The 57,671-nt window shown below is 60.2% G+C and carries 49 protein-coding genes and 6 pseudogenes (1 of these 55 cut by a window edge); 25 read left to right on the plus strand and 30 right to left on the minus strand.

The window, feature by feature from the left end:
• Window positions 1-180: 180 nt before the first annotated feature.
• The gene (locus J2J99_RS22250) at window positions 181-1,080 is read left to right on the plus strand and encodes a helix-turn-helix domain-containing protein (RefSeq protein ID WP_168297918.1); all 900 of its coding nucleotides are present in this window, start codon (window positions 181-183) and stop codon (window positions 1,078-1,080) included.
• 113 nt (window positions 1,081-1,193) lie between these two features.
• Here J2J99_RS22250 and J2J99_RS22255 read toward each other — a convergent pair whose 3' ends face one another.
• From J2J99_RS22255 to J2J99_RS22285, 7 genes are all read right to left on the minus strand, one after another.
• Window positions 1,194-2,627, minus strand: coding sequence for an aldehyde dehydrogenase family protein (locus tag J2J99_RS22255; RefSeq protein ID WP_168297920.1), 1,434 nt, complete (start codon window positions 2,625-2,627; stop codon window positions 1,194-1,196).
• A gap of 40 nt (window positions 2,628-2,667) precedes the next feature.
• Complete coding sequence (locus tag J2J99_RS22260; RefSeq protein ID WP_168297922.1) at window positions 2,668-3,708, minus strand: histone deacetylase family protein; 1,041 nt, start codon at window positions 3,706-3,708, stop codon at window positions 2,668-2,670.
• 52 nt (window positions 3,709-3,760) lie between these two features.
• Window positions 3,761-4,567: an ABC transporter permease gene (locus J2J99_RS22265; RefSeq protein WP_168297924.1), complete on the minus strand. Its 807-nt coding sequence runs from the start codon at window positions 4,565-4,567 to the stop codon at window positions 3,761-3,763.
• On the minus strand, window positions 4,560-5,471 hold the full coding sequence (locus J2J99_RS22270; protein ID WP_168297926.1) for an ABC transporter permease: 912 nt from the start codon (window positions 5,469-5,471) through the stop codon (window positions 4,560-4,562). The genes J2J99_RS22265 and J2J99_RS22270 overlap by 8 nt, the downstream gene beginning before the upstream one ends.
• A 12-nt stretch (window positions 5,472-5,483) precedes the next feature.
• Window positions 5,484-6,596, minus strand: a complete 1,113-nt coding sequence (locus J2J99_RS22275) for an ABC transporter ATP-binding protein (protein ID WP_168297928.1) — start codon at window positions 6,594-6,596, stop codon at window positions 5,484-5,486.
• A gap of 110 nt (window positions 6,597-6,706) precedes the next feature.
• Window positions 6,707-7,735, minus strand: a complete 1,029-nt coding sequence (locus J2J99_RS22280; RefSeq protein WP_168298101.1) for an ABC transporter substrate-binding protein — start codon at window positions 7,733-7,735, stop codon at window positions 6,707-6,709.
• Between the two features lie 157 nt (window positions 7,736-7,892).
• Complete coding sequence (locus J2J99_RS22285; RefSeq protein ID WP_168297935.1) at window positions 7,893-9,293, minus strand: aminotransferase; 1,401 nt, start codon at window positions 9,291-9,293, stop codon at window positions 7,893-7,895.
• A 96-nt stretch (window positions 9,294-9,389) separates the two neighbouring features.
• Here J2J99_RS22285 and J2J99_RS22290 point away from each other — a divergent pair, with 96 nt between their 5' ends.
• Window positions 9,390-10,460 carry a zinc-binding dehydrogenase gene (locus tag J2J99_RS22290; RefSeq protein WP_168297937.1) on the plus strand — a complete coding sequence of 357 codons (1,071 nt, stop codon included), beginning with the start codon at window positions 9,390-9,392 and terminating at the stop codon, window positions 10,458-10,460.
• 55 nt (window positions 10,461-10,515) lie between these two features.
• Here the strand turns inward: J2J99_RS22290 and J2J99_RS34595 are convergent.
• The 4 genes and pseudogenes from J2J99_RS34595 to J2J99_RS22310 form a co-directional block, all read right to left on the minus strand.
• A pseudogene (locus J2J99_RS34595) lies at window positions 10,516-10,885 on the minus strand (DUF4158 domain-containing protein); the annotation flags it as partial.
• A 177-nt stretch (window positions 10,886-11,062) separates the two neighbouring features.
• Window positions 11,063-11,857, minus strand: a complete 795-nt coding sequence (locus tag J2J99_RS22300; RefSeq protein WP_375337281.1) for an amino acid ABC transporter ATP-binding protein — start codon at window positions 11,855-11,857, stop codon at window positions 11,063-11,065.
• A gap of 60 nt (window positions 11,858-11,917) precedes the next feature.
• Window positions 11,918-12,820 carry a transporter substrate-binding domain-containing protein gene (locus J2J99_RS22305; protein WP_168297939.1) on the minus strand — a complete coding sequence of 301 codons (903 nt, stop codon included), beginning with the start codon at window positions 12,818-12,820 and terminating at the stop codon, window positions 11,918-11,920.
• 71 nt (window positions 12,821-12,891) lie between these two features.
• The gene (locus tag J2J99_RS22310) at window positions 12,892-13,653 is read right to left on the minus strand and encodes an SDR family NAD(P)-dependent oxidoreductase (RefSeq protein ID WP_168297940.1); all 762 of its coding nucleotides are present in this window, start codon (window positions 13,651-13,653) and stop codon (window positions 12,892-12,894) included.
• 177 nt (window positions 13,654-13,830) lie between these two features.
• On the opposite strand from J2J99_RS22310, the gene J2J99_RS22315 reads away from it, so the two are divergent.
• The 4 genes from J2J99_RS22315 to J2J99_RS22330 all read left to right on the plus strand — a co-directional run bounded on the left by J2J99_RS22315 (window position 13,831) and on the right by J2J99_RS22330 (window position 17,563).
• On the plus strand, window positions 13,831-14,496 hold the full coding sequence (locus J2J99_RS22315) for an amino acid ABC transporter permease (RefSeq protein ID WP_168297942.1): 666 nt from the start codon (window positions 13,831-13,833) through the stop codon (window positions 14,494-14,496).
• Between the two features lie 4 nt (window positions 14,497-14,500).
• Complete coding sequence (locus J2J99_RS22320) at window positions 14,501-15,157, plus strand: amino acid ABC transporter permease (RefSeq protein WP_168297944.1); 657 nt, start codon at window positions 14,501-14,503, stop codon at window positions 15,155-15,157.
• Between the two features lie 82 nt (window positions 15,158-15,239).
• On the plus strand, window positions 15,240-15,971 hold the full coding sequence (locus J2J99_RS22325; RefSeq protein WP_168297946.1) for a GntR family transcriptional regulator: 732 nt from the start codon (window positions 15,240-15,242) through the stop codon (window positions 15,969-15,971).
• Between the two features lie 59 nt (window positions 15,972-16,030).
• Window positions 16,031-17,563 carry an FAD-dependent oxidoreductase gene (locus J2J99_RS22330; RefSeq protein WP_168297948.1) on the plus strand — a complete coding sequence of 511 codons (1,533 nt, stop codon included), beginning with the start codon at window positions 16,031-16,033 and terminating at the stop codon, window positions 17,561-17,563.
• Window positions 17,564-17,776: 213 nt separating this feature from the next.
• On the opposite strand, the pseudogene J2J99_RS34095 reads toward J2J99_RS22330, so the two are convergent.
• The 7 genes and pseudogenes from J2J99_RS34095 to J2J99_RS22360 all read right to left on the minus strand — a co-directional run.
• Window positions 17,777-17,984: pseudogene (locus tag J2J99_RS34095) on the minus strand (SOS response-associated peptidase); the annotation flags it as partial.
• A 184-nt stretch (window positions 17,985-18,168) separates the two neighbouring features.
• A complete protein-coding gene (locus J2J99_RS22335) occupies window positions 18,169-18,456 on the minus strand; it encodes a hypothetical protein (RefSeq protein ID WP_168297950.1) in 288 nt (95 codons plus the stop codon).
• A 33-nt stretch (window positions 18,457-18,489) separates the two neighbouring features.
• Window positions 18,490-19,569, minus strand: a complete 1,080-nt coding sequence (locus tag J2J99_RS22340; RefSeq protein WP_168297952.1) for a quaternary amine ABC transporter ATP-binding protein — start codon at window positions 19,567-19,569, stop codon at window positions 18,490-18,492.
• A complete protein-coding gene (locus J2J99_RS22345; protein ID WP_168297954.1) occupies window positions 19,562-20,449 on the minus strand; it encodes an ABC transporter permease in 888 nt (295 codons plus the stop codon). Before J2J99_RS22345 ends, J2J99_RS22340 begins: the two co-directional genes overlap by 8 nt.
• Before the next feature lie 87 nt (window positions 20,450-20,536).
• Window positions 20,537-21,538: an ABC transporter substrate-binding protein gene (locus J2J99_RS22350; protein WP_168297956.1), complete on the minus strand. Its 1,002-nt coding sequence runs from the start codon at window positions 21,536-21,538 to the stop codon at window positions 20,537-20,539.
• A gap of 117 nt (window positions 21,539-21,655) precedes the next feature.
• Window positions 21,656-24,169: a CoA transferase gene (locus J2J99_RS22355; protein WP_168297958.1), complete on the minus strand. Its 2,514-nt coding sequence runs from the start codon at window positions 24,167-24,169 to the stop codon at window positions 21,656-21,658.
• 24 nt (window positions 24,170-24,193) lie between these two features.
• Window positions 24,194-25,882, minus strand: a complete 1,689-nt coding sequence (locus J2J99_RS22360; RefSeq protein WP_168297960.1) for a GMC family oxidoreductase — start codon at window positions 25,880-25,882, stop codon at window positions 24,194-24,196.
• A gap of 160 nt (window positions 25,883-26,042) precedes the next feature.
• Here J2J99_RS22360 and J2J99_RS22365 point away from each other — a divergent pair, with 160 nt between their 5' ends.
• Window positions 26,043-26,969: a LysR family transcriptional regulator gene (locus J2J99_RS22365; protein ID WP_168297962.1), complete on the plus strand. Its 927-nt coding sequence runs from the start codon at window positions 26,043-26,045 to the stop codon at window positions 26,967-26,969.
• A 237-nt stretch (window positions 26,970-27,206) separates the two neighbouring features.
• Here J2J99_RS22365 and J2J99_RS22370 read toward each other — a convergent pair.
• The 9 genes and pseudogenes from J2J99_RS22370 to J2J99_RS22410 form a co-directional block, all read right to left on the minus strand.
• Window positions 27,207-27,522, minus strand: a pseudogene (locus tag J2J99_RS22370) (SDR family oxidoreductase); the annotation flags it as partial.
• Window positions 27,523-27,691: 169 nt separating this feature from the next.
• A pseudogene (locus J2J99_RS22375) lies at window positions 27,692-27,889 on the minus strand (fumarylacetoacetate hydrolase family protein); the annotation flags it as partial.
• A gap of 435 nt (window positions 27,890-28,324) precedes the next feature.
• Window positions 28,325-29,626 (minus strand): TRAP transporter large permease, encoded by a 1,302-nt coding sequence (locus J2J99_RS22380; protein ID WP_168297964.1) that lies wholly within the window; start codon window positions 29,624-29,626, stop codon window positions 28,325-28,327.
• Complete coding sequence (locus J2J99_RS22385) at window positions 29,623-30,144, minus strand: TRAP transporter small permease (protein WP_168297966.1); 522 nt, start codon at window positions 30,142-30,144, stop codon at window positions 29,623-29,625. The genes J2J99_RS22380 and J2J99_RS22385 overlap by 4 nt, the downstream gene beginning before the upstream one ends.
• Window positions 30,145-30,206: 62 nt before the next feature.
• Window positions 30,207-31,208, minus strand: a complete 1,002-nt coding sequence (locus J2J99_RS22390; RefSeq protein WP_168297968.1) for a TRAP transporter substrate-binding protein — start codon at window positions 31,206-31,208, stop codon at window positions 30,207-30,209.
• Between the two features lie 118 nt (window positions 31,209-31,326).
• Window positions 31,327-32,172, minus strand: a complete 846-nt coding sequence (locus J2J99_RS22395) for a fumarylacetoacetate hydrolase family protein (protein ID WP_168297970.1) — start codon at window positions 32,170-32,172, stop codon at window positions 31,327-31,329.
• A 94-nt stretch (window positions 32,173-32,266) separates the two neighbouring features.
• On the minus strand, window positions 32,267-33,844 hold the full coding sequence (locus J2J99_RS22400) for a bifunctional 3-(3-hydroxy-phenyl)propionate/3-hydroxycinnamic acid hydroxylase (protein ID WP_168297972.1): 1,578 nt from the start codon (window positions 33,842-33,844) through the stop codon (window positions 32,267-32,269).
• 37 nt (window positions 33,845-33,881) lie between these two features.
• Window positions 33,882-34,775 carry a VOC family protein gene (locus J2J99_RS22405; protein ID WP_168297974.1) on the minus strand — a complete coding sequence of 298 codons (894 nt, stop codon included), beginning with the start codon at window positions 34,773-34,775 and terminating at the stop codon, window positions 33,882-33,884.
• Complete coding sequence (locus J2J99_RS22410; protein ID WP_205918971.1) at window positions 34,775-35,833, minus strand: amidohydrolase family protein; 1,059 nt, start codon at window positions 35,831-35,833, stop codon at window positions 34,775-34,777. The genes J2J99_RS22405 and J2J99_RS22410 overlap by 1 nt, the downstream gene beginning before the upstream one ends.
• Before the next feature lie 125 nt (window positions 35,834-35,958).
• On the opposite strand from J2J99_RS22410, the gene J2J99_RS22415 reads away from it, so the two are divergent.
• Entirely contained in the window at window positions 35,959-36,648 is a 690-nt protein-coding gene (locus J2J99_RS22415; RefSeq protein WP_168297976.1) for a GntR family transcriptional regulator, read from the plus strand.
• Between the two features lie 413 nt (window positions 36,649-37,061).
• Here the strand turns inward: J2J99_RS22415 and J2J99_RS22420 are convergent, their stop codons facing one another.
• Complete coding sequence (locus J2J99_RS22420) at window positions 37,062-37,940, minus strand: helix-turn-helix domain-containing protein (RefSeq protein WP_205918972.1); 879 nt, start codon at window positions 37,938-37,940, stop codon at window positions 37,062-37,064.
• Between the two features lie 95 nt (window positions 37,941-38,035).
• Between J2J99_RS22420 and J2J99_RS22425 the strand changes: the two genes are divergently transcribed.
• Window positions 38,036-39,598: a 4-hydroxyphenylacetate 3-hydroxylase N-terminal domain-containing protein gene (locus J2J99_RS22425; protein ID WP_168297978.1), complete on the plus strand. Its 1,563-nt coding sequence runs from the start codon at window positions 38,036-38,038 to the stop codon at window positions 39,596-39,598.
• A gap of 10 nt (window positions 39,599-39,608) precedes the next feature.
• Window positions 39,609-40,121, plus strand: coding sequence for a flavin reductase (locus J2J99_RS22430; protein ID WP_168297980.1), 513 nt, complete (start codon window positions 39,609-39,611; stop codon window positions 40,119-40,121).
• Window positions 40,122-40,234: 113 nt separating this feature from the next.
• Here the strand turns inward: J2J99_RS22430 and J2J99_RS22435 are convergent, their stop codons facing one another.
• Complete coding sequence (locus J2J99_RS22435; protein WP_168297982.1) at window positions 40,235-41,713, minus strand: aldehyde dehydrogenase; 1,479 nt, start codon at window positions 41,711-41,713, stop codon at window positions 40,235-40,237.
• A gap of 57 nt (window positions 41,714-41,770) precedes the next feature.
• Entirely contained in the window at window positions 41,771-43,225 is a 1,455-nt protein-coding gene (locus J2J99_RS22440) for an APC family permease (protein WP_168297984.1), read from the minus strand.
• A gap of 321 nt (window positions 43,226-43,546) precedes the next feature.
• Between J2J99_RS22440 and J2J99_RS22445 the strand changes: the two genes are divergently transcribed.
• From J2J99_RS22445 to J2J99_RS34600, 15 genes and pseudogenes are all read left to right on the plus strand, one after another.
• Window positions 43,547-44,332, plus strand: a complete 786-nt coding sequence (locus J2J99_RS22445; protein WP_168297986.1) for an IclR family transcriptional regulator — start codon at window positions 43,547-43,549, stop codon at window positions 44,330-44,332.
• Window positions 44,332-45,585: a Tm-1-like ATP-binding domain-containing protein gene (locus J2J99_RS22450; RefSeq protein WP_168297988.1), complete on the plus strand. Its 1,254-nt coding sequence runs from the start codon at window positions 44,332-44,334 to the stop codon at window positions 45,583-45,585. Before J2J99_RS22445 ends, J2J99_RS22450 begins: the two co-directional genes overlap by 1 nt.
• The gene (locus J2J99_RS22455) at window positions 45,582-46,232 is read left to right on the plus strand and encodes an HAD family hydrolase (protein WP_168297990.1); all 651 of its coding nucleotides are present in this window, start codon (window positions 45,582-45,584) and stop codon (window positions 46,230-46,232) included. The genes J2J99_RS22450 and J2J99_RS22455 overlap by 4 nt, the downstream gene beginning before the upstream one ends.
• Before the next feature lie 17 nt (window positions 46,233-46,249).
• A complete protein-coding gene (locus tag J2J99_RS22460) occupies window positions 46,250-47,605 on the plus strand; it encodes an aspartate aminotransferase family protein (RefSeq protein ID WP_168297992.1) in 1,356 nt (451 codons plus the stop codon).
• Between the two features lie 2 nt (window positions 47,606-47,607).
• Window positions 47,608-48,891, plus strand: coding sequence for an aspartate aminotransferase family protein (locus J2J99_RS22465; protein ID WP_168297994.1), 1,284 nt, complete (start codon window positions 47,608-47,610; stop codon window positions 48,889-48,891).
• 6 nt (window positions 48,892-48,897) lie between these two features.
• Window positions 48,898-49,917 carry a phosphotransferase gene (locus J2J99_RS22470; RefSeq protein WP_168297995.1) on the plus strand — a complete coding sequence of 340 codons (1,020 nt, stop codon included), beginning with the start codon at window positions 48,898-48,900 and terminating at the stop codon, window positions 49,915-49,917.
• Window positions 49,918-49,970: 53 nt separating this feature from the next.
• Window positions 49,971-50,354 carry a 5-carboxymethyl-2-hydroxymuconate Delta-isomerase gene (locus J2J99_RS22475; RefSeq protein WP_168297997.1) on the plus strand — a complete coding sequence of 128 codons (384 nt, stop codon included), beginning with the start codon at window positions 49,971-49,973 and terminating at the stop codon, window positions 50,352-50,354.
• A 46-nt stretch (window positions 50,355-50,400) separates the two neighbouring features.
• Window positions 50,401-51,918, plus strand: coding sequence for a 5-carboxymethyl-2-hydroxymuconate semialdehyde dehydrogenase (gene hpaE / locus J2J99_RS22480; protein WP_168297999.1), 1,518 nt, complete (start codon window positions 50,401-50,403; stop codon window positions 51,916-51,918).
• Between the two features lie 37 nt (window positions 51,919-51,955).
• On the plus strand, window positions 51,956-52,936 hold the full coding sequence (hpaD, locus tag J2J99_RS22485; RefSeq protein ID WP_168298002.1) for a 3,4-dihydroxyphenylacetate 2,3-dioxygenase: 981 nt from the start codon (window positions 51,956-51,958) through the stop codon (window positions 52,934-52,936).
• Between the two features lie 55 nt (window positions 52,937-52,991).
• Complete coding sequence (gene gabD / locus J2J99_RS22490; RefSeq protein ID WP_168298003.1) at window positions 52,992-54,443, plus strand: NADP-dependent succinate-semialdehyde dehydrogenase; 1,452 nt, start codon at window positions 52,992-52,994, stop codon at window positions 54,441-54,443.
• 25 nt (window positions 54,444-54,468) lie between these two features.
• Window positions 54,469-55,341 carry a fumarylacetoacetate hydrolase family protein gene (locus J2J99_RS22495; RefSeq protein WP_168298005.1) on the plus strand — a complete coding sequence of 291 codons (873 nt, stop codon included), beginning with the start codon at window positions 54,469-54,471 and terminating at the stop codon, window positions 55,339-55,341.
• Window positions 55,341-56,144: a 2-oxo-hept-4-ene-1,7-dioate hydratase gene (gene hpaH, locus J2J99_RS22500; protein WP_168298007.1), complete on the plus strand. Its 804-nt coding sequence runs from the start codon at window positions 55,341-55,343 to the stop codon at window positions 56,142-56,144. Before J2J99_RS22495 ends, hpaH begins: the two co-directional genes overlap by 1 nt.
• A 12-nt stretch (window positions 56,145-56,156) precedes the next feature.
• Window positions 56,157-56,963 carry a 4-hydroxy-2-oxoheptanedioate aldolase gene (gene hpaI / locus J2J99_RS22505; RefSeq protein ID WP_168298009.1) on the plus strand — a complete coding sequence of 269 codons (807 nt, stop codon included), beginning with the start codon at window positions 56,157-56,159 and terminating at the stop codon, window positions 56,961-56,963.
• Between the two features lie 107 nt (window positions 56,964-57,070).
• Window positions 57,071-57,502 (plus strand): annotated as a pseudogene (locus J2J99_RS22510) (SDR family NAD(P)-dependent oxidoreductase); the annotation flags it as partial.
• Window positions 57,503-57,568: 66 nt separating this feature from the next.
• Window positions 57,569-57,671, plus strand: a pseudogene (locus J2J99_RS34600) (MoaF C-terminal domain-containing protein) (its annotated part continues 4 nt past the right edge of the window); the annotation flags it as partial.

Consider the following 57,671-nt stretch of genomic DNA (forward strand, 5'->3'; position numbering starts at 1 on the left):
CATTTCTGGTTATGATGGCTACGCGGCCATGCTGGGCCCGGCCAAAGCAGTTCGTAGCGAACGCCATTTCCCGGCTTTGTTTACTAGACGACCGAGCTGGTGCAGTATCGCAATGCTGGAGCTTCTTTCACGCATAGGCTTGACCGGGTTTATCAAAGTGTAACTGGAGGTACGCGGGACGTGTATTTTGAGACCACCTTCCATGACGCGGTGGAGCAGGAAACGTCCTTGCCGGGCTGGCGGCAAGAGTACCGACAAGTATCCACCGGCGGTTATGACGGTCGAACGGCTGCCATCCTGCTCCCCGGTGTGGAGATCTTGCGCGAGACCATCAGTGTCGGCACAGAGCAAGCGTTTTCCGCGCCCGAAGGAAGCGTGATCTTCTATTACTACCCGAAACTCGATGAAAGTGAGTTGGCTCGCGGCGAGAAAACGCTCGGCCTCTCGGGCTTCGCTCTCAATTGGACCAATCGCATCGGCTTCATGGATGCTGGTAGTGATTTGCTGATGCTCGTTCTGAGGCGCGACGCCATATGCGATGAAGACCACAGTAGCAAAGCGCACCTTGTCGAAGCTCCATTGGAACATGCGGCATTTCTCGCAGATTGGCTGTTATCGCTGCTCCAAGCGGCGAGCCAACAATCATATCCTTACGCCAGGAAAAACGTCGATGACGTGCTCGCGGACGTCATCACGGATCGTTTCGAGTTTCTTTTCCAGAAAAGCGTCGTTCGCGAAACACCTCAAATAGCCGAGGCCGAAAGAATCTATAAGAGAATTCGCGATAGGATTTTCGATGCGCCGGACAGGCCGCACACGGTGAGATCGCTATCGCGTGACCTCGGTGTGTCGGCCTTCAATCTCAGGGCTTCCTGTCAGAGCTTCTCGCAGATACCTCTCGACAAAATGCTGACCTTGCTCCGGCTTAACGGCGCGCGTCGCGACTTGCTGCACGCCCGTTGCGCGCCGCGGAAAGTTTCGGACATCGCCATGGACTGGGGCTTTTTTCACTGGAGCCGCTTTGCATTCCGTTATAGGTCGCTTTTCGGCGAGGCGCCGTCTGAAACGCTGAGGGGTTAGAATTCGGCAGGTACTCGCCATTACTGGGCTTGCTCTGCTCCTCACCATGCATCGGCACACGAGACATCTCCGCGTGGCGAGCACACCGGATTTGAGGTATCAGAGGGAGACGCTCACGTCCCCCAGCCTACTATCCCCTTGACCTCCATAAAGTCGCGGATTCCCCAATGGCTGTACTCGCGGCCATTCCCGGACTGTTTGTATCCACCGAACGGCGCATGTGTATCCCACGGCGCGTAGTTGACGTAGACGGACCCGGCCCGCAGTTTCCGGGCGACAGCTCTCGCCCTTTCCAGATCGCCTCCCTGCACGTACGCGGCCAGACCATAGATCGAGTCGTTTGCAATCCGTACTGCGTCCGCCTCCGTGTCATAGGGAATGATCGAGAGGACCGGACCAAAAATTTCCTCTCGGGCAATCGTCATCTCCGGCGTCACACCGCCAAAGATCGTAGGCCTTGCGTAATAGCCAACATCCAGCCCCTCCGGCTTACCCAGTCCGCCTGCAACCAGAATGGCGCCTTCTTCTACGCCGACACCAATTAACCCCTGAATCTTGTCGAATTGCTGCTGGCTGATCACGGGCCCCATATCGGTATTTTCAGATAGGGGATCTCCGACTCGCGTGGCGGCCGCGGCCCGTTTTGCGATCTCAAGCGCCTCTGCATGGCGCTCGGCCGGGACCAGAAGGCGAGTCGGAGCGTCGCAGGATTGGCCCGAATTGCTGAAACACGCTTCGACGCCCTTGATCACCGCATCTTCGAGGTCAGCGTCGGCCAGCACGATATTGGCCGACTTTCCGCCCAGTTCCTGAGCCACACGCTTGACCGTATCAGCAGCAGTCTTGGCGACAATGATGCCCGCGCGGGTCGATCCCGTGAAGGACACCATGTCGACCCGCGGATGACCGGCGAGATACTGTCCGACCACAGGGCCAGTGCCATTGATCAGGTTGAACACACCTCTGGGTGTTCCGGCTTTTTCAAGCACTTCCGCGAAGATCATCGCGCTGAGAGGCGCCAACTCGGATGGCTTCAGCACGACTGTACAGCCCGCTGCAAGAGCCGGCGCAACTTTGCAGACGATTTGGTTTAGCGGCCAATTCCACGGCGTGATAAGCGCGCAAACGCCGATAGACTCCCAAGTGATCATCGAGCTTCCGTTGTGCTCGTCAAAGCTGAATGCTTCAAGAGCCGCGATTGTCGATTCCAGATGAATCTGTCCCGCCCAGGCTTGCGCCTCGCGGGAAAATTTCAAAGGTGCACCGAGTTCGGTGCTGACGGCCTGCGCGATATCTTCGTAGCGATCATTGTAGCATCGTAGAACATTGCGCAGGAGTTCCAACCTCTCGCTCTTGCTTGTCTGCGAGAAGGTCGGGAAGGCCTCATAGGCCGCTTGCACGGCCAAGTCGGCGTCTTCGGTGGTGCCGATCGCGATCTGCATGAACGGATGTTCGTTTGCAGGATTGATCACGTCCATTCGGTCAGAGCCGCTCGGCATTACCCATCGACCGTCGATATAGAATTTCAGTGCGTTGTCGGACTGCATGATTCCTCCAGTAACATTGTTGTTCGTTGCAGCCAGTGCCTCAACGGCGGATGGCATCCTCAAAGCCAGAAAGAACCCCGACGACGTTTACGCCGATGTCTTCGACAGCATAGCCGCCCTCCAGAACGAACAGGGTTTTCGTCCCCAGGCCGGCCAGGTGGGCGCCAATAAGAGGAAAATGGCTGTGCGAAAGCCGGAAGCGACTGATCGGATCGCCTTCGAAGGTGTCAACGCCAAGGGAGATGACGACTACGTCAGGGCCACGCTGCCGGATGCTGCCAAGCGCGAATTCTAGTGCGCTCTCCCATTGCGTCCAGTCGGTGCCATCCGGAAGCGGTAAGTTGAGGTTGAACCCTTCTCCGCTGCCGGAACCTCGTTCATCCGCATAGCCAGCAAAAAATGGATAATCATTGCGGGGATCGGCGTGAAGGCTGACAACCTGAACGTCATCGCGCATGTAGAATATCTCTTGTGTGCCGTTCCCATGGTGATAGTCGATGTCGAGAATTGTCACTCTTGAAGCCCCAGCGTCCATCAGGCGTTGCGCGGCGACGGCAGCATTGTTGATAAAACAGTAGCCGCCGTTGAAATCGATTCCGGCGTGATGGCCGGGGGGACGGCAAAGGGCAAAACAAGCCTGTTCGCCCTCGATGATCAAATCTGCCGCAGTAAGGGCACTGTCATGCGAAGCCTTGACGGCTTCCCAGGTGCCTTCAACAAAGCCTGTACTGGCATCGATCGAGTACAGTCCGAGCAAAGCATCGATAGAGTCTGGGGCAACATCCTTATACCTGCCTCTCGCCGGCCAAGCGTAAGGAAGAGCTGTGCCCGTGCGTCCAGCTTCTCGCCAAAGCCGCCACGCTGACGCTGTAAAATCGAGATAGGCAGTTGAGTGAATTCGTTTGGCGGTGTCCAAGGATTGCGGTCGCGGGTCAAGGACGGGCCCTAGACGCACCTCTTCGATCCGGCTTGTTATGAAGGTTGCGCGCGACGTGTTCTCGTAACCTTCAACAACAGCGCCATTGTAAAATTCGCATTGACCCTGGTGTTCCTGTTGTTTCGGCGAGAAAATGGTTTTCATCAAGCATGGCCCGTGTTGCAGATATCCTGATGGGATGTGTGAAATTGAGAATTCAGTTGATCTTCGTTCGCTGATTGACGGCGTAAATACAAATGACCAGCGCCAAGGAGATCACGAAGAAAGCGGCCGCTATCGCATTCACCTCGGGTGTAATTGTGCGACGGACTTGGCCCAGCATGTAGGTTGGCAGCGTATCCTGGCCGGCAGTCTTTACGAATTCGGTGATCACGACGTCATCCAGCGAAGTGACAAAGGCGAGGATAAAGCCCGCGAGTACGCCTGGAAAAAGCAGGGGCATCGTGACGAAGCGAAACGCGTTCCAAGGCGATGCGTACAGGTCGCCTGCAGCACGCTCCAAACTGATGTCCATCGTTTGAAGGCGAGCGCGGATCGGAAGATAGGCAAACGGCACGCAGAACGCCGTATGCGCTACGATCAGATAGGCCAGGCCAGTATAGCCGGTCCAGCCTCGAAATGTCGCGCTCACAACCAGGAGCGCCACGGCGGTTACAATCTCTGGCACCATCAACGGGACCGAGATTATGCCGTAGGTGACCGTCCACCCTCGGAACTTTGGTCCCCGCGTCATCGCCAATGCAGCAAACGTGGCCACCGCTGTTGCCAATACGGCGGATATTGCAGCAAGTTTCAGCGACAGAATAGAAGCTGCGATTACTTGTTGATTGTTTGCAGCGCTTTGAAACCAACGAAGCGAGAAGCCTTCCCATTTCGCCGCACTGGTCCCGGCGTTGAAAGCAAGAACGAGGGCCACGGCCAATGGTGCGTATAGAAAAATGAACGTGGTGACGGCAACGGCACTGAAGCCACGCTGATGGGTCACGGGGAAATTTTTAGCCATGTTCGTGTCCGTGGGTGTCGCCGTGACGGATATAGACGAGCAGCGCCACCATCACGATGCCCATAAGGGTCAGCGAAAGAGCGGAGCCGAACGGCCAGTCCCGTCCCTGGCCGAACTGCAATTCGATATAGTTGCCGATCATGAGTTTTCTGCCGCCACCGAGCAGGATGGGGGTGACATAGGTACCGATTGCAGGGATGAAAACGAGAATGGAGCCAGCAACGATGCCCGGTTGGGCAAGTGGTACGATGACCTCCCAAAGCACCTTGAATGGACGGGCGTAAAGGTCGGACGCTGCCTCGAGCAGGTTTCGATCCAGCCGTTCCAGACTTGCATAAACAGGCAGGATCATCAGAGGAAGATAGACGTAGACCAGGCCGAGGCAAATCGCGAAATTCGTGAACAGCATCTGGATCGGTTCAGAGATCAATCCCGCCTTGAGCAGAAGGGTATTGATGATTCCTTCGTTCCGGATGAGATCTTGTATGGCGAACGTGCGGATAAGGAGATTTGTCCAAAAGGGGACCGTGACAAGTAAAAGCCAGACTTCCCGATTGAGTGGATTGCGGGTCGCGATGAAATAAGCTGTAGGAAATCCTGCGAGCAGGCACAGCAAAGTGGTCACCAGCGACAGGAGAAGCGAGCGCAGCAGAATCTCGAGGTTCGTCCCAGACAGCGTCACGGTGTCATCGAAAAGATCACGGTCGAAGAGCACGCGCGTCCAGGCCTCGAAAGACGGCGTAAAATTCACGCCGCCTGTAGGACCAGGGGTCAAGAATGAGTAAATCACGATGACCAGAAGCGGTGCGATCGCGCCGATGATGACGACGAGCAAGGCAGGACTAATCAAAAGCCAGCGCGTTCGGCTCTCTGTTTTCAACCGTGCGAATTCAAGACTAGCCATCTCTACGTCCCCTCAGCCGGGCAACACCTGGGCGGTGTTCGGTGTGAACTTCACAAAAACCTCATCCCCGATGGCAATGGGCCGATTTTCGTTCGGCGTGTTATATTTGCGGACCAACAGAAGACCCGCGCCATTGCTCAGTTCGACAGTGTACTGCGTCTCGGGACCGCAGAAACTTACCGTCTTCACAGACCCTGTAAGTTGGCTCGCCGGTTCCTGGGACAACGGAAAAATTCGCAAATGCTCGGGCCGGACGACGATGTTTACCAGGGTACCGTCGAGAACCGCGTCTTTCATTGGAATGGCGACGGCGCCGATCCCCTGAAGATCGATCATCGTCCCGCAAGCGTCCGGGCCGAGCCCTCTTCCCTGGAGGAAGTTCGTTTCACCGACAAAATTCGCCACGAAACGATTTGCCGGCCTGTTGTAGACTTCGTGCGGGGTTCCGACCTGCATTATTTCACCTGAGGACAGCACCGCGACACGATCAGACATCGTCAAGGCCTCCTCCTGATCATGGGTTACGAAAATGAAGGTGATGCCCGTCGCTGCCTGGAGCGCTTTGAGCTCCATCTGCATTTCCTTGCGAAGCTTGTAATCCAACGCCGAAAGTGACTCGTCGAGAAGCAAAACCTTCGGCTCGGATGCGAGCGCGCGCGCCAGCGCGACCCGCTGCTGTTGACCACCCGATATCTGTCCCGTCCGCCGACCGGACAGATTTTCCAGTCGCACCAGTTTCAACATTTCATCAACGCGGGCAGCGATTTCATGGCGGGGCCGTTTGAGCATTCTCAGGCCAAAGCCGATATTTTCCGCGACCGTCATGTGTGGGAAAAGCGCGTAATTCTGGAAGACGGTGTTGATGGGACGTTGGAACGGCGGTACCGACGCAATATCCTCGCCATCGAGAAGGATGGTGCCGGCTGTCGGATATTCGAAGCCGCCTATCAGCCGCAACAGAGTGGTTTTTCCGCAACCCGACGGGCCGAGCAACGTGAAAAACTCATTCTTGAAGATGTCAAGCGTCGTGCTCTTGACCGCTGCGACGATGCCATTCCCAGAACCGTAGGTCTTGGTTACCTTGTCCAGTCGAATAGCGACCCCCGGTGTAATCTCACCTGTCATATTGTCCTCATCCTAAATCGCGTAGCGAGGGTCGATGGAGCAGATAGAACAAGCGCGCTGACGTCGAACCGAGTGAAAGAGATCGGTAGCGGGCTGCCATGCTCGCTGACCTACTTCTGGACGTCCTGCCAGATGCGGCTGTAGAGCTGCGAGATCTTTGGATCGCAAAGCGTCAAAAGCTCGCCCTTTGATTTCATGTCGTCGGGAATGACAAGTTCCGGCGCACCCTTCATATCCTCGGAGTAGTATTTCTCGGCGCCGATAATGGCCGCTCCATATTTGGCATAGACCGAATTCAACGCTGCGTTTTCGGGCGCCATGATGAAGTTTTGAAAAAGCTTCGCGTTCTCCAGATTTGGAGCATCCTTCAGCACCACCACGTTGTCAGAGCCATAGGTGAAGCCCTCTCTGGGAAGGCCATAAGCGATGCTGTGGTTTTCAGTACGCCGCTTCAACGCGGAACCACTCCAGTCGAGGGAGGCCGAGACATCTCCGGTGGCCATTCTCTGTATGCCGGCATAGTCGATTGACAGCCAACTCTTCTTGGCCTCAACCAGGCGGTCACGGACCTGGGTGAGCAAAGCCTTGTCGCTTGTGCACCATGCGCCGCCTTCGAACTTGATCGCGGCGAACATGATATCGTTCATCTCGGGAACGATATTGATCTTTCCCTTCAGTTCGTCCGGCGGATCCAGAATCACCTTCCAGGTATTTATGTCGCCTTTGAAGGCCGTGGTATTGACGCTTATGCCGCTCGTATACCAAAGCCATGGCACGGAATATTTTCGGCCTGGGTCGAAAGCGGGATCCCGCCACCTCTCTTCGAGGTTCTTGGCATTTTCCATCTGCCCTGGATTTGTTTCGGCAAGCAGCCCTTCCTGAATATAGGTGGGGACGAAGCTCTGCGACGGAACTACGACATCAAATCCGGAGGCCCCTTGGCGCACCTTTGCGAGTGCCGTGTCGTTGGAATCGAAATCCGTCAACGTCACATGGACGTTGTATGTTTTTGAGAATTTTTCAATCAGTTCGGGGCTGGTGTATTCGCCCCAGTTGTAGATGTTGAGATTGCCTTCAGCCAGGGCGACGGTGGCGCTCAGGCCAAGAATAAATGCGGCGGATGTGACGGTGAATCTCATTTTCCCCTCGCTTGTTTTCTGGCTGGAAAATCCAGCATTGCGACATTTCCAAACCTGCAGACTTCCCAAGAATGCTCAGTTCCGGCTTCAAAATTGTGCTGGCTGCTTGCCTCTCGTCTAGCCATCCCCTCTGCTTAAAAGGGAGGCAGCCAACAGGTCATGCCGGCCGCCAAAGTCTCTCGCGGATCAGGTCCTGCGCCGTTGCTTCAATCCCCTTGCGAAGAGCATCGGTCATCATGTCGACTTGCGAGCGGTTGATGGTAAGCGGCGGCGACATGACGCACATGTTGATGAGGGGTCTGACAAGCAGCCCATTCTCCTGGCAATGAAAGTCGATCCGCTTACCGACGGTCAGATCGAGATCGAGAGGATTCTCGGCTTTGGCGTCGGCAACACATTCAATCCCCGCCATAAGGCCGGCGCCCCGAACCTCCCCGACGAGCGGGAGTTCCTCCAGCGTTCGCAACTGCTCCTGAAAATAGGGACCGATTTCACGCGCGTGCTCGAGGAGGCCGTCTTCCAGCAACTCGATATTGCGGATTGCCACCGCGCAGCCGATGGGGTGGCTGGAATAGGTCAGACCATGCACGAAATTGGCGTTGGGATGGTTTGAGCGGCGAAGTTCGGCGAACAAACGCTCCGACACCATGACGCCGCCGAGGGGAAAATATCCCGAGGTGACACCCTTTGCGAAGGTTATCATGTCTGGCTGGATTCCGAAGACATCCTCCGATGCGAAAATGTGGCCGAGCCGTCCGAAGGCGGTGACGACCTCGTCGGCGATCAAGAGGATGTCATTTTCTGCGCAGAGCGCGCGCATGCGCTTGAGATAGTTCGGCGGCGACATCAAGACTCCGCCGCTTGCCTGAATCGGTTCGGCAACAAAGGCGGCGATTCGCCCAGCACCCTCATGCGCAATGAGCGCGCGAAACTCATCGACGAGGAAATCTTCAAAGGCCTCCACTGACAGGTTGGCCGGTCGGTGGAAGGGATTGGGGCAAGTCAACTTTCTTACGAGCTCGCTTGCGCCATCCATCCAATCGTGATCCCGTGGGCGGCCGTTCAGCGATGCGGTCAGGTAGGTCGAGCCATGGTAGCTTCCCTGGCGGGAGACCAGCAATTTCTTCTGCGGCTGTCCGCGTACGTTGTTATAGAACTGCACGAGCCGTATGGCTGTTTCGACCGCGGAAGATCCGCCTGTTGTAAGAAACACATGATTGAGATCGCCCGGCGCCCGCTCCGCTAGCATCTGCGCAAGCTTCTCCGCGGGCGCATTGCTTGTATACCATGGTGTCGAGTACGTCAGGGACATCGCCTGGTCGCGCAATGTATCGGCCAGGGCTTGGTTGCGATGCCCGACATTGATGCACCACATACCTGCCGGCCCGTCGATGAGTTTTCTGCCGCTCTGGTCAAAGACGAAGATGTCTTCGGCAGAGGTGATGAGCTCGCGAGCTTCAGCACCGATACTTCCGGCTACCGGGGCGGCCTGAATCAGATGAAACCGGTCCTTACGGAGCGCATCGGTCTCCAGTTGCGAGGGAGCTGGTTCAACCATAAAAATTCTCCACGTCTCTAATGCTAAGCTGTAGGATAATCGAGCATGAAAGACGGTGTCGCTCTAGCCACCGCGTAGGGTGAGGTTGCCCAAATAATGGTCATTATCCTCTTGGCCGACGCCAAGCGTTTCGCCGGGAGCCGAACCTTTTGCGCTGACGAAGTGGCTGCACAGCCTCAGGCACTTGATGCAATCGGTGCTGCTGCCGTGCCACTGGCCGGCATTACGGCGTGGCAGGGTCTGTTTGATCATGGTCGGCTTCAGTCTGGCCAGCGGGTCCTCATTCACGGAGGTGCTGGCGGGGTCGGCCATTTCGCCGTTCAGTTTGCCAAGGCCGAGGGCGCCTGGGTCGCCACAACAGTGTCGTCGTCCGATATAGACTTTGTAACCGACCTCGGCGCCGACGAGGTGATCGATTACAAGAGGGAGAATTTCGAAGATGTTGTCGAGCCTGTCGATCTTGTTTTCGACCTGATCGGTGGCGAGACGCAGCAGAGAAGCTTCAGCGTCGTCAAGCCGAAAGGCGCGCTCATTTCGACACTCCAGGAGCCGGACAAGGCTCGAGCCAAGGCAGTGGGCATTCGGGTCGGCCGTTACACCGCTCAGCCAAATGGTGGCCAATTGCGGGAAATCGCGCAGTTGATCGACCAAGGCAAGGTCAAGGTCGTCGTTGCCAGCACATTCGGACTTGCCCAGGCAGCCGCCGCCCAGGCGGCTCTCAAAGAACAGCATATTCGGGGTAAAGTCGTCCTGACGGTCATCAAGCAGCCAGCGGCGTCTAGGTTCAATGACGAGGAGAGGAGGCTACGCGCATATCAGATCTGGGAAGACGAGGGTCGACCCGACGGCCAGGACGTCGCGCATTGGTATAGAGCCGGTGATGCCGGTGCAACAGCGCAACGCGCTGACTACCGGCGATATCTTCGCGGTACAGCGCCGACAGGGTCGTTGGTGATCAAGTTTTATCACTCCGGCGATCAAATCCGGGGATATGTCCGCAAGTTAGCCGACACCGACACGGACGATACGATTTTTCCCGGAGAGGAAATGGAGCCGGAAGCAGCCTTCAAGCTGGCGGCCTCTCACAACGCCAATAGCGATGAGCCTGTCTTCATTGAGCTTGTTGAAGGCGTTGAATGGAATTCCGCGTGGGGGCGATTGAATTAACAGAGGAAGAAGTCGACAATGACCAAACGCGAAAAGCCGCCGGAGATTGCCTCGGAAACGTAGCGACAAGCGAACTGGCTATTGCTGCACCGTCGTCGCATGTCGTCGCCGCCTGAATTGCGGCCAATATCGCGGCGCGGCGATCTCACGAGGGCGAATTTTTCTGAAGCGGCGCCGATCTGATCAGCAACATATTTCAGCATGGCGCGAGGCGGAGTTTCCTCTGCTCCAAGCACTCGACCCGGGTATCGCATCAGTCATAGCTGGATGGCAAAGCCGAGCCGATTGTGATTACGTCTCCGCAGTTCGATCTCCAGGCGATCCGCTAATGACAACGAATAGTGTCGGATTAAGCTGTTCTCGTCGACTGGGATATCGACAAGCTTCCGACGATCTTGATCTTTGAGAAGCTTGCGCTTTGCCATCGCCGGACTCCATTCATGACCAATCTGCGTGAAGCGTTGTCGAGTCGGACCGGACAGAGAAATCAAAATTGGCGCATGTCGATAGCAATCCACAGAGTTCGGATGTTGCACATCCGAACTACGACATTGTTCATGCTCCGTTTCTTCGGCGCCCATTCGGACCTGTCGTGCATGGGCTTAGGCAATCTGCGACAAAAATCGTTTTGCACGCTCGGTCTTTGGATTGTCGAGGAAATTGTTCGAAAGCCCCTCCTCGATGATTTCGCCGCTTTCGAGAAAAACGATGTGGTTGCCGACTGCGCGTGCAAAACCCATCTCGTGGGTCACGACAACCATGGTCATCCCTTCTTTGGCAAGGTCCTGCATTACCGCCAGCACACTGCCTCGCAATTCCGGATCAAGGGCGGAGGTGGGTTCGTCAAAGAGCATTGCCAGCGGTTTCGTCGCAATTGCACGCGCAATGGCGACGCGTTGCTTTTGTCCACCTGACAGCTGCCCAGGAAAATGCCCCTCTCTTTCGGCCAAGCCCACCTTTGCGATTTCCTGGCGGGCAATTTCGCGGGCTTCATCTTTGGATTTTCCCTTTGTGTGGATGAGGCCACACATTACGTTCTGCAGCACGGTCATATGCGGGAAAAGATTGAAGTGCTGGAAGACCATCCCGGTTTCACGCCGCAGCCGCTGAAGGTCACCCTTGTAATGGCGTTCTTTCGAACGTGTACCGTGATAGGCGCGGGCGTCCCATTCCACCGATCCGACCCGCAAGCGCCCCTCATCAGGAATGGTAAGCAGGTTAAGGCATCTCAAGAGTGTGCTCTTGCCCGAGCCGCTGGGACCGAGCAATACAACGACGTCACCCTCCAGAACGTCTAGCGAAACGGAGTTCAGTCCCCTGACATGGGGGAGGTCAGGACTGGGAAACCATTTGCTAGCATTGTGCAGTGAGATGACAGTTTTTCTATTCTCGGTGATTTCCACTTTTTCGCTCCTTGTAGAAGCGGGGCGGCATGATTTGGCCGCCCCACAAGAGTATTAGGCTTCCACGCGAAGCGGGCTACCACCCGGACCGACTGCAAGGTATGGCAGGCCTGCAGCAATCGCATCCTTGCCGACATACTCACGGAACACGGAGTTGAGGATGCCGCCTGCGGCATTGAACAGCAGCCAGTTAGTCACGAACATGTACATCTTCGTATCCCCCGTCGGCATGAAGAAGGTGTTGTGATCGACGTAAGCAGGCCCCTTGCCGATAATTGTCAGGTCGACGCCCTGCTTCTTGGTGTTCACGATGGTAAACAGCGATTGCAAGGTCGCGTTCGCACGGCCCGACATAACCTCGCCGATCGCGCCGGTCTGGTCCGGGAAAACTGACACGGTTGCCTTCGGGTAAAGTGAACGGATCTTTGCTTCCTGAGAGCTTCCCTGAAGGGCTGCGAACTTGAAGTCAGGCGTGTTCATTTGGTCAAACGTCAGATCTGCCGCTTGCCGTCCGACGACGTAGACCGGTTGAAAGGTAACGGCACAACCTGCAAACCAGCCGCGCAGGGATCGAGACGGCAATATCGTTCCAGTCGTCATGATATCGGCTCGGCCTGACTCCACGGCTGCGAACATCTGTCCAAAATCCATGTCCGCGAATTCGATCTGGATATCGGGAGAGACATCCTTGATCATTTGACGAATGAGGGCGATCTCGTAGCCGTCCGGCTCACCCTTGTCATTGATGTAGAGGTTGGGCGGGTATTTCAGGCTCGCCGCAACCACAATTTTCTTGGTGCGGATCGCTTTGTCGAGAACCGATTCGTTGTTGGCATCCTGCGCGCTGACCGGTGTTGTCGTACCAAGAGCAACAGCCGCTGCGCCGCCGGCAAACAGACCGGCAGTTAGGAGCGAACGACGGTTTGCCTGCATTCCACTATCTTGTTTCGTATCCATGATCATTCCCCTTGTTGTTTCCACAATGAAATTTCCGGCCTGCAACCCACTCCTGTGGGGTACAGTTCTTGCTAGGCGGTCAGCCCGCCGTCGACTGTCAGCTGCGCACCATTCACGTAGCTGGCCTCCTCACTCGCCAAAAAGAGCGTGGCTTTGGCAATTTCCTCGTAGGTTCCGAGACGACCGAGAGGCACCGTCGGCGCGAAACGTTGGTCACGAGCGGCGATCTGGTCAGCTGACATTCGGGTTAAGCGATCGGCCATGACACTTTCGAGGACACCGGGGCAGATCGCATTCGCGCGTATCCCTTTTGGTCCATAATCACGGGCAATCGTACGTGTCAGCATGATCAAGCCGGCCTTAGAAACCCCATAGACGGACTCAGCGGTCGATGCGCGCTGGCCTGCGATCGAGGCGGTGTTAACGATCACCCCCCTCCCCGCCTTCACCATATGCGGGATCGCTTCTCGACAAAAAAGGTAAGCCGACTTGAGATTGATATCCAAAGCCTGCTGCCACGTTGTGGGGTCTGTTTGCGAGATCGTCCCGGTGGGATTGATGCCGGCATTGTTAATCAAAATGTCGAGCGTTCCGAATCGAGACAGTGCCAGCGCAACTGCCTGCTTGGAGGTTTTTTCCTGGGAGACATCGCCAACAACCTCAACAGCCTCTGCCTCCCCACTGCTCAATGCGAGGACGAAGTCTTCAAGCTGATGTTTTGCGCGGTCAACTAGAACAAGCTTTGCGCCCTCTTTCGCCAATGACTGCGCAACGGCGCGTCCAAGGCCGCTCGCGACTCCTGTAACGATGACCGTTTTTCCTGAAAACCGCATTTCGATCCGTCCGTTCCGCCTTGTTCATCGACCTTTTGCGATCGCCTGGGCGACATTTATGACCTAAACCTATCTGTCGTGCAATATGAAATCATATATGATGTTGACGAGGCTGTCGGGCGGGCGTATCGATTAGGCACTCCGCAGAAGAAACAGAGCAATGAGAATGGAAACTTCATGAACCTGGGTTTCTCGATTATCCTGGCGCAATGGCCGCGCTTCCTTTGGGGATTGGGTTACGACCTCTATTTCGCTTTGGCCGGCTTTGCGATCGGCTGCGTCATCGGGTTCATCTCCTACCTGGGTTCGGCCTCCCGGTTGAAACTTGCCCGAGCAGTGTCATACATTTACGTGCAAATCGTTCGCGGCTTGCCGATGTATCTTCTGCTTTTGTGGGTCTACTTCGGGCTCGCAACAAAATTCGGTTTGGCTTTGACCGGATCACAATCGATTATCATTGCCATCGCTATTATGAGCTCGGCATTTGCCTCCGAGATCTTCAGGACCGGTTACAATTCGATCGATATCGGGCAGAGCGAAGCTGGCAAGGCTCTTGGTCTTTCCGACTACCGGATTAATCGTTCTATCCTGTTTCCACAGGTCATCCGCGTCGTGATTCCGCCCCTGTTGAATGTCTTCGTTATCTGCTTCAAAGCATCGACGTACGCGGCGGTGGTCGCTGTCCCGGAGCTTATCTTCGCGGCCCAGGACATCAGTCTCAATCAATACAGGCCATTCGAAGCCTATATCTCGGTCGCGGTTCTACTGATCGCAACGATGCTGGTTTTGTCTCTTCTGGTGAAAGTCGTCGAAAACCGTCTCAATGAAAGTAGAGGGGCTTGAGATCATGAATAGCTGGTACGCGGTTCTCAACCACCTGCCCTCCATGCTTTACGGGCTTCGGTTCACTTTCTTGATTGCAATCGCTTCGCTCACGCTTTCGATCGTCTTCGGCGGGCTGATTGTATCGCTTCTCAGGAGCAAATCCGCGGCCATCCGAGTGACTGGATTTCTCTACATCCAGATCTTCCGCTCGCTGTCGCCGTATGTTTACGTTCTACTCGTTTATTTTGCGCTGGCCGGCGCAACCGGCTGGAAAATGGACCCGGTTACAGCGGCCGTCATCTCCTTGACGCTATTGAACACCGCTTATGTCGCCGAAATCTATCGGTCCGTATTGCTCACCATTGACCGCGGCCAATGGGAAGCGGCTGCCGCCATGGGTCTGTCGCACTGGAAAACCAATTCGATCGTCATCTGGCCGCAGGCGCTACGTACGGCAATTCCGCTCCTTCTGAACCAGTTCGTCGTGATTTTGAAGGATTCCGCGATCGTCGGCGTCATTGGCGTCAAAGATATTCTCTACGTCGCCAACGCTCAGGCATCCATCACCTACAAGCAGTTCGAGTATCTGACTGTCGCCGGGTTAATCTTTATCCTGATCGTCTTTGCCCTATCGCGGTTGAGCTTGAGCCTTGAGCGGCGGCTGGCCTGGAAGCACTAGGTCTTGCCTAAGCCCTCTGAAGTCTTTACGCCGACTGAAATCAAATCTGATTTTCAATTTGATCATCGTTGGAGAGTGACGCATGGCCAAGGTGGTGGCACCCGCCGCAGAAGCGAAAAGCAAACAGCAACTCGCCTACGATTATATCAAGGCGGGGATCGATCGCGGCCTCTATGCACCCAAACAACGGCTTGTGATCGACACACTTGCAAAGGAGCTATCGATTAGTCCCGTGCCGGTGCGCGAGGCAATCCGCCGGTTAGAAGCAGAGAGTCTGGTCATCTTCAGTAAAAACTCCGGCGCGATCGTGGCCGGGGCTGATCCGGATCTCTGGGCCGAACAGATGGAGTTGCTGGCAGTGCTGGAGGGTTATGTGACCGGCGCCGCCGCGCCAAGAATTACGGCCGGCGATATCAAGGAGCTTCAAAAGATCAACGAACGCATGGCAGAGGCCCTTGCTTCTTTCGACCTGTCGGGCTGGACCCAGGGAAACCTGGATTTCCATTCCGTGATCAACAGGCGGTGCCCGAACGAAACAATCGTCGAGCAGATCGCGCAACTGCGATCGCGAATTGCAATGATAAATCGCTTCATCCAACCGAGGACGGAAGCCACAATCCTGCATACGCTTGGAAAGGATAGCGGCAAGTCAACCCTTCACGGGCATGAGTGGATCATTGCGGCCTATATCGCCAAAAAGGCGCCTGTAGAAATCGAAGCGCATGTCCGCACCAATATCATTTCACTCACAGCCGAAACGCACCGTAATCTGATCGACAATCATGATCGACGAGTGAGCCGATCGCAGGGATGAAAAGTATGCCAACTGGGGAATACGATGTCGTCGTTCTGGGAAGCGGTGGCGCTGGATTGATGACTGCGCTCGCTGCGGCCTCAAGGGGTCTTTCGGTGGGTGTCTTCGAAAAAACATCGCTGATCGGAGGAACCACAGCGATCTCGGGCGGCGGAATATGGATTCCAAATAACCATGTGATGCACGCGTCAGGTTTCGAGGACCAGGAAACAGACGGAGAGATTTATCTTGCTCGGCTGACTCTCGGGGAAACCGACCCCAATCTGCTGCGCGATTTTTTGAAAGCAGGTCCTGAAATGCTGCGCTTCCTGGAGCGGCAATCAGACCTGCGCTTTTTCAGCGTCGATCGTCCCGACTACCATCCCGGGTGGCCGGGCGCACGCGCGGGGCGTTCCGTCGAACCTTTACCTTTCGAGCCGGAGATGGAGAGAACGCTGTTTCAGAAGCTGCGATATTCGCACTTGCGTCAGCCGGTTACGTCGACCGAGGGGCGAGAGGGACTGGCGCCAGAAATCATTGCGGAGCGTCGGCAACGCAACGTCCGCACGCAAGGTGCCGGATTGGCGGCCGGGCTGGTGCAGGCTTGCGCCAGGCTTGGCGTGCAGTTTCACGTCGATGCCGCCGCGACAGCCCTGTCCTTCGAAGGTGGCTGTTGTATCGGCGTGGAAACCATTGCGGGCTCGGCGTCGGCCAGAGCGGGCGTGGTCCTCTCTACCGGCGGCTTCGAATGGAATTCCGCACTTGTCTCTGCCTATCTATCAGGATTTTCAAGCGCGCCGACCACGCCGCCGGGCAATGAAGGAGACGGCCTGCGCTTTGCCCTCGAGGCCGGCGCAGCAGCCGCAAACATGACGGAAGCTTGGTGGACCGCCGCCTATCGTATTCCAGAAGACGTCCTTGATGGCAAGCCGCTGACGCGCAACATGGTCCGAGAATTGGCCTTACCTGGCTCGATCATGGTCAACCGGAAGGGCGAACGCTTCGTCAACGAGGCGAGCTCGTATAATGATCTTGGCATGGCCTTCAACGCGTTCGATCCGGGTTCGTTTTCCTATCCGAACCGACCCGCATGGCTCATTTTCGATAACGCCTTCAAGACCCGTTATGCGGTTGCGTCTATCTCCCCGGAAGAGCCGGCCCCAGATTGGATGGTCACTGCCGGATCCATCGCAGAATTGGCCCACAAGCTATGCATTTCGGCCGAAGGGCTGAGTGCAACGGTCGGCCGATTTAATGCTTACGCTCTTGAGGGACATGATCTCGATTTTCGCCGCGGTGACGACGCGCACGGACTGTATTACGGGGATTCCCGACATCTCCCGAATGCGTGCTTGGCCGCGATCGGCGTCGGACCATTTTACGCCGTGGAGATCTTACCCGGAAACAACGGAACAAAAGGCGGATTGAAGACGACTTCACTCGGCGAAGTCGTCCGCCACGATGGATCTCTAATCGGCGGGCTCTTTGCCTGCGGCAATGTTGCCGCAAGCATCTTCGGAAAAGGTTATCCGGGTCATGGTGGATCTCTCGGGCCGATCCTGACGGCCGCTTACAAGGTGGGAACGGAAATCGGCGCTAATCGGCTTCGATAGTTGGCGCTCTCCCAGCGTTTATTCTTCCAGCCCAGGAGTCGGCCTAAAGGCGTATCGAAAAGCGCCTCCTATCGCGGACCGGTTCAGACAAGAAGATTGTCCTGAGCGAGGATGGATCGATTGCAGCAAAATTGTCGCGCTGACGTGAGTCATCATTGGGCGCGGGATTCACGGACGCCGACGTTGATGCGCGGACCATTGATCGCCTTGGAAGCTCTGCCACTGGGGAACATGTATTCCAGCGAAGAACTCAGCAGCTTGCTTTCGTCCCGGGCGGACCACGCATTCGGCGTGCTTCCGCCATCCTTTTGCTGGTGGGGTCCGGTTGGGCAAAGCTGGTCACCGGTACGATACATCGGCTTTGGACACCGAACCATTTGTTCCAATGCGGAAGATTTAGATTTCGAATGTTTGCGACGCCTGTTTCTCTGGAAATAGCCGACACCGTCAGCCCCTGCCGATGCATATCCAGGATTATGATTGTCTCCCTCAGCTTGATCACCAACATTTCCTTCCGACCAGCGGAAGGAGTATCGGTGATGACGCGCCGCCGGTCTTCCGGGGCGCGCCCCGGAAGACCGGCGGACGCAGCACCTGGGGAAGATTCAAACGGCATTAATGAGGAGTATTGCTCCGGTACTGACAGGAGCTACTGAAGCGGGGTCCAAATTCAAGGCCTCCTTCGACAAACCGAAGGCAGACCCTCCCGCACCGTCATCGCTAGCCCAGCCTAACTGAAAACCATCGACATAAGCCGCCGGTTCGATAACGGCGCCTATTTCTTTTTGGAAGTTAACTTGGCCCTCGCGTATGACCCGCGCAGTGACTCCCGCACGGCTGATATGGGCTTTCTGCCCGCTGTCGGACTTTTCAATCAGGACGGCGTCAAACATCTGAGGCTCCCATTCCTGGATTTCCTTTTTTGCCTACGCAACTTTCTTGGCGTCGGATGTTGAGCTGGCGACTTGCGCATTGACCATGGCATGAACCGCCTGGGGAAGCGTCAGCATACCTATGGCCTGACCGTCGGCATCAACGACGGCGATCTCGCTTGTCCCGGCCAGCGTCATCGCTCTTGCCGCTTCCTCAAGCGTCGCGCTGGCCGGCACCGAAATCGTCAGCTCACGGGACGAGCCGTTCGGCGCGGTGGCAACAGTCTCGACTTTGATGACCCGCGCGCGGTTCACTTCCCGGACGAAGCTGGCGATGTAATCGTCGGCCGGCTTCATCACGATGTCCTGCCCGGTGCCCTGCTGCACGACTTCCCCATCCCGCAATATCGCGATGCGGTCCCCCAGCCTCAGCGCCTCGTCCAGATCATGCGTGATAAACACGATCGTCTTCTTGATCTCCTTCTGCAGGTCGAGAAGCACGGTCTGCATATCGACACGAATGAGCGGATCCAGCGCGGAGAATGCCTCGTCCATCAACAGGATCGGCGCATCGTTCGCCAGCGCACGGGCAAGACCGACGCGCTGTTGCATACCGCCAGACAACTGATTGGGATATTTGCTCTCAAAACCCTTTAGCCCGACCCGCTCGATCCACCGCATGGCGCAGTCGACCTGCCGGTTCCGTGGCGCCCCTTGTATCTCCAGGCCATAGAGGACGTTTTCGAGAACGGTGCGGTGCGGAAGGAGTGCAAACTTCTGGAACACGATTGCCGTCTGATGCCGGCGGAACTCGCGCAACTGCACGGCATCCATCTTGACCACATCCTCGTCACCGATGACGACTTCACCTGACGTCGGATCGATAAGGCGATTGATGTGGCGAATGAGCGTGGACTTTCCAGATCCCGAAAGTCCCATGATCACCTGAATGCCACCGGCAGGCATGGAGATGTTGATGTCTTTCAGACCAAGGACATGGCCATGTTTTGCGTTCAGTTCCGTCTTCGTAATACCCTGCTCAATGAGCTTTACGCAATCCGCACCATTTGGACCGAAGATTTTGTAGAGTTTTTTGATTTCGATGCCGAAGCCGCCAATTTTCTTGTTACCCATGGACCACCTCCCGGTGCTTTTGAAGGCGTGCGCCGAAGGCCTGGCTGACGCGGTCGAAGATAATCGCGATGCCGACGATGGCGAGGCCGTTGAAGATGCCGAGCGTGAAATACTGGTTGGAGATCGCCTTCAGAACCGGCTGGCCGAGTCCCTGAACACCGATCATCGAGGCGATGACCACCATGGCGAGCGCCATCATGATCGTCTGGTTGATACCAGCCATGATGGTCGGCAGCGCCAGCGGCATCTGCACGTTCTTCAGCTTCTGCCAACTCGAAGAGCCGAAGGCGTCGGCCGCCTCCAACACGTCCTTGTCGACGAGACGGATGCCGAGATTGGTGAGACGGATCATCGGCGGGATGGCGTAGATGACCACGGCGATGAGGCCCGGCACCTTGCCGATACCGAGCAGCATGACGACGGGGATGAGGTAGACAAAGCTCGGCATGGTCTGCATGACGTCGAGGATCGGGTTGATGGCATTGTGCACGCGGTCCGACCGGGACATGGCAATGCCGATGGGAATACCGACGACGATCGACAGTACGGTGCAGACGAAGATCATCGAGACCGTCTTCATCGTGTCGTCCCACATTTCGAAATAGCCGATGAGCAGGAGCGTCACGACCGTGCCGGCGACGATCTTCCAGTTGCGGCTGGCGAACCACGCGACGGCTGCGATCAAAAGCAGGATGATCGGCCAGGGCGTCTTCGTCATGAAGCGTTCCGACCAGATCAAAAAGTGCTGTAGCGGCTCGAACATTGCTTCAAGTCCGTCGCCATAGGCCCGCGTGAACCCCCGGAACCCTTCGTCGATTGCCTTCTTGAGATCGCGCAGAGACGCGTCATCCATGTGCGGAAAGCTGAACAGCCAATCCAAAATCTATCCTCCTCGATAACAGCTAGCGCATTCTGGACGCGCTGTTCGTTGCCGGCGCGATAGGGGCCAGCAACGTCTTGAATGAGATCAAAGCGCCGCCTTGATCTTCTCGGCTGCCTCAGGCGAGACCCATTCCTTCCACATGGCCTCGTTTTCTTCGAGGAAGTGCTTTGCGCCGTCGTCGCCGCTTGCCTGGTTGTCGGTCATCCAGGCCATCAGCTTGTTGACCGTGTCGTTCGACCAGGCGCGCTTGTTGAGGTAGCCCATGACGTCTGCGCCGGCACGCTCGGAGAACGCTTTGGTCACGAGCGTCTGGACCGTATCCTTCGGCCATTCATTCTTTTTCGGGTCGGGGCAATCCGCGACGGTGTTGCAGCGCTTCCACTCGGCTGCGTCGTGCGGCACGCCATAGTCGAGCTTGACCATGTCGTACTTGCCGAGAAGCGCCGTCGGAGCCCAGTAATAGCCGACCCAGCCTTCCTTGCGCTCATAAGCCTTGGCGATCGAGCCGTCGAGGCCGGCGGCCGAACCCGTATCGACGAGCGTGAAGTTTGCCGCTTCGCCGCCATAGGCCTTGTAGAACTGCGCGGTCACGACCGTACCACCCCAGCCCTGCGGGCCGTTGTGAATGGCCCCCTTCGATTTGTCTTCGGGGTCCGGGAACAGCTCCGGATGCTTGAGGACATCATCGATCGTCTTGATGTCCGGATGAGCGTCAGCAAGGTATTTCGGCATCCACCAGCCCTGCACCGCACCGTCGGTGAGGACGGTCGATGCAACGACGAGCTTTCCGTTTGCAACGCCGGCGTTCACGACATCGGGAAGAAGATCGACCCATCCTTCGGGTGCGATGTCGGGCTGCCCCTTCTCGGTCATCGACGTGATCGTGGGGACCGTATCGCCCTGTATGATTTCTGCGTTACAGCCGTAACCTTCATTCAAAATGAACCTGTCCAGACTGGCGAGCACTTCCGCGCTCTGCCAATTCATGCTGGCGATGGTGACGTCGCCGCAATCCGCAGCCTGCGCCGGATTGCCAAAGGTCAGCATCGCTGCTGCAAGGCATGTCGAGGCGAAAAGTTCTTTCATGGCACTTCCTCCCTATGCGCGATGTTGAAATTCCAAGCCCGTCGACGCCATCGCATGTCCCGGCGGGCCGCGAGCGGCTTCGGTATCCTCCTCAGAACCCGAAGCCGCTATTTCCTGCTAGCTCGGCAGATACTCCTCGCTCCAGGTTTCGCTGATTGCACCGGAGGCAATCAGCCGATCGATCTCGGCTTCGGTGTAGTTCAGGGTCCGCAGCACGGTGCGTGTGGACGCTCCGTACTTCTCGGCCGGCGCGACAGCAGTGACCTTGCCGACAGCCGGACGGATGGCGAAGGGATCGAGCTGCGTGACCGAGTGCCCGCTCGGATGATCCGGGAAGATCGAGAAGGAATAGCTGCCCCGGTCGGTGCCCGGCGTGCCGTCGGCAATGCGGGCACTGCGGCTGCGGATCGTTTCGATGTTCTCGCAGAGCGATACGCCGATATCGGCTTCCCGCAGGCGCTGCTGCCAGGTTTCCGCCGGCGCGGTCAGGAAAGCCCCTGCGAGATAGGCCTCGCGATCGGACGCGGCCATCTCAACAATCCCCCTCAGACCTTCAACCTTGTCAAAGCGCGGAAGATCGGCTTCCGAGGCGCACAAAAGAAGGTGATCGCCGCCTGCCGTTTCGTAGAGCCGCGACAGGGCATGATAACCCTTGGTGTCGCGACCGGACGGCTCGTCGAAGGGGCCGCGCCCGGCATAGTCGTAGCAGAACGGTATCTGCGCGAGGCCGGTCAGTGCCGACAGCGAGGTGCGTGGGCGACCGATGACCCCGTTTCTGGATTTTTGGTAGAGAGCGGCGGCAATGCCGAGCGCCGCGCCAAAGCCGCACATGACGTCGATGGTGCCGACATGGGCATGTTCCTCCGGCGTATCCATCGAGCCGCCGAAGCGCAGCATGATGCCGGTTGCCGATTGCACGAGGTCGTCATAGCCGAGATAGTCGGTGCGCGGGCCGGTGCGCACGCCGCCAAAGCAATCGAGCTGGCAGAAGATCGCCTTCGGATTGAGCGCCTTCAGGCTTTCGGCATCGAGCCCCATCGCCTTGACCTGGCGATCGGTCGCGTTCCAGACCACGACATCGACGGAGCGCACCAGTTCCTCGAAGACGACACGGCCATCGGGCGAACCGATGTTCAGCAGCACGGACTGTTTGCCCCGCATGTGTGACATGCCGAATATCACGGTATTCCAGCAGTCATAGAGCGGCTTGGCCGGATCAATCTTGATCACCTCCGCACCGAAGCGGGCGAGATAGGCGACCGAGTGCGGACCGGCGATCACATTGCACAGATCGAGAACTTTGACACCGTCCAGCCACCCTCCGGGCGCGTCCTTTGCGGGAACCGGCAAAGAAGGACGCGCCATGCCGCCGAGCACTACAAGCGCCTCCTTGGCGGTCCCCCAGCGCCGAGGCCGTGGCGAAAGCATGGCTTCGGCGCTCTCTTGCAGCCAGGCCATCGGCCCCGGCTGGGTCATGCGGCCCAGGATCGGATCCTCTACCTCGATCATGAGACCAGCAGCCCTGGCATGATCGTCGGCGATCCATTCCTCTAGCCAGCGCTGCGGGGCGCCCGGAAACAGCCCTTCCCCGAAGACATGTTCCCATTTGGCCGCCGTCTTGGTCAGGAAGACTTCCTTCATGCGAGCCGCAATCTTGTCAGCCCAGAATTTCGGGAGCGGATAGACGCCCAGCGAAACGTCCGATGACCATTGCGAGACCGGCAGATAGGTGTCTTCCTCCTCGCGCAGCCCCTCGGCCACCAGCTCATCGTAGATGCCCAGAGCTTGCAGGCAGCGCTTCGCATGGTTCTTGTGGCTGGGGCAGACGACGTAGAACATCCGCCCGTCGGCACACATATAGCTGCGATAGAAGGGATCGAGGAACTCCTGGAGGTCGCCATAGGACATGTCCATCGGCAGGCCTTCATTGCGCCGGCGTTCGATCTCCCGCTCGCGTTGGGTCTGGTAGCGCGGCGGATAATCGTCGATTAGGATGGAATTGTAGGAGAGGCCCTCCATGACGGCGCTTGCCAGCGGCACTTCGATATGATCGCCGTGCCCGGTGCGCTCGCGCGCCTGAAGCGCCAGCACTGTCGCGGACGCAGCAAGCATCGTGCCGTAGGCGGACGAGAGCGGCAGCGGCGAGAAAGACGGGTTGATGCCCATCAGGACGCGATTGAGACCCATATCCGTGAAGACACCGGAGGAGGCCGCGATTACCGTCTCAAAGGCCCGCCAGTCCCGGCGAAGCTCGTCGTCGGAGGCGAAGCCGGGGATCGACAGGGTGACCAGCTCCGGCCGTGCCTTGCGGAGCGCCGCAAAATCGATCCCGAGCCGGGCAAGCACGCCAGGGCGGAAATTCTCAACAACAATGTCGGCCTCGGCCACCAGCGTTTTTGCCTCACCCAACCCCTGCTCCGTTTTGAGATCGAGGGTGACGATCAGCTTGTTGCGGTTGAGGATGGCGTTGGCGGGGTTGTCCCAGAGAGGACCGCCGGGCGGATCGACATGCACGACGGTCGCGCCGAGATCGCCTAGGATCATGGCGACGGCCGGGCCAGCAATATATTGCCCGAAATCAACCACCCGAACGCCGGAAAGCGGAAGCGCGGAACGTGCGATCGATGTCATTGCTCTTATCTCCCCAAGAATTTTCTATGTGCGCGCATCAGCGACGATCCAGCCGGTCGCCTTTTCGGCGATCATCAGCGTCGGCGCATTGGTGTTGCCGCTGGTGATCTTCGGCATGATGCCCGCATCGACGACACGCAGTCCATCGATGCCGCGCACCCGGAGACGGCTGTCCACCACTGCCATCGGATCATCGTCGCGGCCCATCTTCGTCGTCCCGACCGGATGAAAAATGGTGTTGGCGATATCGCCCGCCAGCCGCGCCAGTTCGTCGTCGCTCTGGAACTGCAAGCCCGGCTTCCATTCCTCCGGCTGGTATTTGGCCAATGCCGGCTGCGATACGATCCTGCGCACTTGCCGCAGGCTCTCGGCAGCAATTTTGCGATCTTCTTCCGTACTGAGATAGTTCGGCGCAATCGCCGGGGCGTCCGACGCCCTATTCGAGCGAATGCGCACGCTTCCGACGCTGGTCGGGTTGAGATTGCAGACGCTCGCGGTGAAGGCGGGAATGTTATGCAACGGTTCGCCGAAGGCGTCGAGGCTGAGTGGTTGGACGTGATATTCCAGGTTGGCATAGGCCTGGCCATCGTCCGAACGGGTGAAAGCGCCGAGCTGCGAGGGCGACATGCTCATGGGGCCGCTGCGTTTCAGAACATATTCCAGCCCGATCATCGCCTTGCCGAATAGGCTGTTGGCGAGCGTGTTCAGCGTCTTCGCATTGCCGACCTTGAAAACCGCGCGGATCTGCAAATGGTCTTGAAGATTTTCCCCGACGCCCGGCAAGTCATGCACAACCTCGATGCCATGACGCTTTAGCAATCCGGCGGGGCCGATACCTGACAGTTGTAGGATTTGCGGCGAACCGACTGCGCCTGCGGACAGGATGACCTCCCTGCGGGCACGGACCTCTGCGCTCTGCCCCTGCCGCTGGAGCACGACTCCGGCGCAACGCTTACGGCCGGAACTGTCGGTTTCAACGATCAGCCGTTCGACATGGGTCTGCGTCCAGATTGTTAGATTCGAACGGTTCTTCGCGGGACGCAAAAAAGCCTTCGACGTGTTCCAGCGCCAGCCGGACCGCTGGTTGACCTCGAAGTAGCCGACGCCCTCGTTGTCGCCGCTGTTGAAATCGTCGGAGCGCGGGATACCGGCCTCGACGGCAGCCTCGGCGAAGGATTCCAGGATATCCCATTTGAGCCGCTGCTTCTCAATCCGCCATTCGCCGCCGTGGCCGTGCATGTCGGAGAATCGGCTATTGCCGCCAGTCTTCGGGTCCGCGCCATTGTCCATCCGGTAATGATCCTCATGCGCCTTGAAATCAGGCAGGCAATTCTGCCAGGACCAAGCGTCATCGCCGGTCTCCGCCGCCCAGCCATCGAAGTCGCGCGCCTGGCCGCGCATATAGATCATGCCGTTGATCGACGAGCAGCCACCGAGAGTCTTGCCGCGCGGATAGCGCAGCGACCGACCGTTCAGCCCGGCATCCGGCTCGGTCTTGAATAGCCAATCGGTGCGGGGATTACCGATGCAATAGAGATAGCCGACGGGGATATGGATCCAGGGATAGTCGTCCTTGCGACCGGCTTCCAGCAACAGGACACGCATCGTTGGATCGCGGCTGAGGCGATTGGCTAGCAGGCAGCCCGCGGAGCCTCCGCCGATGATGATATAGTCAAAAATGTCGTTGGCGAGATGCGATGCACGGCGGGTCATGGGCTCGCCCGCCTGCTGCGATGAAGCACCGCACAATCATAAGATTCGACGATTTGCCGTGGCACTTTAGCCTCCTCCTCACCTCTATTTTCAGGAATAGCGGAGGAGCGGCGCGGAAATCCAATGACAAATAGCACAACGCATTATAAATAGAATTAATATGATTCAGTCGATTGACCTCAGAACCTTGAAGGCATTCGCCACAGTCGCGCGCGAGGGCAACGTCACGCGCGCCGCGGAGCGATTGCACATCACCCAGCCTGCCGTTACCCTGCAATTGAAGCGCCTTGCCGCCGATACCGGGCTCACCTTGTTCCGACGGACCTCCACTGGTCTGGAGCTGACGCAGGAGGGGGCTCTCCTTGCTGCCAAGGCCGAGCAGGTCTTGGCAGCACTCACGGATTTTGGGCAGACGGCCGGGCATTTGGCAACACGCGTGCGGGGGAAACTCCGGATCGGCACCATCATCGACCCGGAGTTCACACGCTTGGGTGCGTTTCTGAAGGCGTTGATCGAAAGTGGGCCAGGCATCGAGACGACGCTGCGTCATGGCATGAGCGGCGATGTGCCCGAAGGGCTTCGGCGAAATGAACTCGATGCCGGATTCTTCCTAGGAGACCCAAGGGACTACGATCCTGCAGCCGAGCTTTCTGACGAAAGTGCCACCAAACTGTTTTATGGCAGCGAACTGGCACAACTGACCTATCGCGTCGTTGCCCCGCCGTCACTTGCAAGCTTCGTCCGTGGTGCGGATTGGGTACAGTTGGCATCACTGCCATGGATCGGCACACCGCCCGCCTCGGTGCACAACCGGCTGCTGGCGCGCCTGTTCACCGATCTTGGCCTGCGCCAGAACATCGTCTCCCAGGTTGATCAGGAAGCGTCGATGGTCGCCATGGTCCGCACGGGCGTTGGCTTGAGCCTCTGCCGCGAGTCGATCGCTCTCCACGAACAACAGGCCCACGGGCTCTTCATCGCCGATGCGGTGAAAATTTCGACGACATTGAGCTTCATATGCATGGAAGCTCGTAGGGGTGATCCCACCGTTGTGGCCGCATTTGATGCAATCAGACGTGTTTGGGGTTGAGCAGATCAAATTCGCTGAGCATTCTCGCACACGGGCTTGGAGTGAACCCATCGGACCACGGGACACGGAAAAACTGATACGCTCTGTGGGCATCATTGGGAGAAGGCTCATAAAGTCCCGAGGAGCATATCGACGGCACCTCGACACCGTTCAAGCCGCAGCAGGAGCCCTCGCCGGCCACCATCCTGCTCGATCTCGTAGACGCCAAGCACCGGTGTTTCGGTGAAGCAGGCGCCCTTACGGCTGGCCCCCGTCAGCCGCGCCGTAGACTTGTCCCGTGGCGTAGCTCGCCTGCGGGTCTGGGAGCTGTACGCAGATGATGCGAGTTCCGCGGGCTGACGGGACGACCCATCGGGGTCTCTTCGCCGTACTTCCCCAGCTTCTCCATCGTCGCTCCGCCGCTGACTTGGCGCGTCGTCGAGATCGGACCAGGCGCGGCGCCGTTAACGCGAACATCCTTCGGACCAAGCTGCCTTGCCATCAATTTGGTGAAGTTCATCATTGCCGCCTTGGTCATCGCGTAGTCGACGAGGTATTTCGACGGGTCGAAGGCGCGCGCGATGCGGTAAAGAAGGAGGCCTGCGAGAGCCGGAAGCGGCTGCCACGAGATCGTGGCTAGCCATACCACCCATCGGAACTCGAAAAGCTACCTCGAGAGAGGAGCCGACGGAACCATCATAGGTGACCAATTTCGACCCATATCCAGCCTCTCAACCTCGCTGTCAGGCTTCCTGTGGATGGGGTTGCGAAGGACGCAGCCGATCGATCTCGACTTCGACCACGTCTCCCGGCTTCATCCAAAGTGGCGGATTGCGCTTAGTGCCGACGCCACCCGGTGTACCACTGACAATGACGTCGCCGGCATCGAGGCGCGTAAAGGCTGAGCAATATTCGATCTGGCGGGCGATATCGGAGATCATTCCCAAGGAGTCGCCTTAGCCACGCGCTTGATCGCGGCAGACGATCGACGTGCCGGCCGGCTCGTCGAACTGCTTGAAACCGATGTCCGCCTCAGCGGTCATTGTTTTGTCGGGGCGCGCGAGCGTTGGAACGAGGTGACACAGGCTCGTTTCAGAACGTGGATACAGCAGGCGATAACCGCAACGACGGGAGGTCATTCGCCTGGTGGAGGCGCCGTGGATTAAAGCACGTCGGCCCCTGTTCAGCCGTTAAAAAACGCGGAATGCGCACGTAGAGGAGCGGTGGCCACTTGCGATGAAATCCTTGCAGTTGAGAGCGGAGTAGAAACCAAGATCCAGCAAAAGTAGTGCCTATGGCGACTGCCCTCTCACTCGCGACGCCTTTCGAATCCTGGCACCCTGGAGGTGGTCGGTAGCGACGCTACCGACCAATCTTCAATACAGCAGCATCGGCAGCCAGAGTGCAATCTGCGGAAAGGCGAACAGCAGCAGGATTAGCGCGAAGGGCGCCAGCAGGAAGGGCAGGATCGCCACGTAAAGCTGCTTGATCTTGATGTCGGGCGCTTGCGCCTGAATGATGAAGAGGTTCATGCCGACCGGCGGATGGATGAGGCCCAGTTCCACCACAATGACGACGATGATCGCAAACCAGATCGGGTCATAGCCGAAGCTCATGACAACCGGCAGGAAGACGGGCACCGTGATCAGCACCATGCCGATGCCTTCGAGGAAGCATCCCATCAGGATGTACATAACGATGATCAGGGCCATGACGGCCCACGGCGCCAGATGCAGCGCCTGGGCGCCGGCGAGGAGCAGATCGGGCAGCTTCGTCTGGACGATGAAGTTTGCGAAGATCGTGGCGCCGATGATGATCGTGAACAGCACGCAACTGGTGATCACAGTCACTTTCAGCGCATGCGCCAGTCCCTGCAGGGTCAGCCGCCGGCCGAGGAAGCCGAGCAGGATCGCGCCGAAGGCGCCGACCGCTGCGGCCTCGTTCGGAGAGAAGACACCGGCATAAATGCCGCCAATCGTCGCGATGAAAAGCACAAGGAACTGCCACGGGTCCTTCAGCGCCAGCAACCGGTCCTTGAGAGTTGCCGGCGGGTCGACCGGCACATTGTCCTTCTGGCGCCGGGCAACGATGAGGGCGACGAGAACATAGAGCAACATCAACAGAATGCCCGGCAGCAGCGCGGCGGCAAAGAGTTGCGGCAAGGGCTGTTCGGAGATCGCCGCATAGATCACCAGAATGATCGAAGGCGGGATCAGGATGCCGAGGCTGCCGCCGGCGGCGACCGATGCGGTGGCAAGACCGTCATCGTAACCGGCTTCGCGCATTTCCGGCAGGGATATCCGCGTCATGGTCGCCGCCGTCGCGACCGACGATCCGCACACGGCGCCGAACGCGCCCGATGCCCCGATCGTCGCCACAGCCAGGCCGCCCGGAATGCCGGACAGGATGACGCGCGCCGCCTTGAACAGTTCGGCCGACAGGCGGCTGTTCGTCGCCACCTCGCCCATCAGGATGAACAGGGGAATGACCGACAGGCCGTAGTTGGAAGCCGTATCGAAGGCATTGGTTCCGGTGACGGCGGCCGCCACCGGCAGGCGCGACAGCAAGGTGTTGCCGGCGATGCCACAGATGAGAAGAGCGATCCACACCGGCATTCTGAGAAACAGGATGCCGAACATGAAGAGAACGACGAACAGGCCGATCAGCGAGGCACTCATAGCGCACCCTCGCTGTCCAGCGATCCGCCGTCTGCGGACCCCGTCCCGAAAAGAACCGCGATTGCGGCAATGATGCTGTTGAACAGGCCAAACAGGGCGAACGTCCAGATGATCCAGACGGGGAAATTCAGCTCCAGCTTTATATCGCCGAAGTCATAGGCGTTACGGGCCGGCTTCAGCATCGACCAGAACATGAAGCAGAGCACCACGACGGCGGCGATGGCCGCGACGGACTTCATGACCCGGACCAGCCGTTCGGGCACGATGCCGTCGATCAGGTCTATGACGATCTGGTGACCCTCCAGAATGACGGCGGGCAGCGCGAAATAGATGCTGATCAGCAGGCTGATCTCGATGGTGTCGTAGACACCGCGGATCGGCGCGTTGAAGACATAGCGCATGAAGACATCGGCAACGGTGATGAGCATCATCGCCACGAGCGCAAGAATGGGTATGACGAGGAGCAGGCGAAAGTACCGCTCCAGGAGCCGCGAAAATCCGGCTGACGACACTGACATTAGCTGGCCTCCTCAAGCAGCGTGGAGCCGCGCCACCCGATGAGGCGGCGCGGCTATCGATCCTACTTCGTGTAGGCGGCGATGAAGGCGCCGCCGGGCTTTCCGGCCGCATCCACGGCATCAACGGCCTTTTTCACGATCGGCTCGACGGCCTGCTTGAAGGGCGCGATCTGCTCGTCCGACAGGGTTTCGATCTTGACGTTGTTGTCGACCATGTACTGCCGTCCGTCCGCCTCGCTCGCATCCCAGCGGCGGCCGAAAGCCTCGGCGCGCGCGGGACCTGTCGTCTCCTCGATGATCTTCTGGTCGTCCGGGCTCAGACCGTCGAAGACCGATTGGTTCATGACGAGCGCGAAGGTGGCGGACGCCAGACCTGGTTCCAGCGAATATTTCACTACGGAGCCGAGATTGAAGGATTTCGTCGCCTCATAGGGGAACATCGCGCCGTCGGCCACGCCCTTGGACAGCGCGTCGACCGTTTCACCCGGCGGGATCGGCAAAGGCGCGGCGCCGAAGGCTTCCAGTATTTCCTGGAACACCTTGCCGGCATAGCGCACGCGCAGGCCGTTGACGTCGCCGACCGTCGTGACGTCCGTCTTGGTGGTGTGCAGTTTCAGCGGAGGGGTAACGGCCATCCACAGGATCTTCGTATCGGGATGCTCGGCAGCCAGATATTTCGGCGCCAGTTCCGTCAGGCGACGGGACATAATCTCGCTTGTCTTGCCAGTCGAAGGGAAGGTCAGCGGCTGGCCGGCCAGTTCGGTCATCGGGAAACGGCCCGGAGTCGCGCTATGAAGGATGACTGCGATATCAGCAACGCCATTGGTGACGAGCTGATATTGGCGGTTCGGCGGGCCGAGCTGAGCGGCTGGAAAGATCTCAAGCGTGAGTTCGCCCTTGGACTTCTCCTTGAGCTTCTCTCCCCATGCTTCAAGCTCCTTCTGCCAGGCGTTGTTCGGCGGCAGGAAGCTCGAAACCTTGAGCGTGGTCTGGGCCGAAGCCGGCGCCGTGCCGGCGAGTAGAAGCGTGACCGCGGCAATGCCGCCTGCGAGATATCTATTCATTTCATCCTCCCGATTGTCATGAACGGCCGCCGATCGACGGCCAGGGTTACACTCAGTCGCTTGAAGTTCTCTTCCGCCTTCGCGGGCCGGCCGCCTTGAGGCCGGCTGCATCTGCCGCTCAGGCCTCCTGGCCGATCGGATTCGTCAGGATGCCGAGCTTGTCGATTTCGACCTCCACGATATCGCCGGGCTTCATCCACAGCGGCGGATTGCGCTTGGCGCCGACTCCGCCCGGGGTGCCCGTTGCGATCACGTCACCGGCTTCCAGCCGGGTAAAGCTCGAGCAGTATTCGATGATGCGAGCGACATCGAAGATCATCATGCCGAAGGTCGCGTCCTGCACAATCTCACCGTTGAGGCGGGTCTGGATGCGCAGGGGGTCGAGATCGCCGAGCTCGTCCGGCGTCATCATCCACGGACCGAAGGCGCCGGTGTCGGGGAAATTCTTGCCCGGCGTGAACTGATGCGTGTGCCGCTGGAAATCCCTCACACTGCCATCATTGTAGATCGAATAGCCGGCCACGTGTTCCAGGGCGTTCTCGCGGCTGATATAGCGGCCGGGCTTGGAAATGATGACCGCCAGTTCGCCCTCGTAGTCGAGATCACTCGACACCTTCGGCCGGATGATCGGCGTCAGATGGCCGGTTTGGCTGTTGGCATAGCGGGCGAAGATCGTCGGATTTTCAACGACGCTGCGGCCCGTCTCCTGCCGGTGCATCTCATAATTCAGGCCAACGCAGAGGATCTTGTCCGGATTCGGAATGACGGCCAGCCACTCGACCTCGGACGTCAGATGGGTCGCCGCGCCAGCTTTCGCCTCGGCAACGCCCGCAAAGCCCGCGGCAACTGCCTGCTTGAGGTCGGGATAGGTTGCCTTCATCGCCGCGCCGACGTCGTGGAAGGTCTCGCCTTCGACGATGCCCCAAGTCACGCGTCCCGCGATCTTGACGGTGGAAAGTTTCATGTCTCTGTCTCTCCTTGCATGCGGGGCGTCTTCCAGCCCTCGGTCTCACTCATGTCGCGAAGCCACGCGTCGTGTCTCCGACGCCGATTTTTCTTCAGCCGAGCTTGCGCTTGAGCTCGCCAATCTCGGCCACCAGCTCCGCCTGCGTGCGGGCGGTGGCGAAGACGTAATGGTCCGGTCGCACCAGTGCGGCGCGCGTCTCATGGCGATCGAACCATCCGGAAAGCACGTCGTCCTTCTCTGTCAGTGCGTCGGGCGAAGTGCCGCCGGAGCCGGGTGGAACGATCGTCGCGACGCTGAGACCGATTTCGTTCGCCAGTGGCGCGACATCGCGCACCTCGATGTCGCCCCTGCCGTCGACGATCAGCCGCCAGCCGGCGCCGGTCAGCTTATCCAGGAGCCGGTTTCCGTTCGTCCGTCGAATTTCGGGCTGGGGAAACAACGTTCCCCGCGCCGGGCAGGCCGCGCCGGCAAGCAGCCCCTCCTGCAGCGGCGGGACAATTTCCTGACGGGTGATCGTCCGCGGGCTTCCGCCCCCTTCGGCAAGAATCCGCGCATCGCGCGCGTCCGCCTGGGCGGGATCGCGGATGCAGATCATCTCGCCGATCGCCTTGATCTTGCCGGTGAGTTCGATCACGTGGCGCTTGCGCTCGACGCCGTAGGTCTCAAGCAAACCGTCCGACGACATGCCCTTGATCACCCGGTCGAGCTTCCAGACAAGGTTGGTGACGTCCCGCAGGCCCTGGCACATGCCCTGACCGATGAAGGGCGGCTGCTGGTGCGCGGCATCGCCGGCAATGAAGACTCGCCCGTCGCGCCACTTTTCGGCGACCAGCGCATGGAACCGGTAGGCAGCCGCGCGCCAGAGCGTGCCGTCCTCCGGCGTCAGCCACGGAGACAGAAGCGTCCAGACGTTTTCCGGCTTTGCCATCTCGCTCGGATTTTCGCCAGGCAACAGCATGATTTCCCAGCGGCGGTGGTTCTTCGGCCCCATCACGAAACTCGTCGGCCGCGACGGATCGCAGAACTGCGCTGAGGTTTGCGGCAGTTTGGCAAGAGCGGCGTCGTTCACCTGAATGTCGATCACCAGCCAAGGCTCGTCGAAGATCAGATCCTCAAGACGAATATCGGCGATCTGCCGAACCGTGCTGGAGGCCCCGTCGCAGCCGATGAGATAATCCGTGGTCACCGATCTCACTCGGCCGTCGGCGGACTTGAGCTCTGCCGAAACGCTGTCCGCATTCTGCGCCAGGCCGATAAGCTCCACACCGAGATCGACGTCGACGCAATCGAAGCCTTCGGCATGTCGCCGCATCACGGCCTCGACCGGCGGTTGCGTGAACACCATGCTCGGCGTATAACCGAGCGGAAAGGGCTCGGGCACCATGTCGATGCGCCGGATCAGCTGGCCCTTCGCCCCGAAGTGCTGCGATGCCGTGAATGGTGCGATATAGGGCATCACCTCGTCGGCGATCCCCATATTGTCCAGGTGACGCAGGATTTCATGATCGACTGCGATCGCACGCGGCTTGTCGTAGATGTCGGTCAGCCGGTCGATGACCAGCGTGCGGTGGCCGAGCTTGCCCAGAAGGCCTGCGGCGATGGCCCCGGCGGGGCCGAAGCCCACAACCAGGACTGTGTAATGATCGCTTTTTTCTTTGTCGTTCGTCACGGAAAACTGCCTGCTCAAAACGGTCGTGGTGATTGGTTCATGGACCCGCAAAAGTCACGGACAGCTGCGCCTTCTTGCACGCGTCGCTCTTTTGCGGCGCGATGCCCCAGTGATCGGTGCGCCCGGGCGGCCAAACCCATTCGGACGGCCCGCGGAAGCGGTAATTTTCGTCGACCTGCAGAACCTCGGCGGTGTATTCAATGACGACGCCGGTCGGATCGACGAAATAGGCGAAAACATTGTCGCCCGGACCATGCCGGCCGACGCCCCAGCCGATCGGATAACCGGCATCCTTTACCCGGCCCGAGCCGCGCATGACGGATTCGAGGTCCGGCATCTGGAAGGCGATATGGTTGAGGCCGTTGACGTCGGCATCGGCAAGCACGACCGAATGATGGTCGCTGTTGCAGCACAGGAAGGCCATCATCTTCGACCGGTCGGTGAGGCGGAAGCCGAGAGCGGAGCGGTAGAACGCGGTCAGCGCTTCGATGTCGCTAGAATTGATGTTCACATGCGCCAGCCGCAGCGGGACGTTGGGCACGACCCGCTCCGGCTTTGTCTTGTCGCCGAAGACAAATTCAAGCGTCGATCCCTGCGGCTCGCGCACCACGAAACGCTCGCCGCCAGCCGGGGAATCGGCGGCGCCGAACGGACGCAGGAGCGCGCAACCGGCAGCGACCAGGGTCCTTTCCAGCGCGGCGAGCGCTTCTCGCGATCGGGCACGGAAGGTGATCTTGCGCAGGAGGGGTGCATCGCCCGGCTTCAGCTCGAGCACGTGGTGATCGCTGCCGGTGGCCGCCAGGAAGACCTTGCCCGGCTCCCGGGCAACCTCTTTGAGCCCCCAGACGCGGGTGTAGAATTCGATGGATGCATCCAGATCGGGCGTGGACAGTTCCACGCTTCTCAGTCCGGCGAGCGGAAAGTCGGACATCAGGCAGCCTCCGGCAAATTCAGAAATGTGGCGGCGTTGGCGAATGCCAGCCGCTCGCGCAGGGCCGCATCCTCGAATGCGGCCTCGATCCGGCCGAGCGGCGCGCGCTCATGGAAATTGAAGGGGTAGTCCGTACCGATCAGGATACGGTCATCGCCGAAGACCGTCAGCAGATGGCGCAGGGTCGGCTCATCATAGACCAGTGAATCGACATAGAAGCACCTGGCCTGATCATAGGGATCCGCCTGCAGCGCATCCGCCAGAGCCGGGAATATCTTCCAGCCCTCCCGCAGACGCGGCAGAAGGCTCGCCAGCGTTCCGCCGCCATGGCTGAAAGCAATGCGCAGCTTCGGCAGTTTCAACAGGAGGTTGGAAGTGATGCAGGACGCCGCCGCAAGTCCGATATCCGTCGGATAGGCAAGCACCTGTTGCAGTGGTCCGGGGCCGACGAGGCGATCTATGCCGGCCGGCCGAACCGCGTGGACGAAAACAGCCGCACCGAGCCTTTCGGCCTCCTCGAAGAAGGGCAGGAAACGCGGATCGCCAATCGGCACGCCGTTGACATTGCTGCCGATCTCGACGCCGGCGAACCCGAGTGTTTCCACGGCGCGCCGCAGTTCGGCGATGGCAAGATCGAGCGACTGGAGGGGAACTGCGGCCAGACCCGAAAAGCGGCCCCTGCCCTCGTTCGCCATGCCGGCGATCACGTCATTGACATAGCGCAGCAGATCGTCAGCCGGCTGGGGATCCATCCAGTAACTGAACAGTTCCGGCATCGGCGAAAGCGCCTCCAGGCCGATACCCGCCGCATCCATGTCGGCGATCCGGCGCTCGACCGACCAGCAGGCGTCGCTGACGGTCCGGTAGTTCTTTCCGTCAACGACCATGGTGCGATGACAGCCGTCGGCCGGCTGCATGGAGGGCCATGACTTCGGGACGGCTTCGGCGGCGAAGCGGGGAAAATCGTAAGGAACGACATGCGCGTGCACATCGATGCCGCCACATGCGCAACTGCGACCGAAGGCGAATTTCCCGATTTCACGCGCATTGCCTTCCAACGCCCTTCCTCCCTTTCTATCTCTTGAATAAAATACAAAATAAGCTATGTAAATATGAAATTTATAAATTTCGTGGTTCTAGCGATTCATGTATATGAAATTGGGATCAATCGCACGAGAGGGACATGCGCCAGGACACGATCGAGAAAACCGCGGAAGCTCCGGCAACCCGCGCAACAGGCGTCTATGAACGCCTGAAGGCTGACATTCTGTCTGCCGAGCTCGAGCCCGGCCGCAAGCTGCAGCTGCGCTTCCTGACGGAACATTACGAATCCGGTCAGACGCCGATCCGCGAGGCTTTGAACCGCCTGGCGAGCGAGGAACTGGTAATCGGCAAGGAACAGCGCGGCTTCTTCGTCAAGCCGATCAGCCTGGACGAACTGCAGGAGTTGACGAAGACGCGCTGCTGGGTCGAGGGGATCGCGCTCGGCGAATCCATCCAGCGGGCAGACGCGGACTGGGAAGAGGCGCTGCTGATCGCCCATCATCGCCTCGATCGGACGCCACGGTCACTGGATCCCGAAACCTTCAGGGACAATCCCGAATGGGAGCGGCATCACCGCCGCTTCCACGCGCTGCTCATCGGCAATTGCGGCTCAAAGCCGCTGATCGGATTTTGCGAACAGCTGGCGGACCGTCTCTACCGCTACCGGGCCCTGTCGATCCGCAAGGCGTTTCGGGTCCGCAAGGTCAGCGACGAACATGCCCAGATCTTCAAGGCCGCCATTGAGAGGCGGACGGAAGACGCTATCGCGCTCCTGCAGAACCACTACCGCCGCACGGCCGACATCATCCGCGCCGACCTGGGCGAATAAGCCGGCGGCCAGAACCGCCGGCCCTGTCGATCAGAACGGGTATTGCTGCTGCTAATCCTCGATCGTCACCCAACCCAAATTCCTGGTCGTGAAGGGTACAAACCTTTGACCTCTCCATCAAACAATCGTGCAGTCGAAGGGAATTGAACCGGAGATCCCTCGCCGGAAATAGCAATATGTTTGGCAATCGGTGATTTCTCCGTTCGTCGGCACACAGCCACTTCCAGTCGATACGTTATGCGACCTTCTTCGCTCAGAGCGTGAGCTCTCGCCGTGCCAGAACCGTTGACCCCGCTATTTCAGTGTTAGTGGTGTAAATGATATTTATGGAACCTCAACTGTTTCGGTTGATGCCGATGGCTAGGATCACTGCGAGAGACAGGCATCTTTGCGAGCGAGCTGCCGTACTCCGACTACTCGGTCTCCGACCGTAGATGACGACGACGCCAGGCGGCAGGCGCTTCGCCGGTACGTTTGCGGAAGAAACGGGAGAAATAAGCAGGGTCCTCGAACCCGACCTCGCGGCCGATATCCTCAACCGGTCGGATTGTAAACTTCAACAACCGCTTGGCTTCAAGCAGCCTTCGGTCAAGCAGCGTTTCCTTGATGGTACGTCCGAAGACTTCGCGCGCTGCCTTGTCGAGCAAATGTGGCGTCGTCGCCAGCAAATCGACGTAACGTCCCACCGGCCAGTCCTTTTTGTAGTGCTGGTCAATAGCGCGGCGTAGTGCCAGTCCCAATGCCACGGTAGGTGATGCCATGTCGAGGCCGGCCGCTCCGCCGAGCCGCGCCATCAGCGACAGCACGACGGAAACCAAACTAACTAACGCCTTCTCGCTGGCACTTGCACCGGCGCGGTATTCATCGGCAATCATTGTGAGCAGCGGATCCATCCTTGACCATGTGGGATCGGCGCGTTCTCCCGTGCGCAGCATGGGTACGTCGAGGCTGAGATCGACCTGGGGAGCCATAGCCCGCAGAAGATCGTCGGACACCGAGACGACGATAGCATCCGACTGTTCGCCAACATCGAAACCATGCACCACACAGCTCGGCACAAAACTGACGGCAGGAGCCGAAAAATTCCAAGTCTCGTCCTCGATCCGGTAGGTGCCTCCGCCTTCGGTCCAATAGGTTATTTGCCCCATCAGCGGGTGCTGGTGTGGAGCAACATGGCCGAAATGCTCACTTTTTCGCTCCATGACCGTCTCGACGTGGAGGAAGCCGACGTCAAGTTCACGGCTCGGCTCACCATAGACGAAGAAGGATGGAATATCATTTTTTGCAATCATGCCGGAAAAAGTACAATCGATTTGCCCTCTTTGTCCATAGCCCCGCTGGCTATTCCGATCTAGCTTCTCTCGACATTTCAAGGGAGGAACGCAATATGCGAGCTGAAGACCACCGCGGAGACAGCACCCGTCCATTTACCGGCGCCGAATATCTCGCCAGCCTGCGAGACGGGCGTGAGGTCTATATCAACGGCGAGCGAATTGCCGACGTCACCACTCATCCGTCGATGCGCAATTCCGCTCGCTCCATCGCTCGGATGTACGATGCTCTGCATGATGAAAAGACGAAGGACCGTCTGACATCGCCGACCGATACCGGCTCGGGCGGATATACCCACAAATATTTCCGGGTGGCGAAGTCCTCCGCCGACCTCGTCGCCCAGCAGGGCGCCATCGCGGACTGGGCGCGCATGTCCTACGGCTGGATGGGCCGCACCGCCGACTACAAGGCGGCGCTGATGAACACGCTCGGCGCCAATGCCGACTGGTACGGCCCGTTCAAGGACAATGCGCTTTCTTGGCACAAGCGCGCGCAGGAATCCGTGCTGTTCATGAACCACGCGATCGTCAACCCGCCGATCGACCGCCACAAGCCGGCCGACGCCGTCAAGGATGTCTTCGTTCACATCACCAAAGAAACCGATGCCGGCATCTACGTATCAGGCGCCAAGGTGGTCGCCACCTCGTCGGCGCTGACCCACTATAATTTCCTCGCCCAGAGCTCGGCGACGGTGACGGAGGATCCCTCGCTGTCGGTCATGTTCATCGTGCCGATGAACGCGCCAGGGATCAAGATGTTCTGCCGCGTCTCCTACGAGCAGACCTCCAACACCGTCGGCCACCCGTTTGATTATCCGCTATCGTCGCGCTTCGACGAGAACGACGCGATCCTGGTGCTCGACAATGTGTTCGTGCCCTGGGAGGATGTGCTGGTACTGCGCGACGCCGCCAAGATCCTCTCGTTCCATCCGGCCTCCGGTTTCATGCACGGCTATTGCTTCCAGGGCTGTACGCGCTTTGCCGTAAAGCTCGATTTCCTCGCTGGGCTGCTGACCAAGGCGTTGCGCGCGACCGGAGGAGACGCCTTCCGCGGCAATCAGGCGGCACTCGGCGAAGTCATTGCGCTGCGCCATATGTTCTGGTCCTTCTCCAATGCCATGGCCTATAATCCGCAGCCCTGGGCAAACGGCGCCGTGCTACCGAACATGGAAGCCGCTCTTTCCTACCGCACCTTCATGTCGGAAGCCTATCCCCGCGTCATCGAGACCGTGCGCAAGGTCGTCGCCTCGGGGCTGATCTATCTTCCTTCCTCGGCGAAGGATTTCGGCAATCCCGAGATCGATCGCTATCTCGCACAATATGTGCGCGGCTCAAACGATATGGGCCATATCGAGCGCATCAAGATCATGAAGCTGCTTTGGGATGCGACCGGCACCGAATTCGGCGGCCGCCATGCGCTCTACGAACTTAATTATGCCGGCGCGCCCGAGGAAGTCCGGTTGCAGGTGCTGAAGGGTGCGGAGCGCGGCGGGCGCCTGAAGGAGATGGAAGCGCTCGTCGATCGCTGCATGAGCGACTATGACGAAAACGGCTGGACCGGCGACACTTGGCTGGCGCCGCTCGATGAGGCATCCGCCATCCGCAACGCGGCCGAGTGAGGGCGTGACCATGGAGGAGCAAGTCTCGAAAACCGAGTTCCGCAATGCGATGGCAAGGGTCTGCGCCCCCGTCAACGTCATCACCACCAACGGACCCGCCGGGCGCGGCGGGTTCACCGCCACCGCGATGTGCAGCGTCACCGACGAACCCCCGACGCTGCTCGTCTGCATGAACAGCCGCTCGGCCCAGACGGACCTGTTCTTCGAAAACCGCCGCTTCTGCGTCAACGTGCTGACGCAGGAACACAAGGATCTCGCCGGCTATTTCGCCGGCCAGCGGGCCGACATGAACGAGCGCTACGCGGCGGCCGATTGGATCACGTTCCGCTCGGGCAGCCAGGCGCTCAGCGACGCCATCGTCTCCTTCGATTGCCGCCTGACGGAAGTCCGCCTCGTCGGCACGCACAATATCTTCATCGGAGAAGTCATCGATATAAGAAGCCGCGTCGATGGCCACGCGCTGCTATACTTCGACCGGAATTATGTGCACGTGCCGACACAGGCCGGCAGCTTCGGAGGATAGGCACCGGCCTCTCTTCGATGCGGTTCAAATACAAAAGGATGCGGTCTTCGGACCGCATCCTTTATTGTGTCGCCACCAATGCAGATCTTCCCGTCGGTCCCGCGAATATTCCCTCAGAGCTGAATCCACGCCGTTTTCAGATCGACATATTTATCGAGGGCATGCAGGGATTTGTCGTGGCCGTTGCCCGACTGCTTGACGCCGCCGAGCGGCACGCTGTTGTCGGCGCCACCATAGGTGTTGACGTGCACGACGCCGGCGCGGATACCACGCACCATCCGGTGAGCGCGCGACAGGTTCGCTGTCCAGACGGCGGAGGCGAGGCCATATTCCGTGGCGTTGGCGATTTGCAGGGCGTGCGCCTCCGTCTCGAAGGGAATGATCGACAGGATCGGTCCGAAGACCTCTTCGCGGGCGAGCGTCATGGACGGTGACACGTCGAAGACGGCCGGGCGCATGTAATAGCCGCCCGTCTCTTCCAGAATGCGCGCGCCGCCGGTGCGCAATTGAGCACCTTCCGACAAGGCCTGGGCGACGTGTCCGAGGTCCTTCTGCAACTGGATCTCGCTTGAAACCGCGCCGGCCTCGGTCGAAAGCTGCAAGGGGTCCCCGACCTTCATGGCCGCGGCAATGCCGGCGACCTTTTCCGAAAAAGCCTGGTGGATCGGTTTTTCGACCAGCAGGCGGGAGCCTGCGACGCAGACCTGGCCGGAATTGCGGAAGATGCCGTAGGCGGAGACCTTGGCGGCCTGATCGAGATCCGGCGCATCGGCAAAGACGATGTTCGGCGATTTGCCGCCGAGTTCCAGATAGACGCGTTTCAGGTTGGAACGCGCCGAATATTCGAGCAGCCGGCGGCCGACCGGGCCGGAACCGGTAAAGGCGAGCACATCGATATCCATGTGCAGTCCGAGTGCCTCGCCGCTGACGGCGCCGCGCCCGGTGACGACGTTGAGCACGCCATCCGGCAATCCCGCCTCGGCGCAAAGTTCGGCAAGCCGCAGCAGCGTAAGCGACGCGCCCTCGGCCGGTTTCAGCACCACGGAATTGCCGGCCGCGAGCGCGGGCGCGATTTTCCAGGCGCCGATCATCATCGGGAAATTCCACGGCACGATGGCGGCGACGACGCCCACCGGTTCGCGGTGGACAAGGCCGAGAATGTTGTCGGCGGTCGCTGCAATCTCGCCATAAACCTTGTCGATCGCCTCGGCATAGTAGCGGAAGGTGCCGGCAGCGCTGCCCGGCTCGGCCTTCAGCGCCATGGAGATTTCCGTGCCGTTGTCGCGCACGCCGAGCACGGCGAGTTCGAGCGCGTTCTTCTCGATCAGTTCGGCGATCTTCAGCATCACCTTCTTGCGCTCGGCGGGCGCTGCCCGCGACCAGCTGCCCTTTTCGAAGGCGCGCCGCGCCGCCTTGACCGCCTGGTCGACATCTTCGGCGCCGGCGTCTGCGATCGTCGTCAGCCTCACGCCGTCGATCGGCGAGATGACATCCATCGTGGCGCCGTTTGCGGCCGGGCGCCAGGCGCCGTCGATGAAAAGCGATTGTAAGGAAACGGGCAATGTCCGCAACCGATCGATCTTGTCCTGCATATCATGCCCTCATAGAAAAAGGGTGGCGGATAGCTCCGCCACCGTTGATGGGATGCCTCAGGCTTCCTGGCCGGCGCCGAGTCGGGCAAAACCGATGGCATCCGCCGATTTCAGCCGCGCCGCCGCCAGCAGCCCGATAATTCCGGCGATCAGCACGAGACCTGGCAGGAGCACGGCGAGCACGCCGTTGGCGCCGGCGATCGCGCCGAAATTCGCCGAGATATAATAGACCAATGCCAGCAGGATCAGTCCTGTCACGACGGGCAAGATCTTGACGGCCAGGACATTGTGTTCGAGCCCAGGATTGCGGCTGAAGAACACAACGATCGCGAAGGCCGTGAAGGCCATCAGCAGGATGATAGCGAGCGTCGCGACATTGGTCAGCCACGAAAACAGCGCCAGAACAGGATCCTGGCCGGTCAGCGCAAAGAGCGCCACGACGAGAATCGCAATGACGGTCTGGATGATCGAGCCGACATGCGGGCTCTGGAAAACCGGATGGGTGACGCCGACGGACTTCGGCAGCAGGCCCTCGCGGCCGGCGACATACATGTAGCGTGCAACGCCGTTGTGGAAGGCAAGGACGCCGGCAAACAGGCTGGTGATGAAGAGGACGCTCATCACCACGGTGATCCAGTGGCCGACATAACGCTCGGCGAGGCCGAATAGGAAGGTCGTGGGATCGGCGAGGCCCTGAAGCTCGGGCACCAACTTGTCGACGCCGGCGCCGTTCACCATCAGCCAGGAGGTCAGCATGTAGAAGAGGCCGATGATCAGCACGGAGATATAGGTGGCGCGGGGCACGGTCTTCTGCGGTTCGCGCGCTTCCTCGCTGTAGATGGTCGTTGCCTCGAAGCCGATGAAGGCGGCAAAGCAGAACAGCAGGCCGATGGCCGGCGTACCGCTCCAGAAGGCGGCGAGCGTGAACGGCGCGGCGGAGAGGCCGGCATCGCCGCCCTTGACGAAGATCGCGGCGTCGATGACGAGGACGACGAGATATTCGAGGATGACGAGCACCGTCAGCACCTTGGCCGAGAGATCGACCCGGCGGTAGCCGAAAACGGCGACGAAGGCGATGCCGATATAGCTCCAGACCCACCAGGGAAGGTCGAGGCCGATCTGCTCGGCGAAAAAACCTCTGGTCGCCGCGCCGAAGAGGCCGAGAACCCCGATCTGCATGGCATTATAGGCGAGGATCGCGATCAGCGCGGCCGCCCCGCCCATGAGGCCGCCGAGCCCCTGCGCGGTATAGGCATAGAAGGCGCCGGCATTGCGGATATGACGCGCCATGGCGACGTAGCCGACGGCAAACAGCAGCAGGATGCCGGTCACCAGCAGGAAGGTCAGCGGAATGCCCGGCCCGTTGCCGAGCATCATCGACAGCGGCACGCCGCCGGCGACCGCCGTCAGTGGTGCGGCGGCTGAAACCACCAGGAAGGTCACGGCGCCGACGCCGAGACTGTTCTTGCGCAGCTGGTTCTCAGCCGGGCCTTGCGAATTTTGCGTATTCATCTGTCTTCGTTCCCCTTGTGTCAGAGTATCCGATCATCGCTGCGATTGCGCGCAGGCGACCTCCACCAGAACCGGACTGACGAGCGGGGTTTTCGGCTTTTGTTGATTTTGCCGCCGTCAGCGCTTATGGTTCATTATTTGAACCTTAGCTTCAAATATAGACTTGCAAACAATCCCAGCCTCTGTCAAGTTATTTCGCATGTTAAGTATCTTGGGTCGCCGCTATCATGCGGCATCACAGGGTTTGCGGGCTGATCTGACGGATGGCGTAAAGCCGGATGCGACAGGCCGGGACATGAAGCCCACCCAAGAGGAAGAACGATGAGCACGATCGGAAAGGCGCTTTCATTGCTGGACACCCTGTCACGGCTGGACAAGGAAGTGGGTCTGACAGACATCGCCCGCCTGTGTTCGCTCGACAAGGCAACGGCACGGCGCTTCCTGGTGGAACTGGAAAAACACGGTTTCATCGAGCAGGACGCCGATAGCCGCCGCTACAGGATCGGATCGGCGCCGGTTCGGCTCGCCCGCATCCGCGAGGCGCGCTATCCCTTCTTGCGGGTTGCCGTGCCCTTCATAAAGACGCTCGCCGAATCCTCGGCGGAGACGGTGCATCTTTCCGAATTTTCCGGCGGCAAGCTGTCGACCATCCATGTGGAAGATCCGCCGCGCGCGCATCGCATCATCGTCGATGTCGGCAGCATCCTGCCCCTTCACGCCACTGCATCCGGCCTTGCCTTCCTCGCCTTCTGCCCGCCCAAGGAGATCGACGCAGCGCTTCAAAAGCCGCTCGAAAAATTCACCGATCATACGGTCGTCGATCCCGAAATGATCCGCGGTCTGCTCGGGGAGACGGCCGCACGCGGCTTTTCGATCTGCCATCAGGGCCTCGAAGCCGGCGTCATCAGCGTCGCTGCACCCGTGCGCGCGCCGGACGGGCGGCCGGTGGGCTGCGTGGCAATCGCAGCCCCGCTCTCGCGCACCACGAAGACGGCTATTCACGAATTCGGCTCCCAGGCGGCAGCGGCGGCCAACGACATTTCAGAAAAATACTACGGGTCGGAAAGGCTCATGGGAACCAGTCCAAACATCAGGAGGAGAGATTGATGAGCCCCGCGGCTGCCTTGCCAAGGATCCTCGTCGTCGGAACCGGTGACACCAAATGCGATGAACTGCAATTCATGGCGTCTGTCATCGCCGAGGCCGGCGGGGAGCCCGTCATGGTCGATGTCAGCATTCTCGGCGACCCGCCTTACGTTCCCGATTATTCCAAGCACGACATCGCCAAGGCCGCCGCCACCTCGATTGCGGCGATCGCCGAAAGCGGCGATGAAAACAGCGCCATGGCGGCGATGGCGAGCGGTGCGGCGGCGCTGACGCTGCGGCTCTACAGGGAGGGGCTCGTCGACGGCATCATCGTGCTCGGCGGCTCGATGGGCACGGATCTGGCCCTCGATGTCGCCGCTGTCCTGCCGCTCGGCGTGCCGAAATTCGTGGTCTCGACCATCGCCTATTCCCATCTGATCCCACCCGAGCGCATCGCGCCGGATCTGATGATGATCCTGTGGGCCGGCGGCCTCTACGGGCTCAACAGCATCTGCCGCTCGGTGCTGTCGCAGGCCTGCGGCGCCGTCGTCGGCGCGGCAAAGCACGGAACCAAACCGGATCGCACCCGCCCGCTGATCGGCATGACCTCGCTCGGCTCTTCCTGCCTGAAATATATGAAGCATCTGCGGCCCGAAATGGAAAAGCGCGGTTACGACCTCGCCGTCTTCCATGCCACCGGCATGGGCGGCCGCGCTTTCGAAGCCATCGCCGCTGAGGCCGGCTTTGCCGCCGTCTTCGATTTCTGCATCCAGGAGGTCAGCAATCACCATTACGGCACTGTGGTGACATCTGGGCCGGACAGGCTCGAAAATGCCGGCCGCGCCGGCATTCCGCAGATCGTTGCGCCCGGCGCCGTCGACATGGTCGATCTCCAGGCCTGGCAGACGCTGCCGGATATTTTCGCCGATCGCCCCTACCATGCCCATAACCGGCTGATCGGATCGGTGACGACCTCGCCGGACGGGCGTCGGGAAGTGGCACGGGTGATTGGCCGGAAACTGGCGGGGGCCGAGGCCAGGGTCGCCTTCCTGCTGCCGACCGAAGGGCTGCAGGAATGGGACAAGCCGGAGGAGCCGCTGCATGATCCGGAAGGCCTTGCCGCCTTCCTCGACGAGATGCGCCGCGTAATCCCGCCATCCGTCACGTTCCAGGAAGTCGAGGCGCATATCAATTCTTCATCCTTTTCGGCCGCAGCCCTTGCCGTTTTCGACAGCTGGGTGGCCGAGGGCATCATCCCGGAAGGACGGCCATGACAGGCGAACGCGCCCTCATTCTCGATTTCGGCGGCGTGGTCACCCGTACCCTGTTCGAGACGCATGGCATCACGGAGCGCACGCTCGGCCTTCCCCGGGGCTCGCTCACCTGGCTCGGTCCGTTCGACACCGCGACCGACCCGCTCTGGGTGAAAATGCAGAACCGCGAGATAACCGAACGCGATTATTGGCTGACGCGCGCCGGCGAAGTCGGACGCCTGGTTGGCGAGAACTGGGCCGACATGCAGACCTTCGTGCGTCGCGCCCGCGGCGCCGAGCCCGAACTGGTGCTGCGGCCGGAAGCCCGCGACGCCATCCTGAAGGCCAAGAAAGCGGGATTGAAGCTCGCCATCCTGTCGAACGAACTCGATCTCTTCTACGGCGTCGAGTTTCGCAAACGCTTCCCGCTGATCGACCTCTTCGACGTCATCGCCGACGCCACCTACACCAAGATCCTGAAGCCCGATCCGCGCGCCTACGAGCAGGTGCTGACCGAACTCGGCCTGCCGCGCGAAGCCTGCGTTTTCGTGGACGACCAGAAGAAGAACATCGAAGGCGCCGAAGCCGTCGGATTGCCGCATGTGCATTTCGACGTCACCCGCCCTGCCGAAAGCTATGCCCGCGCACTTGCCATGCTGGGCCTCTGAACCCGAGAGGAATTCCGATGCGTGAAACCAATTTCATAATCGAAAACAACGCCCGCCATCTGTGGCACCCGATGGCCCATCCGGCCGAAATGCAGGCCCAGCCGCCGCGCATCATCAATGCCGGCGAAGGCGTCGAGATCGTCGACATCCAGGGCAAGAAGGTGCTGGATGCCGTCGGTGGTCTCTGGAACGTCAATCTCGGCTATTCCTGCGAGCCGGTGAAAAAGGCGATCCGCGACCAGCTCGACGAGCTGCCCTATTATTCGACATTCCGCGGCACGACCAATTCTCCGCTGATCGAACTCTCCTACGAGCTTGCCGAGTGGTTCAGGCCGGACGGATTGAGCCGCTCCTTCTTCACCTCGGGCGGCTCGGATTCGGTCGAGACCTGCCTGCGCCTGGCGCGCCAGTACCACAAGATCAACGGGCAGCCGGAGCGCACCAAATTCGTCGCGTTGAAGAAGGGCTATCACGGCACGCATTTCGGCGGCGCATCCGTCAACGGCAACCAGAACTTCCGTCGCAACTACGAACCGCTGCTTCCGGGCGTCTTCCACCTGCCGGCGCCCTTTGCCTATCGCAACCCGTTCGACACCGACAACGGCGCGGAGATCGCCGCCGCGATCGGCCGGCTGTTCGAAGACGAGATCGCATTTCAAGGGGCGGACACCATTGCCGCCCTGATCGTCGAACCGGTGCTGGGGGCCGGCGGCGTCATCGTCCCGCATGAAACCTTCCTGCCGCTGATGCGCGAAATCTGCGACCGATACGGCATTCTGCTGATCGCCGACGAGGTCATCACCGCTTTCGGCCGCACCGGCGCCTGGACGGGATCGCGTCTCTGGGGCGTCAAGCCTGATCTGATGTCGACCGCCAAGGCAATCACCAACGGCTATTTCCCCTTCGGCGCCGTCATGATCTCGGACAAGGTGGCGGAGGTGTTCGAAGGCAGCAAGGGTGCATTCGGCAGCATCGGCCACGGCTACACCTATTCCGGCCATCCCGCTGGTGCGGCCGCCGCCCTTGCGACGCTCAAGGAAACGAAGCGGCTGAACGTCGCCGCCAATGCCGCCGTCCGCGGAGAAGAACTCATTGCCGGCCTCAGGGCGCTGCAGGGCAGGCATGAGTTGATCGGCGACGTGCGTGGCAAGGGCCTGATGTGCGCGCTCGAACTCGTCAGCGACCGCAAGAAGAAGACTGCGGCATCGAAGGATGTCCTGCAGAAGGTGCAGGACGCTGCCTATGACGCCGGCGTGCTGGTGCGCACCTCCGGCGCCAACGTCATCATGTCGCCGCCGCTGATCGTCACGGCGGGCGACGTCCAGACGATCCTGACGGCGCTCGACGCCGGCCTTGCAGCCGTGAGGAATTGATCATGTCCGACAATGCAGCTCTTATCGCCCGCCGCGAGCGGCTTCTCGGCAGCAACATGTCGCTCTTTTACGATGAGCCGGTGCATCTGGTGCGCGGCGAAGGCGTCTGGCTCTGGGATGCCGACGGCCGGCAATATCTCGATTGCTACAACAATGTGCCGCATGTCGGCCATTGCCATCCGCGCGTCGTCGAAGCCATCACCCGGCAGGCTTCGACGCTGAACACCCACACGCGTTATCTGCACGAAGGCATTCTCGACTATGTCGAACGCCTGACCGCGACCTTCGACAGGAGCCTCGACGCCGCGATCCTCACCTGTACCGGCAGCGAGGCGAACGATGTGGCGCTGCGGATGGCGCAGGCGGTGACCGGCAAGACCGGCGTCATCGCGACCAACCACACCTATCACGGCAATACGGCGGCGGTATCGCAGCTCTCGACCCGCATGCCGCCGGTCGGCGGCTTCGGTGGCCACGTCCGCCACGTGCCGGCGCCCGACAGCTATCGTCCGCTCGGCGGCGAAGGTGGAGACGCCTTTGCCACGGCCTTCGCGGCCGAGGTCGAGGCGGCGATCGCCTCGCTGCAGGAGAGCCCGCACGGTTTTTCGGCCATCATCATCGATCCATTCTTCGCCAATGAAGGCTTCCCGGATTTGCCGCCGGGCTTTCTCGACAAGACAGTCGCGGCCGTGCGCAAGGCCGGCGGCCTCGTGATCACCGACGAAGTGCAGCCCGGTTTCGGCCGCACCGGCTCTGATATGTGGGGCCACCAGCGCGCCGGCATCGTTCCTGATATCGTGACGCTCGGCAAGCCGATGGCAAACGGCCATCCGGTCGGCGGCGTCGTTGCCAATGCCGAGGTGCTGAACGCCTTCCGCAAGGCCTTCCGCTACTTCAACACCTTCGGCGGAAACCCCGTCTCCTGCGCGGCAGCGATGGCGGTCCTCGACGTGATCGAGGACGAGAAGCTGATCGAGAACGCGCGTAGTGTCGGCGAATACACCCGTGATGCCTTCAAGCGGCTTGCGCAGAAACATCCGATCATCGGCGACGTGCGCGGCAGCGGTCTCTTCATGGGCATGGAATTCGTGCTGGATCGGGCGACGAAGGAGCCGGCAACCGCTGAGGCAAGCCGGATCGTCAATGAAATGCGCGAGCGCGGCGTGCTGATGGGCAAGATCGGCATCCATCAATGCGCCACCAAAATTCGCCCGCCGATGCCCTTCTCGCGGGATAACGCCGATCTGATGTTGTCGGTCTTCGACGACGTGCTGTCGGGCCTGTGAGGCGAAATGGCCGACCAATTGCCGCAAACCATGCGGGATGCCCTGCAGAAACGCGCGCTGGAAGCGCTCGATCATTGGGCAGTCCTCTCAGATGAACCGATCTTGCTGAAATACCGGGAAAACGCGGTTTTCCGCATCACCCTCGCCGACGGGCAACCCGCCGCCCTGCGGCTGCACCGGCCGGGCTATCACGACGCAACGAGCCTGCAATCGGAACTTGCCTTCATGGCGGCACTGCGGCGCGGCGACCTCGACGTGCCGAGCCCCGTACCAACAGGCGACGGGCGCAACCTCGTCCGCCTGCCGGCAAACCGAAAGTTTCCCGAGCAGCATGCCGATGTCGTCAGCTGGATCGACGGCACGGCGCTCGGGCAGACCGGCACGCCGCTGTTGCAATCGGCGAAAACCCAGGCGGATATCTTCTTCCGCATCGGCCATGCGATGGCGACCATGCATGATCTTGCGGACGCCTGGGCTCCGCCGACAGGCTTCCGCCGCCCGGCCTGGGACGCCGACGGCCTGCTCGGAGAGAGCCCACTCTGGGGGCGTTTCTGGGATTGTCCGGGGCCTTCGCGCGACGAGGCCGCCGCACTCTCGACATTGCGCGACGACCTGCGCCGCCGCCTTGGCGAGGTGCAGCGAAACGGCATCAACTATGGCCTGATCCATGCCGATCTGGTGCGCGAGAACATCTACCTGACCGGAGATGAAAATCGCGTCGCTTTCATCGATTTCGACGATGCCGGATATGGCTTCCGTCTCTTTGACGTTGCCACGACCCTGCTCAAGAACCGCCAGGAGCCTGCCTATGCCGATATCGAAGGCGCCCTGATCGCGGGCTATCGCAGCCGGCGCGTGCTTTCCGATGCGGCACTGCAAAGCCTGCCGCTGTTCATGGTGCTGAGGAGCCTCACCTATATCGGCTGGCTTGCCGAGCGGCCTGAAATTCCGGGGGCGGCCGAACGCCTGTCTCGTTATGTCGCCGAAAGTCTGGAGCTTGCAAGAAAGCTCGATGCCGACGCTTGACATCGTCGGCAAATTCATTAACGTGTTAAGTAAATAGGGATCGGGGAGGATCGATGCCGCATCTCACCATCGAATATTCGGCCAATCTCGAAGGCCGCGCCGATATCGGCGAGCTCTGCCGGACGCTGCTGAAGACCGTGTTGGAGACGGGCCTTTTTGAGATCGGCGCGGTGCGCGTGCGCGCCCTTCGCGCCGACCATTATGCGATTGCCGATGAGCTCCCGGAAAACGGCTTTGTCGATCTGAACTTCCGCATCGGCAAGGGGCGCACGGCCGAGGAGAAAAAGCGCACGGGCGAAGCGATCTTTGCGGCGGCCATCGACGTTCTGGGTCCGCTGTTCGAGACGCCGCATTTCGCGCTGTCGCTGGAGATCCGCGAGATCGATGCGGAGCTGAGCTGGAAGAAGAACGCCATTCATCCGCGGCTGCGCGGCTAGTGACACCTCCCCCTGGCGGGATGACATAACATCAAAGGAATAGACGATGTCCAAACTGCAGGAAAACATCGCAAAGGCCGAAGGCTTTCTCGCCCGCTTGAAGGATGGCGGCGTACTCAATCGCATCAACGGCGAAGATGTGCGTGCCGATGATGGTTCCACCTTCGAGACTATTTCGCCCGTCGACCTGAAGCCGCTCGCAACCGTCGCCCGCGGCAGGGCCGTCGATATCGATCGCGCCGCCAAAGCCGCAAAAGCCGCCTTCGCCGATTGGGCCGCCATGCCGGGCGATGCGCGCAAGAAACTGCTGCATAAGATCGCCGACGCGATTGTCGCCCGTGCCGAGGAGATCGCCTTCGTCGAATGCATGGATACCGGCCAGGCGCTGAAATTCATGGCCAAGGCGGCGCTGCGCGGTGCGGAAAATTTCCGCTTCTTCGCCGACCGTGCGCCCGAGGCCCGTGACGGCAAGGCCCTGCGCGCCGATGGTCAGGTGAATCTGACGACGCGCGTGCCGATCGGCCCGGTCGGCATCATCACGCCGTGGAACACGCCCTTCATGCTGTCGACCTGGAAGATCGCGCCGGCCCTTGCCGCCGGCTGCACCATCGTCCATAAGCCGGCCGAGTTCTCGCCAATGACGGCCCGCCTGCTCGTTGAAATCGCCGAAGAGGCCGGCCTGCCCAGGGGCGTATGGAACCTCGTTAATGGCTTCGGCGAAGATGCCGGCAAGGCGCTGACCGAACATCCGATGATCAAGGCGATCGGCTTCGTCGGCGAGAGCCGCACCGGCTCAATGATCATGAAGCAGGGCGCCGACACGCTGAAGCGTGTGCATTTCGAGCTCGGCGGCAAGAACCCGGTCATCGTCTTCGCCGATGCCGATCTCGAACGCGCGGCGGACGCCGCCGTCTTCATGATTTATTCGCTGAACGGCGAGCGCTGCACCTCGTCCTCGCGGCTGCTGGTCGAAGATAGCGTCTATGACAGGTTCACCGCACTCGTCGCCGAAAAGGCGAGACGCATCAAGGTCGGTCATCCCCTCGATCCCGAAACGGTCATCGGCCCGCTCATCCATCCCGTGCACGAAAGGAAGGTGCTGGAATATATCGCGATCGGCCGCTCGGAGGGCGCGACGCTCGCTGCCGGCGGCGAGAAATTCGATGGTCCGGGCGGCGGCTGCTATGTCTCCCCCACTCTCTTTACCGGCGCCGACAACGGGATGCGCATCGCCCAGGAGGAAATCTTCGGGCCGGTACTGACAGCCATTCCCTTCAAGGACGAGGCCGAAGCGCTGGCGCTGGCCAATGACGTCCAGTACGGGCTGACCGGCTATCTCTGGACCTCGGATGTCACCCGCGCCTTCCGTTTCACCGACCATCTCGACGCCGGGATGATCTGGGTGAACTCGGAAAACGTCCGCCACCTGCCGACGCCTTTCGGCGGCGTCAAGAACTCAGGCATTGGCCGCGACGGCGGCGACTGGTCATTCGATTTCTACATGGAGACCAAGAACGTCGCCTTCGCCACCAGGCCGCACGCCATCCAGAAGCTCGGCGGCTGAGCCGCCCATGCAGATCTACGCATAAGAGGAGGAACCCATGCCCCTGCCGACACCCAATCTCTATCCGCCCTTCAACATCGTGCGTCTCAGCCATGTCGAACTCGGCGTCACCGATCTCGCCAAGTCCCGCGCCTTCTATGTCGATACGCTCGGCCTGCAGGTGACGGATGAGACCGCCGATACGATTTATCTGAGAGCGCTCGAAGAGCGTGGCCATCACTGCATCGTGCTGAAAAAATCCGGCAAGGCCGAAGCCCGCGATCTGGGCTTCAAGGTCTTCGGCGAGGAGGATCTCGACAAGGCCGCGCATTTCTTTGAGAGCAAGGAGCTGCCGGTCGAATGGGTCGAGCGGCCCTACCAGGCACGCACCTTCCGCACCCGCGATCCGCATGGCATTCCGATCGAATTCTATTCGAAGATGGACCGCCTGCCGCCAATCCACCAGAAATACGCGCTCTACAAGGGCGTCAAGCCGCTGCGCATCGACCACTTCAACTGCTTCTCGGCCAACGTCGACGAGAGCGTCGCCTTCTATAACGAGCTCGGCTTCCGCGTCACCGAATATACCGAGGATGCGGAAACCGGCCGCCTCTGGGCCGCCTGGACGCACCGCAAGGGCGGCGTGCACGACATTGCCTTCACCAACGGTCGCGGTCCGCGCCTGCACCACACCGCCTTCTGGGTGCCGACGCCGCTCAACATCATCGACCTGCTCGACCTGATGGCGACCACCGGCTGGGTCTCAAACATCGAGCGCGGCCCGGGTCGCCACGGCATCTCCAACGCCTTCTTCCTCTATATCCTTGATCCGGACGGCCACCGCATCGAAATCTACTGCTCGGACTACCAGACAGTCGATCCCGATCTCGAGCCGATCAAGTGGGATCTCAAGGATCCGCAGCGTCAGACTCTTTGGGGAGCTCCGGCTCCCAAATCCTGGTTCGAACATGGTAGCCTGTTTGCCGGTGCCGATGTGGTCGAGCCTGAGTTGAAGGCCCAGCCGATCATCGCGCCTTGAACGTTTACCCCGCGGGCGAGATCGCCCGCTTCTCAACGTTGGCGAGGATAGAGTCATGGAATTGAAGGACGCAACATTGTTCCGCCAGGCCGCATTGGTCGGCGGCGACTGGATCGAGGCCGGCGACAATGCGATCGCGGTGGACAATCCCGCGACCGGCGCGATCCTCGGCCGCGTTCCCAATCTGGGAGCAGCGGAGACGAAGGCGGCGATCGCCGCAGCCGAGATCGCGCAGAAGGAATGGGCCGGGCGCACCGCCAAGGAGCGGTCTGTGATCCTCCGGCGCTGGTTCCAGCTGATGATCGACAATCAGGACGATCTCGGCCGCATCCTCACGGCCGAACAGGGCAAGCCGCTGGCCGAGGCCAAGGGCGAGATCGCCTATGGCGCAAGCTTCATCGAATGGTTTGCCGAGGAGGCGCGGCGCGTCTATGGCGACATCGTGCCCGGCCATCAGAAGGACAAGCGCATCCTTGTCATGAAGCAGCCGATTGGCGTCGTTGCCGCCATCACTCCGTGGAATTTCCCGAATGCGATGATCACCCGCAAGGCAGGACCCGCCTTTGCCGCCGGCTGCGCCATGGTGCTGAAGCCGGCTTCGCAGACGCCGTTTTCGGCGATCGCCATCGCCATCCTCGCCGAGCGCGCCGGCTTCCCCAAAGGCCTGTTCAGCGTGCTGACCGGCTCGGCGCGGGCGATCGGCGGCGAGATGACCGCAAGCCCCGTCGTGCGCAAGCTGACCTTCACCGGCTCGACCGAAGTCGGCGCCGAGCTTTACAGGCAGAGCGCGCCGACCATCAAGAAGCTCGGGCTGGAACTCGGCGGCAACGCACCCTTCATCGTCTTCGACGACGCCGATCTCGATGCGGCCGTCGAAGGCGCGCTGATCGCCAAATTCCGCAACAACGGCCAGACCTGCGTCTGCGCCAACCGCCTTTACGTGCAGGAGGGCGTCTATGATCCCTTTGCCGAGAAGCTGTCGAAAGCCGTCGGCGCCCTGAAGACCGGCAACGGCTTCGACGAGGGCATCAATCTCGGCCCGCTGATCGACGAGTCCGCCCTTGCCAAGGTCGAGGAGCATGTCGCCGATGCGCTTTCCAAGGGCGGCCGTGTCGTTGCCGGCGGCCACCGCCACCCACTCGGCGGACGCTTCTACGAAGCGACCGTGCTGGCCGACGTCACCCCTGCCATGGCTGTCGCCAAGGAAGAGACTTTCGGACCGGTGGCGCCGCTCTTCCGCTTCAAGGACGAAGCCGATGTGATCGCCCAGGCCAACGACACCGAGTTCGGTCTTGCCTCCTATTTCTACGCCAAGGATCTCGCCCGGGTCTTCCGGGTCGCCGAGGCGCTGGAATACGGCATGGTCGGCGTCAATACCGGGCTGATCTCGACGGCCGAAGCCCCCTTCGGCGGCGTCAAGCTTTCCGGCCTCGGCCGCGAGGGTTCGAAATACGGCATCGAGGAATTCACCGAAATCAAATATGTCTGCCTCGGCGGCATCGCCTGAGGCCAAGAGAAGGCCCGAGACAAGCATGACCCATCCACGATTCCTGTCTTTTTCCAGAAACGGCCATCATGGCTATGGGCTTGCTGTCGAGGGCGGCGTCATCGACCTGTCGGCTCGCCACGGCGCAAGCTGGGCGAACCTTCGCGACGTGATCGAGGCGGGCCGCCTCGGTCAGCTCGCCGAGGAAGGCAAAGCTTTGAAGCCGGATTTCGCGCTCGACGAAATCCGCTTCGAAATTCCCATTCCGTCGCCGGAAAAGATCATCTGCGTCGGGGTCAACTTCCCCGACCGCAACGAGGAATACAAGGACGGCCAGGCAGCCCCCTCCAACCCCTCGCTGTTCATCCGTTTTCCCCGTTCCTTTACCGGCCATGGCGAAGCGCTGATCCGGCCGCCGGAAAGCCCGCAGCTCGACTATGAAGGCGAGATCGTCATCGTCATCGGCAAGGGCGGCCGGCGGATTGCCGAGGCGGATGCCTTGTCCCACATCGCCGCCCTGTCGCTCTGCAACGAGGGCACGATCCGCGATTGGGTGCGGCACGCGAAATTCAACGTCACGCAGGGCAAGAATTTCGACCGCACCGGCGCGATCGGCCCATGGCTTGTGCCCTATCGGGATGAAAGCCAGCTTGCCGATATCAAGCTCGAAACCCGTGTCAACGGCGAGGTGCGCCAGAGCGACCGCACCAGCCGGATGATCTTCTCCTTCCGGAAGATCATCAATTACATCTCCACCTTCACCACGCTCGTTCCGGGCGACGTCATCGTCACCGGCACGCCGACGGGGGCTGGCGCCCGCTTCGATCCGCCGATCTGGCTGAAACCCGGCGATATCGTCGAAGTCGAGGCCGACGGGCTCGGCATCCTGAAAAACACCATCGCCGACGAGGTGCTCTGATGCTCTCGCAGGACGAAATCCAGGCGGCGGCCGAAAGCCTCGACCAGGCCGAGCGCACCCGTATCCAGTCCGGGCTCCTGTCTCTGAAACATCCCGCTATGGACATGGACGACGCCTATGCGGTGCAGGCCGCCTGGGTAAAGAAGAAGATCGCCGGCGGCCGCAAGCCGATCGGCTGGAAGATCGGGCTGACGTCGAAGGCGATGCAATATGCGCTCAAAATCGACATCCCCGATTCCGGCGTGCTGTTCGACGACATGGTTTTCGAAGACGGCGCCACCGTGCCTGCCGATCGCTTCATCCAGCCGCGCATCGAGGCCGAAATCGCCTTCGTCATGAAGGCGCCGCTGAAAGGTCCCGGAATCTCGATCTTCGATGTGCTGAATGCCACCGATTACGTGACCCCTTCCCTGGAAATCCTCGATACCCGCATCCTGCGCGTCGACCCGGAGACGAAGAAGGCGCGCACCATCGTCGACACCATCTCCGACAACGCCGCCAATGCCGGCATCGTCACCGGCGGCCGCGCCGTGCGCCCCGATGCAATCGACATGCGGTGGATGGGCGCGATCGTCAGCCGCAATGCCGAGGTCGAGGAGACAGGGCTTGGAGCCGGCGTCCTCAACCAGCCTGCCCGCGGCGTCGCCTGGCTTGCCAACCGGCTGGCGCAATATGGTGATGGCATCGAGGCTGGACAGATTGTGCTCGCTGGTTCGTTCATTCGTCCGATCGAGGCGCGGCACGGCGACACCATTCATGCCGATTTCGGCCCTTACGGTTCGGTCAGCCTCTATTTTGCATGAAGGAGTGAAACCATGCCGGCGCCCACAAACCTCTTCAAGCAAGCCCTGAAAGAGGGGCGGGCACAGATCGGTCTCTGGCAGGCGCTCGCCAGTCCCTACACGGTCGAAATCTGCGCCGGCGCCGGTTACGACTGGCTGCTGCTCGATGCCGAACATGCGCCGAACGACGTGCCGCTGCTCGCCTCGCAACTGCAGGCGATGAAGGGATCGGCAAGCCATGCCGTGATCCGCCCGCCGGTCGGCGAGACATGGATAATCAAGCAGATGCTCGATATCGGCGCCCAAACGCTGCTCATTCCGATGGTCGACAGCAAGGAGATGGCGGAGGCCATGGTCCGCGCCGTACGCTATCCCCCGCAGGGCGTGCGCGGCGTCGGCGCTGCCCTTGCCCGCGCTTCCGATTTCAACCGCATTCCCGACTATCTCCAGACCGCCAATGACGAGATCTGCCTGCTCCTGCAGGTCGAAAGCCGGGCGGGGCTCGCAGCCCTCGATGCGATCGCGACGACCGAGGGCGTCGACGGCATCTTCATCGGCCCATCCGATCTCGCCGCCGACATGGGCTATCTCGGCAAGCCGGGCGCGCCCGAAGTGCAGGCTGCAGTCGAAAAGGCGCTTGCCAAGATCCAGTCGCATGGCAAGTCCGCCGGCATCCTGACCGGCGATCTCGCCCTCTCCAAGCGCTACCTCGAACTCGGCGCCACCTTCGTGGCGATCGGCAACGACGTCATGCTGCTTGCCAATGCCACCGCCAAGCTGCTCGACGACTTCCATAAGGCCGAACCTGCCAGACCCGCGGGCGACGTGAAGGTCTACTGACCTCTCCCGCATCCTTTTGCACGCTCAGTCAAAACGGACTGCACAGCTGGACAGGACGCCTCCCGGCCTTTCGACCATGATGATCGAAAGATCCAGGAGGAAGAGATATGCGTTTCAGCAACAAGACGGCGCTGATCACCGGCGGCGGCACGGGCATCGGCGCTGCCGTCGCCCGGCGCATCCGGCAGGAAGGCGGCAATGTCGTGCTCGTCGGACGGCGCCCCGAGCCGCTTCGCGCCGTCGCCGATGAGATCGGCGCTACCGTCATGACCGCCGATGCCGCCGATGGTGCTGCGATGCGGGCCGCGCTCGAAACTGTTGTCGAGACCTTCGGCGGGCTCGATGTGCTGATCGCCAATGCCGGCGGCCACGGTGTCGGGCCGACGATCAGCATGTCAGACGAGACCTGGAATCTCGCCACGAGGCTCAACCTCAACACTGCCTTCGTCAGCGCCCGCGAATCCCTGCCGCACCTGATCCGCAGCAAGGGCAATATCGTCGTTCTCGCCTCGATCGCCGGGCCGGATGCGGCAGGCTATGAGAGGGCGGCGCTGCGAGCGGACCAGAGCCGGCGGAAACATCGGGCTCAGGGCGCATTTCACCTCAGCCCCAACCATGTCTACGAACACACTTACCTCTCCTGGTAGCGCTACGCCTGGCAGTGCCTCGTGGCGTCCAGCGGGGCCATGGCGACGTCGACTTGCCCTC

Origin of the sequence: Rhizobium binae, assembly GCF_017357225.1 — a bacterium.
Lineage (GTDB): Bacteria > Pseudomonadota > Alphaproteobacteria > Rhizobiales > Rhizobiaceae > Rhizobium > Rhizobium binae.

Bases quoted from the DNA above. Each gene is read 5' to 3' on its own strand.
- J2J99_RS22470 (WP_168297995.1), top strand. From the start codon at position 48,898: ATGGCCGACCAATTGCCGCAAACCATGCGGGATGCCCTGCAGAAACGC.
- hpaD (WP_168298002.1), top strand. From the start codon at position 51,956: ATGCCCCTGCCGACACCCAATCTCTATCCGCCCTTCAACATCGTGCGT.
- hpaI (WP_168298009.1), top strand. From the start codon at position 56,157: ATGCCGGCGCCCACAAACCTCTTCAAGCAAGCCCTGAAAGAGGGGCGG.
- J2J99_RS22455 (WP_168297990.1), top strand. From the start codon at position 45,582: ATGACAGGCGAACGCGCCCTCATTCTCGATTTCGGCGGCGTGGTCACC.
- J2J99_RS22425 (WP_168297978.1), top strand. From the start codon at position 38,036: ATGCGAGCTGAAGACCACCGCGGAGACAGCACCCGTCCATTTACCGGC.
- J2J99_RS22350 (WP_168297956.1), bottom strand. From the start codon at position 21,538: ATGAAAGAACTTTTCGCCTCGACATGCCTTGCAGCAGCGATGCTGACC.
- J2J99_RS22335 (WP_168297950.1), bottom strand. From the start codon at position 18,456: ATGTTTGACGCCGTCCTGATTGAAAAGTCCGACAGCGGGCAGAAAGCC.
- J2J99_RS22260 (WP_168297922.1), bottom strand. From the start codon at position 3,708: ATGAAAACCATTTTCTCGCCGAAACAACAGGAACACCAGGGTCAATGC.
- J2J99_RS22440 (WP_168297984.1), bottom strand. From the start codon at position 43,225: ATGAATACGCAAAATTCGCAAGGCCCGGCTGAGAACCAGCTGCGCAAG.
- J2J99_RS22390 (WP_168297968.1), bottom strand. From the start codon at position 31,208: ATGAATAGATATCTCGCAGGCGGCATTGCCGCGGTCACGCTTCTACTC.
- J2J99_RS22290 (WP_168297937.1), top strand. From the start codon at position 9,390: ATGGTCATTATCCTCTTGGCCGACGCCAAGCGTTTCGCCGGGAGCCGA.
- J2J99_RS22460 (WP_168297992.1), top strand. From the start codon at position 46,250: ATGCGTGAAACCAATTTCATAATCGAAAACAACGCCCGCCATCTGTGG.
- J2J99_RS22325 (WP_168297946.1), top strand. From the start codon at position 15,240: ATGGCCAAGGTGGTGGCACCCGCCGCAGAAGCGAAAAGCAAACAGCAA.
- J2J99_RS22355 (WP_168297958.1), bottom strand. From the start codon at position 24,169: ATGACATCGATCGCACGTTCCGCGCTTCCGCTTTCCGGCGTTCGGGTG.
- gabD (WP_168298003.1), top strand. From the start codon at position 52,992: ATGGAATTGAAGGACGCAACATTGTTCCGCCAGGCCGCATTGGTCGGC.
- J2J99_RS22475 (WP_168297997.1), top strand. From the start codon at position 49,971: ATGCCGCATCTCACCATCGAATATTCGGCCAATCTCGAAGGCCGCGCC.
- J2J99_RS22330 (WP_168297948.1), top strand. From the start codon at position 16,031: ATGACTGCGCTCGCTGCGGCCTCAAGGGGTCTTTCGGTGGGTGTCTTC.
- J2J99_RS22430 (WP_168297980.1), top strand. From the start codon at position 39,609: ATGGAGGAGCAAGTCTCGAAAACCGAGTTCCGCAATGCGATGGCAAGG.
- J2J99_RS22320 (WP_168297944.1), top strand. From the start codon at position 14,501: ATGAATAGCTGGTACGCGGTTCTCAACCACCTGCCCTCCATGCTTTAC.
- J2J99_RS22305 (WP_168297939.1), bottom strand. From the start codon at position 12,820: ATGGATACGAAACAAGATAGTGGAATGCAGGCAAACCGTCGTTCGCTC.
- J2J99_RS22310 (WP_168297940.1), bottom strand. From the start codon at position 13,653: ATGCGGTTTTCAGGAAAAACGGTCATCGTTACAGGAGTCGCGAGCGGC.
- hpaE (WP_168297999.1), top strand. From the start codon at position 50,401: ATGTCCAAACTGCAGGAAAACATCGCAAAGGCCGAAGGCTTTCTCGCC.
- J2J99_RS22380 (WP_168297964.1), bottom strand. From the start codon at position 29,626: ATGAGTGCCTCGCTGATCGGCCTGTTCGTCGTTCTCTTCATGTTCGGC.
- J2J99_RS22265 (WP_168297924.1), bottom strand. From the start codon at position 4,567: ATGGCTAAAAATTTCCCCGTGACCCATCAGCGTGGCTTCAGTGCCGTT.
- J2J99_RS22450 (WP_168297988.1), top strand. From the start codon at position 44,332: ATGAGCCCCGCGGCTGCCTTGCCAAGGATCCTCGTCGTCGGAACCGGT.
- J2J99_RS22275 (WP_168297928.1), bottom strand. From the start codon at position 6,596: ATGACAGGTGAGATTACACCGGGGGTCGCTATTCGACTGGACAAGGTA.
- J2J99_RS22255 (WP_168297920.1), bottom strand. From the start codon at position 2,627: ATGCAGTCCGACAACGCACTGAAATTCTATATCGACGGTCGATGGGTA.
- J2J99_RS22340 (WP_168297952.1), bottom strand. From the start codon at position 19,569: ATGGGTAACAAGAAAATTGGCGGCTTCGGCATCGAAATCAAAAAACTC.
- J2J99_RS22495 (WP_168298005.1), top strand. From the start codon at position 54,469: ATGACCCATCCACGATTCCTGTCTTTTTCCAGAAACGGCCATCATGGC.
- J2J99_RS22420 (WP_205918972.1), bottom strand. From the start codon at position 37,940: ATGATTGCAAAAAATGATATTCCATCCTTCTTCGTCTATGGTGAGCCG.
- J2J99_RS22415 (WP_168297976.1), top strand. From the start codon at position 35,959: ATGCGCCAGGACACGATCGAGAAAACCGCGGAAGCTCCGGCAACCCGC.
- J2J99_RS22285 (WP_168297935.1), bottom strand. From the start codon at position 9,293: ATGGTTGAACCAGCTCCCTCGCAACTGGAGACCGATGCGCTCCGTAAG.
- J2J99_RS22405 (WP_168297974.1), bottom strand. From the start codon at position 34,775: ATGTCCGACTTTCCGCTCGCCGGACTGAGAAGCGTGGAACTGTCCACG.
- J2J99_RS22465 (WP_168297994.1), top strand. From the start codon at position 47,608: ATGTCCGACAATGCAGCTCTTATCGCCCGCCGCGAGCGGCTTCTCGGC.
- J2J99_RS22280 (WP_168298101.1), bottom strand. From the start codon at position 7,735: ATGAGATTCACCGTCACATCCGCCGCATTTATTCTTGGCCTGAGCGCC.
- J2J99_RS22395 (WP_168297970.1), bottom strand. From the start codon at position 32,172: ATGAAACTTTCCACCGTCAAGATCGCGGGACGCGTGACTTGGGGCATC.
- J2J99_RS22365 (WP_168297962.1), top strand. From the start codon at position 26,043: ATGATTCAGTCGATTGACCTCAGAACCTTGAAGGCATTCGCCACAGTC.
- J2J99_RS22385 (WP_168297966.1), bottom strand. From the start codon at position 30,144: ATGTCAGTGTCGTCAGCCGGATTTTCGCGGCTCCTGGAGCGGTACTTT.
- J2J99_RS22445 (WP_168297986.1), top strand. From the start codon at position 43,547: ATGAGCACGATCGGAAAGGCGCTTTCATTGCTGGACACCCTGTCACGG.
- J2J99_RS22435 (WP_168297982.1), bottom strand. From the start codon at position 41,713: ATGCAGGACAAGATCGATCGGTTGCGGACATTGCCCGTTTCCTTACAA.
- hpaH (WP_168298007.1), top strand. From the start codon at position 55,341: ATGCTCTCGCAGGACGAAATCCAGGCGGCGGCCGAAAGCCTCGACCAG.
- J2J99_RS22315 (WP_168297942.1), top strand. From the start codon at position 13,831: ATGAACCTGGGTTTCTCGATTATCCTGGCGCAATGGCCGCGCTTCCTT.
- J2J99_RS22360 (WP_168297960.1), bottom strand. From the start codon at position 25,882: ATGACCCGCCGTGCATCGCATCTCGCCAACGACATTTTTGACTATATC.
- J2J99_RS22270 (WP_168297926.1), bottom strand. From the start codon at position 5,471: ATGGCTAGTCTTGAATTCGCACGGTTGAAAACAGAGAGCCGAACGCGC.